52 protein-coding genes (1 of these 52 cut by a window edge) are annotated in these 56,415 nt (G+C 72.7%); 19 read left to right on the plus strand and 33 right to left on the minus strand.

Features of this window, described 5'->3' with window-relative positions; genetic code table 11:
• Window positions 1-144: 144 nt before the first annotated feature.
• The 7 genes from ACIRPK_RS05440 to ACIRPK_RS05470 form a co-directional block, all read right to left on the minus strand.
• Entirely contained in the window at window positions 145-1,011 is an 867-nt protein-coding gene (locus ACIRPK_RS05440) for a helix-turn-helix transcriptional regulator (protein ID WP_403033346.1), read from the minus strand.
• Between the two features lie 44 nt (window positions 1,012-1,055).
• Window positions 1,056-1,901 carry a class I SAM-dependent methyltransferase gene (locus tag ACIRPK_RS05445; RefSeq protein ID WP_403033349.1) on the minus strand — a complete coding sequence of 282 codons (846 nt, stop codon included), beginning with the start codon at window positions 1,899-1,901 and terminating at the stop codon, window positions 1,056-1,058.
• Entirely contained in the window at window positions 1,898-3,376 is a 1,479-nt protein-coding gene (locus ACIRPK_RS05450; protein WP_403033351.1) for a 4-hydroxyphenylacetate 3-hydroxylase family protein, read from the minus strand. The genes ACIRPK_RS05445 and ACIRPK_RS05450 overlap by 4 nt, the downstream gene beginning before the upstream one ends.
• Window positions 3,373-3,927, minus strand: a complete 555-nt coding sequence (locus tag ACIRPK_RS05455; protein ID WP_403033354.1) for a flavin reductase family protein — start codon at window positions 3,925-3,927, stop codon at window positions 3,373-3,375. Before ACIRPK_RS05455 ends, ACIRPK_RS05450 begins: the two co-directional genes overlap by 4 nt.
• Complete coding sequence (asnB, locus tag ACIRPK_RS05460; RefSeq protein ID WP_403033357.1) at window positions 3,924-5,753, minus strand: asparagine synthase (glutamine-hydrolyzing); 1,830 nt, start codon at window positions 5,751-5,753, stop codon at window positions 3,924-3,926. Before asnB ends, ACIRPK_RS05455 begins: the two co-directional genes overlap by 4 nt.
• Window positions 5,753-6,532, minus strand: a complete 780-nt coding sequence (locus tag ACIRPK_RS05465) for a hypothetical protein (RefSeq protein WP_403033359.1) — start codon at window positions 6,530-6,532, stop codon at window positions 5,753-5,755. The genes asnB and ACIRPK_RS05465 overlap by 1 nt, the downstream gene beginning before the upstream one ends.
• Window positions 6,533-7,170: 638 nt before the next feature.
• A complete protein-coding gene (locus ACIRPK_RS05470) occupies window positions 7,171-8,079 on the minus strand; it encodes a LuxR C-terminal-related transcriptional regulator (protein ID WP_403033362.1) in 909 nt (302 codons plus the stop codon).
• 616 nt (window positions 8,080-8,695) lie between these two features.
• Between ACIRPK_RS05470 and ACIRPK_RS05475 the strand changes: the two genes are divergently transcribed.
• The 9 genes from ACIRPK_RS05475 to ACIRPK_RS05515 all read left to right on the plus strand — a co-directional run bounded on the left by ACIRPK_RS05475 (window position 8,696) and on the right by ACIRPK_RS05515 (window position 17,591).
• On the plus strand, window positions 8,696-9,640 hold the full coding sequence (locus ACIRPK_RS05475; protein ID WP_403033365.1) for an ABC transporter permease: 945 nt from the start codon (window positions 8,696-8,698) through the stop codon (window positions 9,638-9,640).
• Window positions 9,641-9,642: 2 nt separating this feature from the next.
• Window positions 9,643-10,485 (plus strand): ABC transporter permease, encoded by an 843-nt coding sequence (locus ACIRPK_RS05480; protein ID WP_403033368.1) that lies wholly within the window; start codon window positions 9,643-9,645, stop codon window positions 10,483-10,485.
• Window positions 10,482-11,225: an ABC transporter ATP-binding protein gene (locus tag ACIRPK_RS05485; protein WP_403033370.1), complete on the plus strand. Its 744-nt coding sequence runs from the start codon at window positions 10,482-10,484 to the stop codon at window positions 11,223-11,225. Before ACIRPK_RS05480 ends, ACIRPK_RS05485 begins: the two co-directional genes overlap by 4 nt.
• 152 nt (window positions 11,226-11,377) lie before the next feature.
• Window positions 11,378-12,193, plus strand: coding sequence for an ABC transporter ATP-binding protein (locus tag ACIRPK_RS05490; RefSeq protein ID WP_403033372.1), 816 nt, complete (start codon window positions 11,378-11,380; stop codon window positions 12,191-12,193).
• Window positions 12,190-13,815 (plus strand): ABC transporter substrate-binding protein, encoded by a 1,626-nt coding sequence (locus tag ACIRPK_RS05495; protein WP_403033375.1) that lies wholly within the window; start codon window positions 12,190-12,192, stop codon window positions 13,813-13,815. The genes ACIRPK_RS05490 and ACIRPK_RS05495 overlap by 4 nt, the downstream gene beginning before the upstream one ends.
• Before the next feature lie 25 nt (window positions 13,816-13,840).
• Entirely contained in the window at window positions 13,841-14,848 is a 1,008-nt protein-coding gene (locus ACIRPK_RS05500; RefSeq protein ID WP_403033377.1) for an LLM class F420-dependent oxidoreductase, read from the plus strand.
• 9 nt (window positions 14,849-14,857) lie between these two features.
• Entirely contained in the window at window positions 14,858-15,955 is a 1,098-nt protein-coding gene (locus tag ACIRPK_RS05505; protein WP_403033380.1) for an LLM class flavin-dependent oxidoreductase, read from the plus strand.
• 26 nt (window positions 15,956-15,981) lie between these two features.
• On the plus strand, window positions 15,982-17,025 hold the full coding sequence (locus tag ACIRPK_RS05510; protein WP_403033383.1) for a PfkB family carbohydrate kinase: 1,044 nt from the start codon (window positions 15,982-15,984) through the stop codon (window positions 17,023-17,025).
• The gene (locus tag ACIRPK_RS05515; RefSeq protein ID WP_403033385.1) at window positions 17,022-17,591 is read left to right on the plus strand and encodes an NADAR family protein; all 570 of its coding nucleotides are present in this window, start codon (window positions 17,022-17,024) and stop codon (window positions 17,589-17,591) included. The genes ACIRPK_RS05510 and ACIRPK_RS05515 overlap by 4 nt, the downstream gene beginning before the upstream one ends.
• 563 nt (window positions 17,592-18,154) lie before the next feature.
• On the opposite strand, the gene ACIRPK_RS05520 is transcribed toward ACIRPK_RS05515, so the two are convergent.
• A complete protein-coding gene (locus ACIRPK_RS05520) occupies window positions 18,155-18,694 on the minus strand; it encodes a CGNR zinc finger domain-containing protein (protein ID WP_403033387.1) in 540 nt (179 codons plus the stop codon).
• A 143-nt stretch (window positions 18,695-18,837) separates the two neighbouring features.
• Here ACIRPK_RS05520 and gap point away from each other — a divergent pair, with 143 nt between their 5' ends.
• Window positions 18,838-19,845, plus strand: coding sequence for a type I glyceraldehyde-3-phosphate dehydrogenase (gene gap, locus ACIRPK_RS05525; RefSeq protein WP_403033390.1), 1,008 nt, complete (start codon window positions 18,838-18,840; stop codon window positions 19,843-19,845).
• A 100-nt stretch (window positions 19,846-19,945) separates the two neighbouring features.
• Window positions 19,946-21,115, plus strand: a complete 1,170-nt coding sequence (locus tag ACIRPK_RS05530) for a hypothetical protein (protein WP_403033393.1) — start codon at window positions 19,946-19,948, stop codon at window positions 21,113-21,115.
• Window positions 21,116-21,167: 52 nt separating this feature from the next.
• Here ACIRPK_RS05530 and ACIRPK_RS05535 read toward each other — a convergent pair whose 3' ends face one another.
• Window positions 21,168-22,550 carry a glycine--tRNA ligase gene (locus tag ACIRPK_RS05535; RefSeq protein WP_403033396.1) on the minus strand — a complete coding sequence of 461 codons (1,383 nt, stop codon included), beginning with the start codon at window positions 22,548-22,550 and terminating at the stop codon, window positions 21,168-21,170.
• A gap of 210 nt (window positions 22,551-22,760) precedes the next feature.
• Between ACIRPK_RS05535 and ACIRPK_RS05540 the strand changes: the two genes are divergently transcribed.
• Genes ACIRPK_RS05540 through ACIRPK_RS05555 form a run of 4 tightly spaced genes read left to right on the plus strand, consistent with a single transcriptional unit; the run spans window position 22,761 to window position 25,910 of the window.
• Window positions 22,761-23,708: a metal ABC transporter substrate-binding protein gene (locus tag ACIRPK_RS05540; RefSeq protein ID WP_403033399.1), complete on the plus strand. Its 948-nt coding sequence runs from the start codon at window positions 22,761-22,763 to the stop codon at window positions 23,706-23,708.
• Between the two features lie 17 nt (window positions 23,709-23,725).
• A complete protein-coding gene (locus ACIRPK_RS05545; RefSeq protein WP_403033402.1) occupies window positions 23,726-24,550 on the plus strand; it encodes a metal ABC transporter ATP-binding protein in 825 nt (274 codons plus the stop codon).
• Window positions 24,547-25,467, plus strand: coding sequence for a metal ABC transporter permease (locus ACIRPK_RS05550; protein WP_403033404.1), 921 nt, complete (start codon window positions 24,547-24,549; stop codon window positions 25,465-25,467). The genes ACIRPK_RS05545 and ACIRPK_RS05550 overlap by 4 nt, the downstream gene beginning before the upstream one ends.
• Window positions 25,468-25,502: 35 nt before the next feature.
• The gene (locus ACIRPK_RS05555; protein ID WP_403033407.1) at window positions 25,503-25,910 is read left to right on the plus strand and encodes a Fur family transcriptional regulator; all 408 of its coding nucleotides are present in this window, start codon (window positions 25,503-25,505) and stop codon (window positions 25,908-25,910) included.
• A 58-nt stretch (window positions 25,911-25,968) separates the two neighbouring features.
• On the opposite strand, the gene ACIRPK_RS05560 is transcribed toward ACIRPK_RS05555, so the two are convergent.
• From ACIRPK_RS05560 to leuA, 4 genes are all read right to left on the minus strand, one after another.
• On the minus strand, window positions 25,969-26,793 hold the full coding sequence (locus ACIRPK_RS05560) for an isoprenyl transferase (RefSeq protein WP_403033410.1): 825 nt from the start codon (window positions 26,791-26,793) through the stop codon (window positions 25,969-25,971).
• 2 nt (window positions 26,794-26,795) lie between these two features.
• Complete coding sequence (gene recO, locus ACIRPK_RS05565; protein ID WP_403033413.1) at window positions 26,796-27,542, minus strand: DNA repair protein RecO; 747 nt, start codon at window positions 27,540-27,542, stop codon at window positions 26,796-26,798.
• Window positions 27,543-28,291: 749 nt separating this feature from the next.
• Window positions 28,292-28,837 carry a TerB family tellurite resistance protein gene (locus ACIRPK_RS05570; protein WP_403033415.1) on the minus strand — a complete coding sequence of 182 codons (546 nt, stop codon included), beginning with the start codon at window positions 28,835-28,837 and terminating at the stop codon, window positions 28,292-28,294.
• A 333-nt stretch (window positions 28,838-29,170) separates the two neighbouring features.
• Entirely contained in the window at window positions 29,171-30,952 is a 1,782-nt protein-coding gene (gene leuA / locus ACIRPK_RS05575; RefSeq protein ID WP_403033418.1) for a 2-isopropylmalate synthase, read from the minus strand.
• Window positions 30,953-31,320: 368 nt separating this feature from the next.
• Here leuA and ACIRPK_RS05580 point away from each other — a divergent pair, with 368 nt between their 5' ends.
• From ACIRPK_RS05580 to ACIRPK_RS05595, 4 genes are all read left to right on the plus strand, one after another.
• Window positions 31,321-31,605: a protealysin inhibitor emfourin gene (locus tag ACIRPK_RS05580; protein WP_403033421.1), complete on the plus strand. Its 285-nt coding sequence runs from the start codon at window positions 31,321-31,323 to the stop codon at window positions 31,603-31,605.
• Between the two features lie 49 nt (window positions 31,606-31,654).
• Complete coding sequence (locus ACIRPK_RS05585) at window positions 31,655-32,137, plus strand: MarR family winged helix-turn-helix transcriptional regulator (RefSeq protein ID WP_403033424.1); 483 nt, start codon at window positions 31,655-31,657, stop codon at window positions 32,135-32,137.
• An 88-nt stretch (window positions 32,138-32,225) separates the two neighbouring features.
• Complete coding sequence (locus tag ACIRPK_RS05590; protein ID WP_403033427.1) at window positions 32,226-33,668, plus strand: MFS transporter; 1,443 nt, start codon at window positions 32,226-32,228, stop codon at window positions 33,666-33,668.
• Window positions 33,669-33,690: 22 nt separating this feature from the next.
• Window positions 33,691-34,089: a PPOX class F420-dependent oxidoreductase gene (locus ACIRPK_RS05595; protein ID WP_403033430.1), complete on the plus strand. Its 399-nt coding sequence runs from the start codon at window positions 33,691-33,693 to the stop codon at window positions 34,087-34,089.
• A 24-nt stretch (window positions 34,090-34,113) separates the two neighbouring features.
• Here the strand turns inward: ACIRPK_RS05595 and ACIRPK_RS05600 are convergent, their stop codons facing one another.
• From ACIRPK_RS05600 to ACIRPK_RS05695, 20 genes are all read right to left on the minus strand, one after another.
• Window positions 34,114-35,592, minus strand: a complete 1,479-nt coding sequence (locus ACIRPK_RS05600; protein WP_403033432.1) for a M16 family metallopeptidase — start codon at window positions 35,590-35,592, stop codon at window positions 34,114-34,116.
• 51 nt (window positions 35,593-35,643) lie between these two features.
• Window positions 35,644-36,441 (minus strand): phosphate ABC transporter ATP-binding protein, encoded by a 798-nt coding sequence (locus tag ACIRPK_RS05605; RefSeq protein ID WP_403033738.1) that lies wholly within the window; start codon window positions 36,439-36,441, stop codon window positions 35,644-35,646.
• Between the two features lie 105 nt (window positions 36,442-36,546).
• Window positions 36,547-37,488, minus strand: coding sequence for a sortase (locus ACIRPK_RS05610; protein ID WP_403033435.1), 942 nt, complete (start codon window positions 37,486-37,488; stop codon window positions 36,547-36,549).
• Window positions 37,485-39,197, minus strand: a complete 1,713-nt coding sequence (locus ACIRPK_RS05615; protein WP_403033436.1) for a hypothetical protein — start codon at window positions 39,195-39,197, stop codon at window positions 37,485-37,487. Before ACIRPK_RS05615 ends, ACIRPK_RS05610 begins: the two co-directional genes overlap by 4 nt.
• A gap of 135 nt (window positions 39,198-39,332) precedes the next feature.
• Window positions 39,333-40,925 carry an Ig-like domain repeat protein gene (locus ACIRPK_RS05620; protein ID WP_403033439.1) on the minus strand — a complete coding sequence of 531 codons (1,593 nt, stop codon included), beginning with the start codon at window positions 40,923-40,925 and terminating at the stop codon, window positions 39,333-39,335.
• 49 nt (window positions 40,926-40,974) lie between these two features.
• A complete protein-coding gene (locus ACIRPK_RS05625) occupies window positions 40,975-41,982 on the minus strand; it encodes a hypothetical protein (protein ID WP_403033440.1) in 1,008 nt (335 codons plus the stop codon).
• A 108-nt stretch (window positions 41,983-42,090) separates the two neighbouring features.
• Window positions 42,091-44,733, minus strand: coding sequence for a hypothetical protein (locus ACIRPK_RS05630; RefSeq protein ID WP_403033442.1), 2,643 nt, complete (start codon window positions 44,731-44,733; stop codon window positions 42,091-42,093).
• Window positions 44,730-47,558, minus strand: coding sequence for a phosphate ABC transporter permease PstA (gene pstA, locus ACIRPK_RS05635; protein WP_403033445.1), 2,829 nt, complete (start codon window positions 47,556-47,558; stop codon window positions 44,730-44,732). The genes ACIRPK_RS05630 and pstA overlap by 4 nt, the downstream gene beginning before the upstream one ends.
• Window positions 47,555-48,559, minus strand: a complete 1,005-nt coding sequence (gene pstC, locus ACIRPK_RS05640; protein ID WP_403033448.1) for a phosphate ABC transporter permease subunit PstC — start codon at window positions 48,557-48,559, stop codon at window positions 47,555-47,557. Before pstC ends, pstA begins: the two co-directional genes overlap by 4 nt.
• Entirely contained in the window at window positions 48,556-48,921 is a 366-nt protein-coding gene (locus ACIRPK_RS05645; protein WP_403033451.1) for a hypothetical protein, read from the minus strand. Before ACIRPK_RS05645 ends, pstC begins: the two co-directional genes overlap by 4 nt.
• Window positions 48,922-49,427: 506 nt before the next feature.
• On the minus strand, window positions 49,428-50,357 hold the full coding sequence (gene era, locus ACIRPK_RS05650) for a GTPase Era (protein WP_403033454.1): 930 nt from the start codon (window positions 50,355-50,357) through the stop codon (window positions 49,428-49,430).
• 36 nt (window positions 50,358-50,393) lie between these two features.
• Window positions 50,394-50,546 (minus strand): hypothetical protein, encoded by a 153-nt coding sequence (locus ACIRPK_RS05655; protein ID WP_403033457.1) that lies wholly within the window; start codon window positions 50,544-50,546, stop codon window positions 50,394-50,396.
• Between the two features lie 44 nt (window positions 50,547-50,590).
• The gene (locus ACIRPK_RS05660; protein ID WP_403033459.1) at window positions 50,591-50,935 is read right to left on the minus strand and encodes a cytidine deaminase; all 345 of its coding nucleotides are present in this window, start codon (window positions 50,933-50,935) and stop codon (window positions 50,591-50,593) included.
• Between the two features lie 110 nt (window positions 50,936-51,045).
• Window positions 51,046-51,561, minus strand: a complete 516-nt coding sequence (locus tag ACIRPK_RS05665; RefSeq protein WP_403033462.1) for a DUF4383 domain-containing protein — start codon at window positions 51,559-51,561, stop codon at window positions 51,046-51,048.
• 38 nt (window positions 51,562-51,599) lie between these two features.
• The gene (locus ACIRPK_RS05670; RefSeq protein ID WP_403033465.1) at window positions 51,600-52,931 is read right to left on the minus strand and encodes a hemolysin family protein; all 1,332 of its coding nucleotides are present in this window, start codon (window positions 52,929-52,931) and stop codon (window positions 51,600-51,602) included.
• Window positions 52,932-52,944: 13 nt separating this feature from the next.
• The gene (gene ybeY / locus ACIRPK_RS05675; protein WP_403033468.1) at window positions 52,945-53,439 is read right to left on the minus strand and encodes an rRNA maturation RNase YbeY; all 495 of its coding nucleotides are present in this window, start codon (window positions 53,437-53,439) and stop codon (window positions 52,945-52,947) included.
• Between the two features lie 14 nt (window positions 53,440-53,453).
• On the minus strand, window positions 53,454-54,560 hold the full coding sequence (locus ACIRPK_RS05680) for a PhoH family protein (RefSeq protein ID WP_403033471.1): 1,107 nt from the start codon (window positions 54,558-54,560) through the stop codon (window positions 53,454-53,456).
• A gap of 168 nt (window positions 54,561-54,728) precedes the next feature.
• Window positions 54,729-55,646, minus strand: a complete 918-nt coding sequence (locus ACIRPK_RS05685; protein WP_403033474.1) for a ribonuclease Z — start codon at window positions 55,644-55,646, stop codon at window positions 54,729-54,731.
• Between the two features lie 4 nt (window positions 55,647-55,650).
• Window positions 55,651-56,004 carry a histidine triad nucleotide-binding protein gene (locus tag ACIRPK_RS05690; protein WP_403033741.1) on the minus strand — a complete coding sequence of 118 codons (354 nt, stop codon included), beginning with the start codon at window positions 56,002-56,004 and terminating at the stop codon, window positions 55,651-55,653.
• Window positions 56,005-56,106: 102 nt separating this feature from the next.
• On the minus strand, window positions 56,107-56,415 hold the final stretch of the coding sequence (locus ACIRPK_RS05695; RefSeq protein ID WP_403033477.1) for a PDZ domain-containing protein. Its footprint extends 2,883 nt past the window's final position; only the last 309 of its 3,192 coding nucleotides appear in the window; its start codon lies off the right edge, out of view; its stop codon occupies window positions 56,107-56,109.

Below are 56,415 nucleotides of genomic sequence, written 5' to 3' on the forward strand. Positions count from 1 at the left end.
CCGCCGGGTCGGCCCCGGCCGGGCCCGGGGCGCGGCGCCGGGCGGCCTGCGGGCCCCCGCCCCGCGGCGGCGCCTTTGACCGGTGGTTCGTTGGGCGGGCCCGGGGCCCCCCCCCCCGGGCCGCTCCCACGTTCTGCTCGGACCTCAGCCCGCCTCGCGCTCCACCGCGGCCGGCACCGAGCGCAGCGGGTGCTCGGCCAGCGAGGTCATCCGGGCCCGGTCCTCGGCCCCGGCCGGGGTGAACAGCAGCACCAGCGCCGACGGGTCGTCCACCGGGTGGAAGGACGACAGAGTGAGCCGGACCGGACCGATCCCGGCCGGCTCCACCAGCACGGCCCGGGCGGTGAGTTCGGCCACCGAGTGGCAGCCCCACCAGTGCCGGAGCTCCGGTGCGTCCTGGTCCAGGTGGCGGTAGACCTCGCCGGTGCGCGGGTCGGCCAGGGCGGGCCCGGCCTGGGCCCGGAAGTGCTGGAAGACGTTCATCGCCAGCGGCTCCCAGTCGTGCAGCACCGTCCGCAGCCGCTGGTCGGCGGCCATCAGCCACATCAGGTTGCGCCGGTCGGCGGGCACCGCCTCGGGCGGGCCCCAGAGCGCGGACCAGGGTGCGTTCCAGCCGAGCAGGTCGAAGTGCCGGTCGAGCAGCACCGCCGGGCTCAACGGCCACGAGTCCAGTACGGGTTGGACGGCGGCGGCCAGCCCGCCGGCCACCGGGGCGGGGCCGGCCGGCTCGTGGTAGCCGGCCAGCCGCATGGCGTGCCGCAGACCGGCTGCGTCCAGCTGCAACGCCCGGGTGACCGCCTCCAGGACCTGCCGGGAGGCGGTCACCCGGCCCTGCTCCAGCCAGGTGTACCAGGCCAGCCCGACCCCCGAGAGCGAGGCCACCTCCTCCCGTCGCAGGCCCGGGGTCCGGCGCCGGGCGGTGGACCGCAGGCCGACGTCGGCCGGCTTGAGCTGCTCCCGGTGGGCCCGGAGGAAGGCTCCGAGTTCCTGACTGACGAGGGGAGTTGACATGCGGTGCGCTCCTCGGGCGGATGGTTGTTCCGTCGTGCTCCAGCCTAGAGCGGCTTGAGCCGCCACAGCCGGACGGGCATGTGACTCACCCAGCCGAGTTCGTCCTGCCGCCGCTGCGCGGTCTCGCCGATCGCCCGGAAGAACGCGGTGCGCAGCTCCGGCGGCACCAGCCGGCTGTAGTAGTCACCGAAGGTGGCCGCGTGGAAGTGCTCGTACTGGGCGGCGTCCTCGACGGTGACCACCGCGTCCCGCTCCAGGTACGAGTCCACCGTGAAGTACCGGGCCAGCAGCTCGCCGAGCTCGTCCACCGGCCTGGTCCTGGTCCCGATCGGCAGCACCTCTCCGCGCGCGAACACCCCGGGTACGTCGGTGAGTTCGACCCCGGTGGCGACCAGGGCGGCCCGCACCAGCTCGTCCTCGCCGCCGAGCCCGAAGGCGTCGCCGGCCGGGTGGTAGGTGGTCAGCAGGAAGCTGCCGCCGGGGGCGAGCCGGTCGGCCACCCAGGAGAAGATCCGGTCCTCCACCGGGTACAGCCAGTGCAGCACCGAGGTCATGGTGACCACGTCGGCGGTCAGCGGCAGCGGCTGCGGGTCGGTCAGATCGGCCTGGTGCAGCTCGGTCCGGCCGGCGAACCGGGCCAGCCGTTCGCCGGCCTCGGCGATCCGGTGCTCGGAGCGCTCCAGGCCGACCGCGAGCCGCAGCGAGGGGTGGCGGTCCAGGGCGGTCTCCAGCAGCTGGCCGATGCCGCTGCCGAGGTCGACCAGGGTCTCGGGGCTACCGGTCACCTGGTCCAGCACCCAGTCCCGGTCCAGGACTTGGCGCAGTCGGCTGGCATCGGCGTAACCGGCCAGCGTGCTGGCCTGGATCTCGACGGCGGACGCGGTGCTCACTGCTGGGCCTCCTCGGGGGCGGGGGTGTCGATCAGTCGGAGCAGCCGCTCGCGGACGCTGCTCTGGTCGTACCGGCGGTAGATGTTGATCCGGTTCCGGGTCAGGTCGCCCCGGTGGACGTACTCGTAGAGGTCCTGGCGCTGGCCGAAGCCGTCCCCGGTCAGCTCCCAGGCCAGCCGGAACAGTCGGGACTTGTGCTCGGCGTCGATCCCGCGCCCGCGCATGTAGCGGTCCAGGTGCGGGCGCAGCCGGGGGTTGGCCAGGTCGCCCGCGGTGGGCTGCATCAGCAGTCCGGAGGCGCCGATCTTGCGGACGATCTCGACCGCACTGGCCGCCACCTCGGCCGACCAGACCCGGCTGGCGGCGGTGTCACCGGGGGCCAGCAGCCCGCTGTCGGTGACCTTGGCCCGGGCCTCGGCGGCATCGATGAAGTACTCGGTGAGTTCGGCGTACCCGGCCAGCCGGCCCAGGTCCTCCTGGACGTTGCGGAAGCCGTCCACCCCGATCGACTCGGCCACCAGGGTCGCGGTGGCCAGCAGGGTGCGCAGCCGCTCGCGGTAGCGGACGTGCCCGATGTACGCGCTCCAGGCGTTGATCCGGCCCAGGCCGGTCCGGGCCAGCTCGCCGTCCCTGAGCAGGAAGACCCGGTCCCAGGGGACCAGGACGTCGTCGAAGAACAGCATCGCGTCCTGCTCGTCGAACCGGGCGCCGAGCGGGTGGGCGTGGCCCCACGGGGAGCTGCCGAGCGGCTCCCGGCAGAGCGTGACCAGACCGGGGGTGTTCAGCGGCAGCGCGAACCAGACCACGAACTGCTCGCCGCGCCGCTGGGTGAACGAGGCCGACAGGTAGACCAGCACCTCCTGGGCCAGCGGCGCCAGCGTGGTGAGCTGCTTGGCGCCGCGCACCACGATGCCCTGCTCGTTCTCCTCCAGCACCCGCAGCGCCAGGTCGGGGTCCTCGACCGGGTCGGCCGAGCGGTCGATCTGCGGGTCGCCGAGGGCGTGCGAGAGCACCAGGTCGTTGCTCGACACGTGCCGGTACCAGGCTTCCGCGTTGGCGCCGAACCGGGCGTCGCTGCGGCCCAGTTGGTGCCGGAAGTCGTACACGCCGAGCGCGATCGAGGCCATGAAGGCCGGCGAGCGGCCGTGCTGGCCGAGCGCCTCGGCGTGCCAGAACTCGGCGCTGCGGCGCTGGAGCCGGAGGTCCTCCAGGGTGCGCGGCGGCTGGAAGGCGCGGGCGATCCGCTGCCCGGTCGCCGGGTCCTGCCAGGTCAGCAGGGAGCGGTGGTCGGGGTCGTGCTGGAGGTCGAGCAGCCGGGCCAGCTCCTGCGCGGCAGGCCGGAAGGCCGGGTGCTCGGCGGGGTTGTCGACCCGCTTGCCGTCGAGGTAGAGCTCGCGGCCGTCGTCGAGTTCGGCCAGGTACCGCTCGCCCGTGAGCAGGCCCCGTCCGAGGGCGGGCGTGTCCAGCAGGGTCATGCGTGGGCTCCTGTCGAGGTCATGGCGTGCTGTGCGGTCAACTGGCGGTACTGGCCGTCGTGGTAGAGCAGGGGTTCGCCCGGCCGGCCGTCCGCGGCGAGCACCTCGCCGATCAGCAGGGCGTGGTCGCCGCCGGGCAGGACCGCCTTGAGCCGGCAGTCGAACCAGGCCAGGCAGTGGTCGAGGACGGGTGCGCCGGTCGCCTCGGTGTGCATCGGCACGGTGGTGAACATCCCGAGCGCGCGGCCCGCGCCCGGGGTGGCGAAGCGCCGGCCGACCCCCTGCTGGTCCGCCGCCAGCACCGAGACGGCGTACCGCCCGTCGGCGCGGACGGCCGCGGCCAGCGGGCTGTGCGCGGCCACCGCGACGCTGATCAGCGGCGGGTCCAGGGAGAGGGTGGTGAAGGAGGAGACGGTCTTGGCGAACACCTCGTCGCCGTCCCGGGCGGTGAGCACCGCGACGCCGGTGGTCCAGTACCGGGCGGCGGCCCGGACCGCGTCCGGTACGACGGGTGTTCGGGGGGCCGACGGCCGCGGGCGCAGCGGGCTCATCGCAGCCCCACCCGGTAGGCGCGCAGCCACTCGTCGACCTGGACCAGGTGGTCCAGCCCGCCGACCGGGTTGGGCGCGGTCCGCGGACTGGGCAACGGCCTGCCCTCGGCCAGCAGTTGGCGCACCAGCGCGCGGTCGACCAGGTCGAAGACGGGGGCCTGTGGGTCGGCCAGCAGCGCGTGCGCCCGCTCGGTGAGCACCTCGGTGTAACGGATCGCCGGGGTGGAGGGATAGCCGCTCTTCGGACGGTCCGTCACCTGCGGTGGGAGCAGGTCCCGGACGGCGTCCCGGAGCAGTCCCTTGGCCCGGCCCTCCGGTGCCTTGAGCGCCCACGGCACGTTCCACAGGTACTCCACCAGCCGGTGGTCGCAGAACGGCACCCGGACCTCCAGCCCGACCGACATCGACACCCGGTCCACCCGGTCCAGCAGCGGCGGCAGCCACCGGGTCAGCGCCAGGTGGAACACCTCACGGACCCGGGCGTCGGCCGCCGACTCCCCTGCCAGCACCGGGACTTCGGCGATCGAGCGGCGGTACGCCTCGGCGGTGTACTCCGCCGGCCGGACCTCGGCCCGCACCTCGGGGCGGAGCAGCTCGGCCGGGGTGGACCGGCCGTGCAGCCAGGGGAAGGTGCCGGACGCCAGCGCCGCCGCGTCGTGGAAGTAGGGGTAGCCGCCGAAGATCTCGTCGGCCGCCTCCCCGGACAGCGCGACGGTGGAGCGGTGCCGCACCTCGCGGAACAGCAGGTGCAGCGAGGCGTCCATCTCGCCCCAGCCGGGCCGGTCACGGGCCCGCAGCACGGCGTCCCGGGCCAGCAGCAGGTCGTCGTCGGGTATCAGCACCGAGGTGTGCAGGGTGCCGATGTGCTCGGCGGCGGCCTGGACGTACGGCGCGTCCAGGCTGGTCCGCCAGGCGTCCGGGGTGCGGTCGGCGCTGCCGGGGAAGTCCACCGAGAAACTGGTGATCTTGCCCTGGCCGTTGCGCTCCCTGGCGATCGCCGCCAGTGCGGTGATGGCGCTGGAGTCCACCCCGCCGGAGAGCAGCGTGCAGAGCGGTACGTCACTGAGCAGTTGGCGCTCCACCGCGTCGGCCAGCAGCTCCCGGACGTGCGCCCGGGTCTCGGCCGGCGAGTCGGTGTGCACGGCCGACTCCAGCTTCCAGTACCGCACTTCGGTGGTCGCGCCCCGGGTGATCCGGAGCAGGTGACCGGGGCGGACCTCGTTCAGCCCCCGGAACAGCCCGTGCCCGGCGGTCGGGGCGGCGGGCAGGGCGAACAGCTCGGCCACCCCCGTCGCGTCGAGTTCGGCCGGGAACAGCGGGTTGGCCAGCAGTGCCTTGGGCTCGGAGCCGAACAGCACCCCGCTGCGGTACGGGTGCCAGTACAGCGGTTTGATCCCCAGGTGGTCCCGGACCAGCAGCAGTTCCTCACCCCGGGTGTCCCAGACCGCGTACGCGAAGATCCCGTTGAACCGCTCCGGCGCGGCCGCGCCCCACTGCAGGTGCGAGCGGAGCACCACCTCGGTGTCCGAGTCGGTCCGGAAGCGGTGCCCGTACCCCTCCAACTCCCGGCGCAGTTCGCGGTAGTTGTACAGCTCGCCGTTGTAGGCGAGCACCGCCTGCGGCACCTCCGCGTCGGCCAGCGGCTGCACCCCGCCGTCCAGGTCGATCACCGACAGCCTGCGGTGGCCGAGCGCCAGGTGCCGGGACAGCCAGACGCCCTCGGCGTCCGGGCCCCGGCAGGCCAGGGTCGCGGTCATCTCCCGGACGGTGCGGGCCGCGTGCCGCAGGTCGGTGTCCCAGTCGAGCCAGCCGGTCAGGCCGCACATCATGCCTCCTGGCGGGAGTCGGATTCGGTGGGCGCCGAGGCTTCCCAGCGGCAGCCGTGCCCGGTCGGGCCGCTGCGCAGCCGGTGCTCCGGGCGGAAGCCCTTGGCCCGGATGTTCGAGGAGAGCGCCTCGGTGCAGTACGTGCACGGCGACGCCAGGGTGAGCCGGACCCCGCTGCGCCGGGCCTGCTCGCGGTAGTCCCAGATCGCGCAGTGCGTGATGGTGAGCGCGGCCCGTTCGGCGTTCGGCGGCGCCTCGTCGTCGAACTCGTAGTCGGATCCGTACAGTTCGGCCTGCCGGGCGATCCGGTGGATCGGGTCGGCGGCGCCCCGGCCGTGGTCCGGCTCGACCTCCCGGTGCACCTCGGCGTTGGACCTGGCCCAGTCGGCCAGCGCGGGCTCGCCGTACCGGCCCACCAGGAAGCGCTCCATCAGCGCCTGGCCCCGGAAGAACACCCGCTGCCACTCCGCCGCCCCGGCGGTCTCCTCCGCCGGCAGGTCGGCGAAGATCGCGGACTGCAGCGCGAACCAGTCGGTCAGGTGGATGCCGTCCCCCCGGGACACCAGATAGCGGGTCAGCCCCGCCTCGGCCTCGTGCAGCCGCTGGCGCCAGAGCGCCGAGCGCTCGGCCTCCGGCATGGTGCGGTACGGCGATCTGGGCTGCTCGGCCCAGCCGCCGAGACCCGAGCCGGGAACGGTGACGGCGGCGGGCTGGGGAAGGACGGCGGTGGCCGGCGCAGGCTGCGCGGGCGCTGCGGCACCCTCGGGCACATCGCTCAACGGACTGCTCCCTTCGGCGGGTTCTGGCGTGTACCCCCACGCTAGAAACCACGCCACCTGACGAAGTAGCCCCGAACGGACCCGGTTGTGGCGACCATCGGAGCACCCACCTACTCCAAAGGTCGCCCCACCATCGGCACACGCTGCGGCAGCCGGGGGCTCGGGGAACTGCTGATGTGCGGCTCCGCCGCGCGGGCGACGCCGACCTTTTGGCAGGCGCTTCGGACGAATCAGGGGCTCGGGGAACTGCGACTCCGGCCTCCGGAGCGTGATCGCTACGTGGATGGTCAGGCACTTGCGCCTGAACCCGCACGCACCGCAGACCTCAGCCACGCCCGGGGTTGACCACACCCGCACCTTGAACCCGCCCCGTGGTCGGCGTCGCAGTTCCCCGAGCCCCTGTCTTCCGGACTGTGTGCCACCGGCGTCGCCCACGCGGCGGAGCCGCACAACAGCACAGCCCCGAGCCCCTGGCTACCGCAGCGTGTGCCACCGGCGTCGCCCACGCGGCGGAGCCGCACAACAGCACAGCCCCGACCCCCTGGCTACCGCAGCGTGTGCCACCGGCCTCGCCCACGCGGCGGAGCCGCACATCAGCACAGCCCCGACCCCCTGGCTGCCCCAGCATGTGCCGAAGGTCAGCCCGCGAGGCCGTGGCGGTGGGCGTAGAGGGCGGCCCGCAGCCGGTCGGACTGGCCGATCTTGCGCATGGCCTGGGTCAGGTGCTTCTTCACCGTCGCCTCGGCCAGCGCCAGCTCCCGGCCGATCTCGGCGTTGCTCAGCCCCCGGGCCAGCTGCGCCAGCACGTCCCGCTCCCGCCCGGTCAGCCCGACCTGCTGGAGCGCCGGTTCGGCCGCCTGCCCGGCCAGGCTGGCCGGGTGCACCCGGGCCGGTGGCGGGGCGGGCAGGAACACCGACCCCCCGGCGGCGGCGAGTTGGACCGCGCCGATGATCCGGTCCTCGGACAGGTCGAGCGGAAAGCAGCCACTGGCCCCGGCCAGCAGGATCCGGCCCGCCTCGGTGGTGGACTCGGCCCGCCGCAGCAGCATCACCCGGGCCTCCGGCGCCCCGTCGGGGCCCCGCAGCGCGGCCACCAGCGCCAGGTCGTCGCCGAGCGAGGCGCCCCGGCCGAGCAGGATGACGTCCGGCCGGACCCGGCGGACCGCCGCCACCGCCCCGGCCGGGTCGCCGGTGCTGCCGACCACCGTGAGGCCGGGCACGGTGGCCAGCACCGAGCGCAGGCCCGCGCTGGCCACCGGATGACGTTCCATCAGGAAGATCCGGGTCTCGTCGGTCCGGTCCCGGCAGACCGGGTGCCCGCAGTCGCACCGGGCGGCCACCGGCCGTTCGGCGGCGGCCCGGCGGCCGGCGCCGGTCGGTTCGGTGAGCAGCTGGTGACCGGCGATCAGGTCGAGCGGGTTGTCGATCTCGGTGTGCAGGGCCTCGACCGCGACGGCCGGGGCGCCGCCGAGGTGCGGGTAGCGGCGCGGGCCGACCCGGTGGCCGCGCGCGGTGGCCGGGGCGCTCCGGCTGGTCAGGGCCGCCATCACACACCGTCCGGGTGCTGGGCGAGGGACGTGGGGTGAGCTGACAGGGCGTGGTACGGCATGGCGTTGCGGTCCCCTCGGACGTGGCGGGCCGGGCCTGGGGGGCACGGCACTGCGGCGGGCTCGGTACGACGGCCGCGAGCCGTGGGGGGACGGGCGGCGGGCCGGACGGGCCATGAGGGCGCTGCCGAGAGGGTGGCTGGCGGTCAGCGCCGAGGTGCGCGGGGACACAGCTCGTCGAAACACCGTCGGTGCCACGAGCCGCCGATCCCGACCAGGGTGAAGTCGGTCCGCCGGATTGCCATACCGGCACCCTAGGTCGGTGCCCCTAGCAGGTCAAGGACGGGACTGCGGTCCGGCGGCCGGGGCAGCGCCCTGCCGGGGCCCGCTCGTCCTATGACCAGGGGTATCCGCATGAACTGCTGACTGGCTGTCAGTGGTCCCGATCCGCAACCTTCGTGACACCGGCTCGGCACTGCCGACCTGGTCCGCCCGTCCCTCGCCACGGCCCGAACGCCCTTGCGCGGCCCGTCCGGACGGCCCCACCCCGCATCCTCGGAAGGAAGTCCGCCATGCCCGCCGCCCCGCCCACCACCCTGCCGAACGGGGTGTGCGGATGACCGGGTTCCTGCTGCGCCGGGTGCTGCTCGCGGTCCCGACGCTGCTCGGCGTGACGGTCGTGGTGTTCGCCACCGTGGCGCTGGTGCCCGGTGATCCGCTGACCGCCTTCCTCGGCCCCGGCGCCCCGCCCGAGGCCCGGCTGGAGCTCTCCGAGCGGCTCGGCCTGGAGCGGCCGTTGCCGGTCCGCTACCTGGGCTGGCTGACGCACGCGCTCCGCGGCGACCTGGGGGTGTCGATCTCCGCCCAGCGCCCGGTGCAGGACCTGCTCGGCTCGGCGGCCGGCCAGACCCTGCTGCTGACCGGGGCCGCCTTCCTGCTGGTGCTGGTCGGCGGGGTGCTGCTCGGCACGCTCGGCGCCGTCCGTCCGGACCGGCTGCCGGGCAAGGTGTGTGACGCGCTGAGCACCCTCGCGGTCTCCGCGCCGCAGTACTCGGTGGCGCTGCTGCTGATCGCGGTGTTCGCGGTCCAGCTGCGCTGGCTGCCGGCCGGCGGCACGCACGACGTGTTCGGCTCCGGTGGCCCCGGCGACCTGCTGCGGCACCTGGTGCTGCCCGCGGTGGCCGCCGCGCTGGTGCCGCTCGGACTGACGGCCAAGGTGTTCCGGGCCGCGCTGGCCGCGGTGCTGGCGGGCGAGCTGGCCGACAGCCTGCGGGCCCGCGGCCTGAGCCGGGCCGCCGTGCTCCGGCACTGCGTGCACAACGCCTCCCCCGCGCTGCTCACCATCGGCGGCCTGCAACTGGCCTACCTGCTGGAGGGCGTGGTGTTCGTGGAGACCCTGTTCGCCTGGCCGGGCGTCGGCCGACTGCTGTTCGACGCGCTGTCCGCCCGTGACCTGCCGCTGGTGCAGGGCGGGGTGCTGCTGGTCGCGGTCGCCTTCGTCGGCATCAACCTGCTGGTGGACGCGGCGCACGCGGCCGTCGACCCCCGGGTGCGGGGCTGACCGTGAAGCCGACCCTCCGTCAGGACACCGTCCTGCTGCTCGCACTCGGCGCCGCGCTGCTGCTGCTCCTGCTGACGCTGGCCGCCCCGCTGGTCGCCCCGTACGACCCGGCGGCCGGCTCGCTGGACACCCGCCTGCTCGACCCCGGCACCGCCGGCCACCTGCTGGGCACCGACGGCCAGGGCCGGGACGTGCTCAGCCGGCTGATCTGGGCCGCCCGCGCCTCCCTGGTCGGCGGCCTGGTGCCGGTGCTGCTGGCCACCGTGCTGGGCACCCTGCTGGGCGTCGCGGCCGGACTGGGCGGCCGGGTCACCGAACAGGCCCTGCTGCGCTCGCTCGACGTGCTCTACGCCTTCCCCGGCGTGCTGCTGGCCATCGCGGTGGCCACCCTGCTGCGGCCCGGTCTGGGCGCGACCGTCCTGGCGCTCTCGGTGGTGCTCACCCCGGCGGTGGCCCGGGTCGGCTTCACCGAGGTCCGCCGGATCCGCACCGCCGAGTACCTGGAGGCGGCCCGGGTGGGCGGCGCCGGTCCGTTCGAACTGGCGGTGCGTCAGGTGCTGCCGGTGGTCGCGCCGGTGGTGCTGGTGTACGCCTCCTCGCTGGTCGGGCTGGCCGTGGTGTACGCCGCCGGGCTGTCCTTCCTCGGCCTCGGGGTCGCCCCGCCGACCGCCGAGTGGGGGGCGATGCTGGACGAGCTGCGGCCCGCGCTGCTCACCCACCCCTGGGTCGCGGTCCAGCCCGCCGTGGTGATCCTGCTGGTCTCGGTGCTCTTCAACACGCTCGGCGAACGCCTCCGCCGCCGCCTCGGCGACAGCGGCGCCCACCTCCCGGCGGTGACCCGATGAGCGCGGCACTGACCGTCACCGGCCTGACGGTCGGTTACCCCGGCGGGGTCCGGGCCGTGACCGACGTCTCGTTCGAGATCGCCGCCGGGGAGGCGCTGGTGCTGCTCGGCGAGTCCGGCAGCGGCAAGACCACCGTCGCCAGGACCGTGCTCGGCCTGCCCGGACGCGGCGCCGAGGTCTCCGGTGACATCCGGCTCGTCGGCACCGAGCTGCGCGGGCTGACCGGCCGCGACTGGTCCCGGGTGCGCGGCCGCCGGATCGGCTACGTGCCGCAGGACCCGACCGGCGCGCTGGACCCGCTGCGCCGGATCGGCCCGCAACTGGCCGAGGTGCTCCGGCGGCACGGGCAGGCCGACGGCCGACGGGCCGCCAGGGCGGCGGTGCCCCGGCTGCTGGAACTGGCCGGCATCCCCGAACCCGAACGGGTCGCCCGGAGCTACCCGCACGAGCTCTCCGGCGGGCTCCGGCAGCGGGCCGCGATCGCCATCGCGGTGTGCTGCGGCCCCGAACTGCTGATCGCCGACGAGCCGACCACCGCCCTGGACGCCCTGGTCCGCGGCCGGATCCTGGACCTCTTCGACGAGCTGCGCCGCGAGTGCGGCATCGCCCTGCTGCTGGTCACCCACGACCTGGCGGCGGCCCGCCGGATCGGCGGCGACGTGGCGATCGTCCAGGACGGCCGGGTGGTGGCCTCCGGCCCGACCGAACTCCTCGCCGCAGAACCGGGAGCCCTCCGATGAACCTCTCGGCAAGCGACCAGCCGTCAGGGGCTCGGGGAACTGCGACGCCGACCTCAGGAGCGTTCAACGTACGTACCGGGTCAAGCACTTTCGCAGTGACACCCGCCGGCCACGAACCCTCGCAGTTCCCCGAGCCCCTGGACAGTGCAACCTTGCGCCTGCTCACGATCGAAGCGGTCCACAAGAACTACGGCCGCCGCACCGCCCTGGCCGATGTCAGCCTCGACGTGGCCCCCGGCGAGACGGTCGGCCTGGTCGGCGAGTCCGGCTCCGGGAAGTCCACCCTGGCCCGGCTCGCGCTCGGGCTGCTCGCGCCGGACGAGGGCACCGTCCGTTTCGCCGGCCACGACCCGTACCGGCTGCGCGGCCGGGGCGCCCGCTCCGTCCGGGCCCGGCTCCAGTTCGTCCCGCAGCACCCGCGTGGCTCGCTCAACCCGGCGCTGCGCGCGGGCGATGCGGTGGCCGACCCGCTGCGGCTGCACGGCACCCCGCGCCGGGACCGTCCGGAGCTGGTCGCCGAGCTGTTCCACCAGGTCGGCCTGAAGCCGGAGTTGGCGCGGCGCTACCCGCGCGAGCTGTCCGGCGGACAGCTCCAGCGGGTGGCGGTGGCCCGGGCCCTGGCCACCCGTCCCGAGCTGGTGGTCTGCGACGAGCCGACCTCGGCGCTGGACCGGGGCGTGCAGGCCCGGCTGCTCGACCTGCTGACCGAACTGCAGGAACGGACCGGCCTGGCCTACCTGTTCATCTCGCACGACCTGGCCGTGGTCCGGCAGCTGGCCCACCGGGTGCTGGTGCTGCGGGGCGGCCTGGTGGTCGAGCAGGGTCCGGTCGAGCAGCTCTGGTCCGATCCGCAACACCCGTACACCCGAGCCCTGTTGGACGCTGCCACCGGCACCCTTCCGCACCTCCGATCCGAGCCAGAACTCCACGCACTCCACGCACTCCACGCACCGAGGAACGCACTATGACGCACCGTCACCCGCTCGCCCGCACCCGCTCCAGAGCCGTCGCCCTGCCGGCCGCCGCCCTGCTGCTCGCCACCGCCGGCTGTGCCTCCGACCCGGCCACCGGGCCCGGTTCGGACGCGGCCGGCTCGGGCCGGGGCGGCACCCTGGTGATCGGCGCCACCGGCAAGCTGCCCAACCCGGACACCGTGATCGGCGGCGCGGGCTTCGAGGGCAAGCGGCTGGTCAGCTTCCAGATCTACGAGGGCCTGACCCGCTACGACCTGTCCGTCACCGACAAGCCGCCGGCCGTCACCGGGGCACTGGCCGAGTCCTGGCAGGTCGGCCCGGACGCGAAGACCTGGACCTTCACCCTGCGCAAGGGCGTCACCTTCCAGGACGGCACCCCGTTCGACGCCGACGCGGTGGTGTTCAACCTGGACCGCTACCTGAAGAAGGACAGCGAGAACTGGACCGACGCGCTCGGCGCCGCCGCCAAGGAGTACGCGGGCGACATCACCGCCTACCGCAAGGTGGACGCGGACCACGTCGAGCTGGTCACCAAGGACCCGAACGGCCACTTCCCGGAGGACCTGGCGCACGTCCTGATCGCCAGCCCGACCGCCGTCAAGAAGACCGGCTCCGCCAAGTTCGCCGAACACCCGGTCGGCACCGGACCGTTCGCGTTCTCCTCGTACACCGAGGGGCAGCAGATCGAGCTGGTCGCCAACAAGAGCTACTGGCGCGGCGCACCCAAGCTGGACAAGCTGGTGGTCAAGCCGATCCCGGACGCGGCCGCCCGGACCGCCGCGCTGCGCTCCGGCGGGGTGAACTGGATCGAGTACCCGAACCCGGACGACCTGGACAGCCTGAAGGCCGACGGCGTGCAGGTCCTGACCAACAGCTACGACCACCTCTGGTACTGGATCCTGGACACCACCAAGGCGCCGTGGAGCGACCCCCGGGTGCGCAGGGCGGCCAACTTCGCGATCAACCGCCAGGCGATCGCCGACAAGCTGCTGCACGGCACCGCCGACCCGGCCTACCAGGCCGCGCCCCGGGCCACCGCCGCGTACGACAAGGCGGGCGACGCGTACTCCTACGACCCGGCCAAGGCCAAGCAGCTGCTGGCCGAGGCCGGTCTCTCCGGCGGCTTCGCCAGCTCGGTCACGGTGCCCACCGGCGGCTCGGGCAACCTGGTGCCGGTGCCGATCGCCGAGGCGATCCAGCGCGACCTGGCGGCCGTCGGCATCAAGGTCGAGCTGCGCACCACCGACTGGTCCACCCTGATCGGGGCGGAGGCCAAGGGCAAGGTCGCGCTCGACTCGGACGCCATCGCGCAGTCCACCACGCTGTTCCAGTCCGAGGCGCTGCTGCCGCTGTTCGTGGGCTCCAACAGCCCGTTCTGGACCGGCCACTACAGCAACCCGAAGGTCGACGCGCTGCTCACCTCGGCCGCCGCCTCGCCGGACCAGAGCAAGCGGCAGGGCGACTACCGGCAGGCTCTCCAGCTGGTGACCGAGGACGCGCCGTGGCTGTTCGTGGTCAACGACCGCAACCCCAGGGCCCTTTCGCCGAAGGTGCAGGGCCTGGTCCAGCCGCAGTCCTGGTTCCTCGACCTCACCACGGTCTCGGTCCGGCCGTGACCCCCGCCCGCAGGAAGGCCACCCGATGACCACCCCGTACACCGCCGAGCCGCCGAAGTGGGGCATCACCCTGCCGCTGCCCGGTCTGACCATCGACCGGCACCGCTTCATCGTCGAGCGGCTCCCCGACCTCGGCTACACCGACGTCTGGAGCGCCGAGGGCGGCGGCACCGACGCCTTCACCCCGTTGGCCGCGACCGCCGCCTGGTCGCCGAGCCTGCGGATCGGCACCGGTATCGTGCCGGTGCACACCCGGGGCCCGGCGGTGCTCGCCCAGACCGCCGCCACCCTGGCCCAACTCGCGCCCGGACGCCTGCTGCTGGGGATCGGCGCGTCCGTCCCGGCACACGTCACCGACATCAACGGCATCCCGTTCGACGAGCCGTTCAAGCGGACCAGGGACGTGCTGCGGTTCGTCACCCGGGCGCTGCGCGGCGAGCACATCGCCGGGGACTTCGACACCTTCTCGATCACCGGGTACCGGCTGCCGCACCCGCCGGTCGAGCCGGTCAAGGTGATCCTCGGCGCGCTCCGGCCCGGCATGCTCCGGCTCGGCTTCACCGAGGGGGACGGCGCGATCACCAACCTGCTGTTCCCCGAGGACGTGCCGAAGGTGCTGGACGCGGTCGGCCCGCAGCCGCCCGGCAAGGAACTGGTGGTCAAGGTCTTCGTCTGCCCGACCGAGGACACCGACTACGCGCACCGCGCCACCCGCCCGTTCCTGGCCTGGATCCTGAACCGGGAGCCGTACCGCAAGTTCCACGAGTGGCTGGGCCACGGCGAGTTGCTCGCCGACGCGCACAAGCTCTGGGCGGCCGGCGATCCGGAGGGCTCGCAGGACGCCCTGCCCGACGAGGTGGTGGACGGCCTGTTCATCTCCGGCTCCCCCGAGGAGTGCCGGGAACGGATCATGCAGTACCACCGCCCGGGTGTCACCACCATCCAGCTGTACGTGTCGCTGCCGCCCGAGGTGTTCGTCAGCCGGGCCCGGCTGCTGGACACCCTGGCCCGGCTCGGCCCGGCGGCGGGCTGAGGAGCCGTGATGGAACTCGAACTGCGCGGCGGCGTACGGGCCGCACCGGTCACCGGCCGGACTCCTCGGGAGCGGCAGGCACTCCGGTTCGCCCCCGACCCCCGGGATCGCACCGCCGATCCCGGGCACGTGGTCAGGACCGCCCGGGAGAACGAGGAGGACGGGCTCGACAGCGCCCTGGTGGTGCAGTCGAGTTCCTGGCCGGACCCGTGGCTGGTGGCGAGCTGGGCGCTGGCCGCCACCAGCCGGCTGCGGATCGCCGTCGCCCACCGGGTCGGCACCACCGCCCCGACCGTCGCGGCCCGTCAACTGGCCACCCTGGACCGGCTCTCCGGCGGCCGGGTGGCGGCGCACGTGATCGTCGGCTCCAGCGACCTGGACGTGGCCAGGGACGGTGACACCCTGGGGAAGCAGGACCGCTACCGCCGGGCCGACGAGTACCTCGGGCTGCTGCGGCGGTCCCTGGCGGCCGATCAGGAGTTCGACCACAAGGGCGAGTTCTACCAGGTCCAGGGTGCGTTGGCCGGGCTGCGGCCCGAGCCCGGGGGTGAGCTGATCTCGTTCGGCGGCTCTTCCCCGGCGGGGGTCGAACTGGCCGCCCGGCACGCCGAGGTGTACGCCGTGCCGCCGCTCCCGCTGCCGGACACCCGACGCCGGATCGCCGAAGTCCGGTCCGTCGCAGCCGGGTTCGGCCGGAGCCTGCGGATCTGGCGGCACCTCACCCTGGTGCTGGCCGACAGCGACGAGGCCGCCCGGCGCCGGGTCCAGGAACTGCGCCGGGACGCCCTGCGGCTCACCTCGGGGCCGGACGGGCCCCGATTCGCCGAGGCGGTCGCGCTGGACCGCGACCGCGAGCGCGGCCGGGTGCCGGACCAGCGGACCGGCGACCGGATGGCGGCCGAGCAGGTGGCCGCGTACGTCCGCCGCTCGTTCGCCACCGCCTACGTCGGCTCACCGGCCACCGTCGCCGACCGGATCGGCGCGCTGCACTCGGCCGGGGTGGACATCGTCCAGCTCGACCTGGCCGTGGAGACCGACCAGGACCGGGAACTGCGCCGGGAGTTGGTCTCCCGGCTGCGCACCGGCAGCCACCGGCACGGCTGGTAGCCCGCCCACCATCGAGGGAGCACCGAATGAGCCACACCGCCGACGGGCAGATCGTGATCAGCGGCTCGATCGCCACCGACCACCTGATGACCTTCCCCGGGCTGATCTCCGACCAGCTGCTGCCGGACCAGCTGACCAAGGTCTCGCTCTCCTTCCTGGTGGACGGACTGGAGATCCGGCGCGGCGGGGTCGGCGCCAACATCGCCCTCGGCCTCGGCCGGCTCGGCCTGCGGCCGCTGCTGGTCGGGGCGGCCGGGGCCGACCACGGGGAGTACGACGACTGGCTGCGCGCCAACGGCGTGGACACCCGAGGCGTGCTCACCGTGCCCGGCCAGTACACCGCCCGCTTCCTGTGCACCACCGACCGGGCGCAGAACCAGATCGCCTCGTTCCACCCGGGCGCGATGAGCCGGGCCGCCGACATCAGCCTCCCCGAGGTGCTGGCCCGCACCGGCCCGGCCCGGCTGGTGCTGATCGGGCCCGACGACCCGGCGGCCATGCTGCGCCGCACCGGGGAGAGCCGGGCGGCGGGCATCCCATTCGCCGCCGACCCGTCCCAGCAGCTCGCCCGGCTGACCGGCGATCAGGCCCGCACCCTGGTCGACGGCGCCCGGTGGCTGTTCACCAATGCGTACGAGCGCAGCCTGCTGCTGGAGCGCACCGGGCTGACCGGGGTCGAACTGCTCGGCCGGGTCGGCACCTGGTTCACCACGCTCGGGCCGGACGGCGTGCTGATCGAGCGCCAGGGCGAGGCCCCGGTCGAGGTCCGCCCACCGCAGGAGCTCCGCCGGGCCGACCCCACCGGCGTCGGCGACGCCTTCCGGGCCGGGGTGCTGGCCGGCGAGGTCTGGGGCCTGCCGCTGCCGGTCGCGGCCCGGGTCGGCTGCCTGCTGGCCACCCTGGCCCTGGAGTCGGTCGGCACCCAGGAGTACACGTACCGGCCGGACGACTTCCTCGCCCGGCTGGCCACGGCGTACGGGCCGGAGACCGCCGACCTGGTCCGGCCGCACCTGCCGGCCGGAAAAACCGGGGGCCGGACGTCGGCGGAGGGTGACAGCATGGCGGTATGACCGACGCTCCGCACCCGTCCCACACCCGTACCCGCGAGGACCTCGCCGCCCTGGTGGCGGCCGGCGCACGGCCGAAGTACCTGATGTTCTGGGGCCACCGGCCGGAGCGGGACGGCAGCGTCGGGCCCGGCTCGCTGAGCCAGTGGTGGCCGTCCGCGTTCACCGTGGACGGGGTGCGGTACGCCACCGCCGAGCACTGGATGATGGCGGGCAAGGCCCGGCTGTTCGGTGACGACGAGACCCTCGGACGGATCCTGGCGGCCCGTTCCCCCGCCGAGGCGAAGAACCTCGGGCGGCTGGTCCGCGGCTTCGACGACCAGCGCTGGGCCGCCGCCCGGTTCGACCTGGTGGTGGCCGGAAACGAGGCCAAGTTCGGCCAGGACCAGGCCCTCCGCAGCTACCTCCTGGGCACCGCCGCCCGCGTCCTGGTCGAGGCCAGCCCCCTCGACCGCGTCTGGGGCATCGGCCTCGCCGCCGACGACGACCAGGCCCTCCACCCCACCGCCTGGCGCGGCCTCAACCTCCTCGGCTTCGCCCTGATGGAAACCCGCTCCCGCCTGGCCTGACCCACGCCGCCGCCGCGCGGGCGACGCCGACCTTTCAGCAGGCCGCTCAGGGCTACGGCCCAGGGGCTCGGGGCTCTGCTGATCTGCGGCTCCGCCGCGCGGGCGACGCCGACCCTGGCACGTGGTGCACCACCAGGGGCTCGGGGCTCTGCTGATATGCGGCTCCGCCGCGCGGGCGACGCCGACCCTGGCACGTGGTGCACCACCAGGGGCTCGGGGCTCTGCTGATATGCGGCTCCGCCGCGCGGGCGACGCCGGCCTTTCAGCAGGGCGCTCAGGGCTACGGCCCAGGGGCTCGGGGAACTGCGACGCCATCCTCCGGAGCGTGATCGCCGCGTGAAAGGTCAGGCACTTTCGCCCGAACCCGCACCTGAAGCAGACCTCAGCCCCGCCCGGGGTCGACCACACCCGCACCTTCAACCCGCCCCGGGGCCGGCGTCGCAGTTCCCCGAGCCCCTGACCGTAGAGGCCGAAGCACCCGCCACAAGGCCGACGTCACGCACGCGGCGAAGCCGCACACCAGCACAGCCCCGAGCCCCCGGCTGCCGCAGCCTGTGCCCCGGCTACCCCGGGTGGCGCTCGCGGAAGGCTGCGACCTTGGCCCGGTTGCCGCAGGCGGACATGTCGCACCAGCGCCGCACCCCCCGCCGCGACCGGTCCACGTACAGCCGGGTGCAGGGCTCCGACGCGCACTCGCGGATCGGCGCCCCGAGCGGCAGCGCGAACAGCTCCTGCGCCGCCCTGGCCACCGTGGCCAGGGCGGCCGCTGCGCTGCCGGTCCGACGCAGGGCGCCGTCCGGCCGCAACTCCAGCCGGACCGCAGGTCCGTCGGCGAGCCGGTTGAGCAGCCTGCGGTCGGCCGTGGGGTAGGGCTCCCCGGCCACCGCCGCCAGGCCCAACCGGTAGACGGACTCCCGGAGTTGGCGGGCCTGGTGCAGATCCTCCCCGACCGCCGGGGCCGACAGGTCGGCCAACCCCGCCGCGGTCGTCCAGGCCCCCAGGTCGGCCGGCGTCTGCAACAGGTCGCGGGCCAGCGTGCGGCGCCGCTGCACGGTACCGACCAGATCGAGCGCGGGATCACCGGCGACAAAGACGAACTCCATCTCCCCAGCATAGCCAACTAACCCCTCAGACCGGTTGCACCGGTGCTCGCAGCCCCGTACGCTGTGGCTAACCACTTAAAGCGGTTACCAGTCGACGAAGCCTGGCATTCCACCAAGTGATCCCATCCGCAAGGGAGTCGAGCATGGCGATCAAGGTAGCGATCAACGGATTCGGCCGGATCGGCCGAGGCTTCGTCCGGGCCGCCCTCCAGCAGGGCGCCGACCTGGAGATCGTGGCGGTCAACGACCTGACCGACGCCGCCACCCTGGCCCACCTGCTGTCCTACGACAGCACCATGGGCCGGCTGGAGCGCGAGGTCGAGGTGGACGGCGACGGCATCGTGGTGAACGGGCACCGGATCAAGGTGCTCGCCGAGCGCGACCCGGCCCGGCTGCCGTGGGGCGAGTTGGGCGTCGACGTGGTGGTCGAGTCGACCGGGGTGTTCACCGACGCGGTCAAGGCCCGGGCCCACCTGGCGGCGGGCGCCCGCAAGGTGCTGATCTCGGCACCCGCGTCCAACGAGGACATCACCCTGGCGTACGGCGTCAACCACGACCGCTACGACCCCGACGTGCACCACATCGTGTCGAACGCCTCCTGCACCACCAACTGCCTCGCCCCGCTGGCCAAGGTGCTGGACGAGGGGATCGGCATCGAGCACGGCCTGATGACCACCGTGCACGCCTACACCCAGGACCAGAACCTCCAGGACGGGCCGCACAAGGACCTGCGCCGGGCCCGGGCCGCCGCGACCAACATCGTGCCCACCTCGACCGGCGCCGCCAAGGCGATCGGCCTGGTGCTGCCGCAGCTCAACGGCAAGCTGGACGGCGCCTCGCTGCGGGTCCCGGTCCCGGTCGGCTCGATCACCGACCTGACCGCCTACCTGGCCCGCCCGACCACCGTCGAGGAGGTGAACGCGCTGTTCGCCAAGGCGGCCGCCGAGGGCCCACTGGCCGGGGTGCTCCGCTACGCCGAGGCCCCGCTGGTCTCCAGCGACATCGTCGGCGACCCGCACTCGTGCATCTTCGACGCCAAGTTGACCACCGTCGGCGGCAACGGACGGCACGTCAAGATCTTCGGCTGGTACGACAACGAGTCCGGCTTCTCGCACCGGGTGGTGGACGTGGTCCGACTGCTCGGCGCCTGACCACCGCCGAAAAGCTCCGGACTCGGCCCCGTAACACAACTGCCTTGTTCTGCGGCCAGGATGACCCTCCAGGGACGGCCGGAAGACTCAGGACGGTGCGATGACGGTGCGCGAACGAGACCCCGGGACGGCGGAGGACGTCCAGGCCCTGCGGACGGAGCTGGATGAACTCCTCCGGGCCCGCCGGTACGCGGCACAGCGCGAACAGCGGCTCACCGAAGCCCTGGTGGGCAGCGCCGATCCCGAACTGCACCGCCAGCTGGCCCAGATCCGCACCCTCCGGGACGGACTCGGCGCCCGCCACCTGGAGTTGAGTGAACGTCTGCTCGCGCTGGAGGACCACCGGCGCGAGCAGACCGCCGTCCCGCCCGCACGCCGCCCGACCGGAGCCAGGTTCGGCGGCGCGTACGGGGCGAGCGCCGCACCACAGCCCGCCCCGGCGGCCGCCGCCGCCCCGATGCGCGGCGCCCGGTTCGCCGGCGTGAGCGCCCCCGAGCCGGAGCCGGTGGCCGCCCAGCCGCCGCCACCGCCCCGGCCCGTGGTCCCCGAGCCGCGCAGCGCCGCCGAGTTGGCCACCCTGGCCGCCCGGATCGGCGCCCTGCACGGCCGTGGCTCGGCCCAGGAGTCGGCCGCGCTCACCGCACAGGCGGCGGTGGTGCTGGCCCCCGCCGACGTGGCCCGGCTGATCGCACTGCTGCGCGCCGAGGGCCCGGCCGGCGCGGCGGGCTACCTGGCCAGGGCGGTCGCGCACGGCGCCGCCGGGCAGGCCGCCGGGACGCTGGCCGAGCTGCGCCGGACCGGCCTCTCCGAGGAGTCGGCCGCCCTGTTCCACGCGCTCTGGGGCTATCCGGCCGCCGAACTCCCTGCCCTGCTGGCCGCCTTGGAGCAGGTCGGGCTCTCCGCCGACAGCCTGACGCTGCTCTGGGAGTGGGGCTCGGCCCCACCCGCCGAGCTGGCCGCGCTGGCCGACCACCTGCGGGCGGCCGGCCGCACCGAGGACGCGTACCGGCTGCTGCACCAGGCGGCCGGCCGCCGTGCCGACGAACTCGCCGACACCGCGCTCCGGTTGGACGCCCAGCTGGCCGAGGCGCTGAGCCGGCAGGTGGCCCGGCTGCGCTCCCCCGCCGATCTGGCGGGCTACGCGGCGGGGCTGTCCCCCTCCCCCACGCGCTACCGGGCGCTGCTGGCGGCAGTCGGCACCCTGGACGAGAGCCGGTCCCGGGCCGCGCTGGCCGCGCTGCGCGGCGCCGGCCTGCCGCTCCGGCCGTGAGACGCGCGACGGCCCCCGACCGGCAGGGTCGGGGGCCGTCGTCGAAACGCTGCTAGCAGCCGATCAGGCGCGCGCCCAGGTAGGACTTCACCTGGTCGAGCGAGACCCGCTCCTGCGCCATGGTGTCACGCTCACGGATGGTGACCGCGTTGTCCTCCAGGGTGTCGAAGTCGACCGTGACGCAGAACGGCGTGCCGATCTCGTCCTGGCGGCGGTAGCGCTTGCCGATCGCGCCCGCGTCGTCGAACTCGACGTTCCACGCGGTGCGCAGGTCGGCCGCCAGGCCACGGGCCTTCGGCGACAGGTCGGCGTTGCGCGACAGCGGCAGCACCGCGACCTTGACCGGGGCGAGCCGGGGGTCGAGCCGCATGCCGACCCGCTTCTCCATGACGCCCTTGGCGTTCGGCGCCTCGTCCTCGAAGTAGGCGTCGATCAGGAAGGCCAGCATGGCGCGGTTCAGACCGGCTGCGGGCTCGATGACGTACGGGTAGTACCGCTCGCCGGACTCCTGGTCGAAGTACTTCAGGTCCTGGCCGCTGGCCTCGCTGTGGACGGTGAGGTCGTAGTCGGTCCGGTTGGCCAGGCCCTCCAGCTCGGAGAACTCGCTGCCGCCGAAGTTGAAGCGGTACTCGATGTCCACCGTGCGCTTGGCGTAGTGGGACAGCTTCTCCTTCGGGTGCTCGAAGAAGCGCATGTTCTCGGTCCGCAGGCCGAGGCCGACGTACCAGTCCCAGCGCTGCTGGAGCCAGTACTCGTGCCACTGCTCGTCCTCGCCCGGCTTGACGAAGAACTCCATCTCCATCTGCTCGAACTCGCGGGTGCGGAAGATGAAGTTGCCGGGGGTGATCTCGTTCCGGAAGCTCTTGCCGACCTGGGCGATGCCGAACGGCGGCTTCTTGCGCGAAGTCGTCTGCACCGCCTTGAAGTTGGTGAAGATGCCCTGGGCGGTCTCCGGGCGCAGGTAGGCCAGGCCACTCGCATCCTCGGTGACGCCGAGGTGCGTCTTCAGCATGCCCGAGAACTCCTTGGGCTCGGTGAAGCCGCCCTTGTTGCCGCAGTTCGGACAGTTGACGTCGGCCAGGCCGTTGGCCGGCACCCGGCCGTGCTTGGCCTCGTACGCCTCCTCCAGGTGGTCCGCGCGGAACCGCTTGTGGCAGGAGAGGCACTCGGTCAGCGGGTCGTTGAAGGTCGCGACGTGACCCGAGGCCTCCCAGACCTCACGGGCCAGGATCACCGACGAGTCGAGCCCGACGACGTCCTCCCGAGCGGTGACCATCGAACGCCACCACTGGCGCTTGATGTTCTCCTTGAGCTCGACGCCCAGCGGGCCGTAGTCCCAGGCGGCACGGGTGCCGCCGTAGATCTCGCTGCAGGGGTAGACGAAGCCACGGCGCTTGCTCAGGCTGACGATCGTGTCGATCTTGTCGGCGGCCACAGTGCTCTCTTCAGTACGACGTCCCGGAGGACGGCACGGTCAAGGCGCGGCTGGTTGCACGCACCCGAATACCTCCAGAGGTTACCGGGCGTGGTGGTGCGGGGTTCAAATCAGTATTCCCCGACGGGTCGGTGTGTCGAACCGTTGATCGGTTGATTCGATCGTCGATCGAGTTGACAATCATTTCCAGTTAAGTTGAGAATGGTTGTCATGATGTTGCGACGCCTCACCACCTCGATAGCCCTGACCGCCACTGCCGTCGTCGGCGCCCTCACCCTGTCCGCCTGCGGCGGTTCGAGCAGCGCCAAGGGCAGTGACGGCAAGCTGGACGTGGTCGCGTCGTTCTATCCGATGGAGTACCTCGCCCAGCAGATCGGCGGCGAGCACGTACGGGTGACCGGCCTCACCAAGGCCGGCGTCGAGCCGCACGACCTGGAGCTGACCGCCAAGCAGGTCGCCCAGGTCAAGAGCGCCGACACCGTGGTCTACCTCAAGGGCCTGCAGCCCACCGTCGACAAGGCCGTCGCGCAGAGCGGCGCCGAGCACGTGGTGGACGCCACCGCCGCCTCCCCGCTGGTCGACCACCACCTGGCCGAGGACCACGCCGAGGGCGACGGCCACGACCACGAGGGCGCCGCGGGCGACCCGCACCTCTGGCTGGACCCGAACCGCTACGCCGCCGTCGCCAAGAGCGTCGGCGCCGAGCTGGCCAAGGCCGACCCGGCGAACGCCGCCGACTACCAGCGCAACACCGACCGCACGGTCGCCGAACTGACCGCGCTGGACCAGGAGTTCAAGGCCGGGCTGAAGGACGCCAAGGGCAGGTCCTTCGTCACCAGCCACGCCGCCTTCGGCTACCTGGCGGACGCCTACGGCCTGGACCAGATCGCCATCAACGGCGTCGACCCGGAGGCCGAGCCGACTCCGGCCAAGCTGGCCGAGGTGCAGCAGGCCGCCAAGCAGCACGGCGTCAGCACGATCTTCTTCGAGACCCTGGTCAGCCCCAAGCTCGCCGAGACGGTCGCCAAGGACCTCGGTCTGAAGTCCGCCGTCCTGGACCCGCTGGAGGGCGTCAAGGACCCGGCCAAGGACACCTACTTCTCGGTCATGCGGCAGAACCTGCACAACCTCCAGGCCGCGTTCGGTACCACCGGCTGACGGGACATCGGATACCCATGAGCACTGTCATCCCCAAGGCTCCGCAGCCCGTCGCGGCGCGGCACCCCCGTGAGGCGGGTGCCGCGCCCGCGGCCGTCCGGCTCCGCGACGCCGTCGCCTCGCTCGGCGGCCGGCCCGTCCTGCGCGGCGTGGACCTCGAGGTCCGGCCCGGCGAGGTGGTCTCGCTGCTCGGGGCCAACGGCTCCGGCAAGTCCACCACCGTGAGGTCGGTGATCGGCGCCGTCCCGCTGGAGCGCGGCGGGCTCGAACTGTTCGGCACCCCGTTCGCCAAGTTCCGTGCCTGGCACCGGATCGGCTACGTGCCGCAGCGCACCACCGCCGCCAGCGGGGTGCCGGCCACCGTCCGCGAGGTGGTCTCCACCGGGCGGCTGCCGCAGCACGGGCTGTTCCCGTTCCGCCGCAAGGACCGGGACGCGGTGGACCGCGCGCTGGCCCAGGTCGGCATGCTGGACCGCGCCGAGGACGGCGTGGCCGGGCTCTCCGGCGGCCAGCACCAGCGGGTACTGATCGCCCGCGCCCTGGTCGGCTCCCCCGAACTCCTCATCATGGACGAGCCGATGGCCGGGGTGGACGTGGCCAGCCAGCAGGTGCTCGCCGACACGCTGCGGCAGGAGGTCGGCCGGGGCGCCGCCGTCCTGCTGGTGCTGCACGAACTCGGGCCGCTGGAGCCGCTGATCGACCGCACCGTGGTGCTCCGCGACGGCTGCGTCGCGTACGACGGCCCGCCGCACCCCGACACCGGGCAGCACGCGCTGCCGGGCCACGACCACGTCCACCCGCACGGGGACGACCACCTGACGACCCCTGGACTGCTCGCATGAACGAGATGCTCAGCTACGACTTCATGCAGCGCGCGCTGATCGCCGCCGTGCTGGTCGGCATCACCGCGCCCGCCGTCGGGATCTACCTGGTGCAGCGCCGGCAGGCGCTGATGGGCGACGGCATGGGCCATGTCGCGCTCACCGGCGTCGGCCTCGGCTTCTTCTTCCAGACCAGCCCGGTCTGGATGGCCGTGCTGGTCTGCATCCTCGGCGCGGTGGTGATGGAGCTGGTCCGCTCGCGCGGCAACCAGCGCGGCGACATCGCGTTGGCGATGCTCTTCTACGGCGGCATGGCCTGCGGGAAGATGCTGGTCAGCATGAGCGCCCAGGCGGGCAACGGCAGCCTGGAGAGCTACCTCTGGGGCTCCATCCTGACCGTCGCGCCCAGCGACCTGATCACCATCACGGTGCTGGCCGCGGTGGTCATCGCGGTCACCATCGGCCTGCGCCGCCAGCTCTTCGCGATCTGCCAGGACGAGGAGTTCGCCCGGGTCACCGGTCTGCCGGTGCGGGTCCTCAACCTGCTGCTGGCCGTGATGGCCGCGGTCACCGTCACGGTGGCGATGCGGGTGGTCGGCCTGCTGCTGGTCAGCGCGCTGATGGTGGTCCCGGTGGTGGCCGCCCAGCAGCTCACCCGTTCGTTCGCGATGACCCAGGCCGCCTCGATCGGGATCGGCGTGCTGGTCGCGGTGGGCGGGGTGGCCGGTTCGTACCAGGCCGACCTGCCCTCGGGGCCGACCATCGTGCTGCTGGCGATCGTGGTCTTCGCGCTGCTCAGCGCCGTCGCCACCCCGCTGGCCCGGCGCCGGCACCGGGCCGCGAGCGACCACGGACCCGAGGTCTGCGAGGTGCGGCTGCCCGATCAGCAACGGGGTCGCGCGGAGGATTCGGTCACCAGTCGGGGGCTGGCACAATGAGGTGCCAGACCACCCCACGACCAGGAGGACCCACGGTGACCACCGCAGGCCCGTCGCGCGCCCGATCGACCCGGCAGCGAGCCGCCGTCTCGGCGGCCCTGGACGAGATCGAGGACTTCCGCAGTGCGCAGGAGCTGCACGACCTGCTCAAGCACCGGGGCGACTCGGTCGGTCTGACCACGGTCTACCGCACCCTGCAGTCGCTGGCCGACGCCGGTGAGGTGGACGTGCTGCGCACCGCCGACGGCGAGGCGGTCTACCGCCGGTGCAGCAGCGGGCACCACCACCACCTGGTCTGCCGCAGCTGCGGCTCCACCGTCGAGGTCGAGGGCCCGGCGGTCGAGCGCTGGGCCAACGCGATCGCCGCCGAGCACGGCTACAGCGACATCGCGCACACCCTGGAGATCTTCGGCACCTGCGCGGAGTGCACCAAGAAGGCCTGAGACACCGAACAGTGCGGGCCCGTACGCGACGGCGTACGGGCCCGCACTGCTTGCCGGTTCAGCGCTGGGTCGGGACCTCGACCTCGTTCGGAACGGCCCCGCCGAAGCGGCGGTCGCGCATCGCGTACTGCTCGCAGGCCCGCCACAGGTCGCGGCGGTCGAAGTCCGGCCAGAGCACGTCCTGGAACACCAGCTCGGCGTAGGCGCTCTGCCAGAGCAGGAAGTTGGAGGTGCGCTGCTCGCCGCTGGGGCGCAGGAAGAGGTCCACGTCCGGCATGTCGGGGTGGTAGAGGTACTTGGCGATGGTCTTCTCGCCGACCTTCGACGGGTCCAGCCGGCCGTCGGCCACGTCGCGGGCGATCGCCGCCATCGCGTCCGCGATCTCGGCCCGGCCGCCGTAGTTGACGCACATGTAGAGCGTGACGGCGTCGTTCTTCCTGGTCTGCTCCTCGGCGACCTGGAGCTCCTGCACCACGCTCTTCCAGAGCTTGGGCATCCGGCCGGCCCAGCGGATCCGGACGCCCATCGCGTCCATCTCGTCGCGGCGGCGGCGGATCACGTCCCGGTTGAAGTTCATCAGGAACTTCACCTCCTCCGGGGACCGCTTCCAGTTCTCGGTGGAGAAGGCGTACAGCGAGACGTTCTTCACGCCCAGCTCGATCGCGCCCTTGAGCACGTCCAGCACCACCGACTCGCCGACCTTGTGGCCCTCGGTGCGGGGCAGCCCGCGCTCCTTGGCCCAGCGGCCGTTGCCGTCCATCACGATCGCGACGTGACCCGGGATCAGCTCGCCCGGGAGCTTCGGCGGCCTGGCGCCGCTGGGGTGCGGGGTCGGGGGGAGGTACTCCCGCTGCTTGCTGCCGAAGAGCCGTCGCGCTGCCATGCTCACTTCTCCACGTATCTCATCGAGCGGATACCCCGCTCCAGGTGCCACTGCAGGTAGGCCGCGACCAGGCCGCTGCCCTCCCGCCAGTACCGGGACTCACATCCGTCCGCCGTCCGCCAGTCCCCTGACAGCAGCGCGCCGAGCAGTACCAGTGTCTCAGGGGAGGGTACGGCACAGCCAGGCACGCGGCAGTCACCGCAGAGCACCCCGCCCGCCTGCAGCGAGAAGAACCGGTTCGGGCCGGGCAGCCCGCACTTCGCGCAGTCGGTGAAGCTGGCGCCGTAGCCGTTCACGGCCAGCGAGCGGAGCAGGAACGCGTCCAGCACCAGGTGCGACTGGTGCGTGCCGGCCGCCAGCGTCCGGAGCCCGCCGACCAGCAGCAGGTACTGCTGGACGGCCGGCTCGCCCTCGTTCTCCGCGAACCGCTCGGCCGTCTCCAGCATCGCGGTGCCGGCCGTGTACCGGCCGTAGTCGGTGACGATGCTCCCCCCGTACGGCGCGATGGTCTCCACCTGCGTACAGAGCGGCAGGCCCCGGCCGATCAGCTCCGCCCCCCGGCTGAAGAACTGCACGTCCACGTGCGAGAACGGCTCCAGCCGCGCCCCGAACTTCGACTTCGTCTTACGAATGCCCCGCGCCACCGCCCGCACCTTCCCGTGCTGACGGGTCAACAGGGTGATGATCCGGTCGGCCTCGCCCAACTTCTGCGTACGCAGCACAACGCCGTCGTCCCGGAACAGACTCATACCCCCCATTCTCGCCCACCCCACCGACAGCCCACCCCACACCTGCGGCGCACCCCGCTTCGACCCCCACGAGAGCCGCCTGCGGCGGGCCCGGACGAAGCACCGAAGGCCGCCAGCGACAACCAAGCCTCCTGGGACGCAGCACGAACCGCCTGCGCAGCCGCGGACGCCACCCTCCACCCGCGAGCCCGCCGCAGGCGGCAACCCGACACAGCCGCAACCACGTCCCCACCCGAGCCCGCCGCAGGCAACCCGCGGCCCGGGCGCAGCCGTGGACGCCGCCCTCCACCCGGGAGCCCGCCGCAGGCGGCAACCCGACAAGCGGCAACCACGTCCCCACCCGAGCCCGCCGCAGGCAACCCCGCGGCCCAGCGCAGCCGTGGACGCCACCCTCCACCCGGGAGCCCGCCGCAGGCGGCAACCCGACACAGCCGCAACCACGTCCCCACCCGAGCCCGCCGCAGGCAACCCCGCGGCCTGGCGCAGCCGTGGACGCCACCCTCCACCCGGGAGCCCGCCGCAGGCGGCAACCCGACACAGCCGCAACCACGGTCCCCACCCGAGCCCGCCGCAGGCAACCCCGCGGCCTGGCGCAGCCGTGGACGCCACCCTCCACCAACCCGCGAGCCCGCTGCAGGCGGGGTGCAGCCGTAGGGCCCGCACCCGGTCTCGTGGGGGGACCAGTGGGTGCGGGTCACGGCGGGCCCGGAGGGGGGAGTCGGGCCCGGCCTGTGGGGAGGCGGTGGGGGTCAGTGGGGGGCGTTGGTGGCGGCCTCCAGTAGTTCGTCGACGCGGCCGGTGGGGAGCTTGAGGCAGCGGCCGACGGCAGCCAGGGCGGCGCGCTCCTGGGGGAGGTAGCGTCCGTCGGCCAGCGCGATCCAGGCGCCTTGGAGGACCAGTCGCTCCCGGCCGCCCTGGGCCAGGTGCGGGGCCAACGGCTCGATCGCGGCGTGCAGTTCGACGGTCAGCCCGCTGCCGGCCCCGGCCAGGTCGATCGGGGCCTCACCGCCGACCCCGGAGAGCGCGGCCAGGGCGGCCAGCACCTGGGCCTCGCCGCAGTCCTCGAACCCGGCCTCGCGGATCACGCCGCAGGCCGCGTCCCGGGCGGAGCGGCTGCCGGTGCCGCCGGCGGCGAGCACGGCGAGCGCGACGGTGTACTGGGCGTCCCGCAGCATCGCGGCCAGCCGGACGCAGGTGAGTTGGTCGAGGGTCTCGACGCCGTAGCGGCGGTGGCAGGAGGTGCACTGCACGCAGGCGGTCACCGGGCCGACGGGCAGCACCGGGGTGCCGAGCAACCGCAGCCACCGCCGGCCGTGTTGACGGCGGTAGTTGCGGTCCCCACCACAGCCCGGACAGAAGAAATCACCGAGGACATCAGTCCGCCAACGAGGACGGACACCCCACAACCCTGTCACGGCGCCACTCCCCAGACATGGCAGGCGGCCTGCACAACAATGGGCAGGTCACGCGACCGGACTCCGCGATCGTCCCACCGACCCCGGTTCCGGTGGATAGATGCTGCCATGGTTACGCACGGGTGTCAGCACCCCGAACGGGTAAAGATGTGGTGCAGAACACATTCCGCGAACGCCTCAGGGGGCCGCCGGCGGCGGCCCCCTGAGGGTGGGTCAGGCGCGCTGCGCCCGGTTGACGGCGCTGACCACGGCCTTCAGCGAGGCCAGCACGGTGTTGCCGTCGATGCCGACGCCCCACAGCACCTGGCCGTCCACCGCGCACTCGACGTACGCGGCGGCCTGGGCGTCGCCGCCCTCGCTCAGCGCGTGCTCGGCGTAGTCCAGCACCCGGACGTCGACGCCGATCCCGGCCAGCGCGTTGACGAAGGCGGAGACCGGGCCGTTGCCCGTGCCGTTCAGGGTGACCGGCTGCCCGTCCAGCACGGCCTCGGTGGACAGCACGTCCCGGCCGTCCTCGGTGGTCAGGCTGCGCGAACCGCTCAGCGTGATCCGTCCCCACGGGTTGGCGGGGGTGGGCAGGTACTCGTCCTGGAAGACGCTCCAGATCTCGGCCGGGGTGACCTCGCCGCCCTCGGCGTCGGTCTTGGCCTGGATGATCCGGGAGAACTCGATCTGCTGACGGCGCGGCAGGTCCAGCTTGTGGTCGTTCTTCAGTACGTAGGCGATGCCGCCCTTGCCGGACTGGCTGTTGACCCGGATGACCGCCTCGTACGAGCGGCCGACGTCCTTCGGGTCGATCGGCAGGTACGGGACGCCCCAGGTGTAGCTGCCGACCGGTACGCCGGCCGCCTTGGCGTCGGCCTCCAGGGCGTCGAAGCCCTTCTTGATCGCGTCCTGGTGCGAGCCGGAGAAGGAGGTGTACACCAGGTCGCCGGCGTAGGGGTGGCGCTCCGGCACCGGCATCTGGTTGCAGTACTCGGCGGTGCGGCGGATCTCGTCGATGTCCGAGAAGTCGATCATCGGGTCGACGCCCTGCGAGAACAGGTTCATCCCGACGTTCACCAGGTCCAGGTTCCCGGTTCGCTCACCCTGCCCGAACAGACACCCCTCGACCCGGTCCGCCCCGGCCATGATGGCCAGCTCGGCGGAGGCCACGCCGGTGCCCCGGTCGTTGTGCGGGTGGGTGGACAGCGCGACGAACTCACGGCGGGTCAGGTTCCGCGACATCCACTCGATCTTGTCGGCGTAGACGTTCGGGGTGGAGCGCTCGACCGTGGTCGGCAGGTTCAGGATGATCTCGCGGCCCTCGCCCGGCTGCCAGACGTCCATCACCGACTCGCAGACGTCCAGCGCGAAGTCCAGCTCGGTGTCGATGAAGATCTCCGGCGAGTACTCGTAGCCGAAGACGGTGTCGTCCCGCAGGATCTTCTCGGCGTACTCCATCACCAGGCGGGTGCCGTCCACGGCGATCGCCTTGATGTCGTCCTTGCTGCCCTTGAAGACCACCCGGCGGAACAGCGGCGAGGTGGCGTTGTACAGGTGGACGGTCGCGCGCGGGGCGCCGACCAGGGACTCCACGGTGCGCTCGATCAGGTCCTCGCGGGCCTGGGTCAGCACCGAGATGGTGACGTCCTCGGGGATCGCGTCCTCGTTGATCAGCGAGCGGACGAACTCGAAGTCGGTGGCGCCGGAGGACGGGAAGCCGACCTCGATCTCCTTGTAGCCCAGCTTGACCAGCAGGTCGAACATCTTGCGCTTGCGGGCCGGGGACATCGGGTCGATCAGCGCCTGGTTGCCGTCCCGCAGGTCGGTGGACAGCCAGCGCGGTGCCTGGGTGATCACCTTGCTCGGCCAGGTCCGGTCCGGCAGGTCCACGGTGCCGAAGGGTACGTAGCGCTGGAACGGCATCCCGGACGGCTTCTGCGGGGTGGCCGCGGCGGTGATCGGGGTGAGGCGGTCGTTGAACGCGCGAGCGATGGCGGACTGCTCAGTCATGGAGGAGACTCTCGGCTTCCGAACTCGGTATGCGGGCTGGTCGGGGTGAATGGACACCCGACTCGGCCGACTGGTGCGCCGCATCGGTGCGGGCGCAGCACGGTCCCCCGCGGCGAGGGAGCCGGCCTTCAGTGGTCTACAGGCCCTCGCCGCGGCAGCTAAGAAGAAGCAGCCCGTAACGCATGATGTGCACCAGCGTAACCCAGCCCCCACCCTCCCCACAGTGAGCCTCGCCACCATTCCACCCTGTGAGACGGACTCGAACTGACGCTCCATCAGATCCCCTCTCCGGAACCACTCCGACTCCGCACCGCATTTTCACCGGAACGGGCAGCGCGACGGCACCGGTGCGTAGCACACTGACAACCATGCGTATCCAGGTGACCCGGACCGGCGGCCTGGCCGGCCGCCCCCTCCGAGCCGAGCTGGACACCGCCGAGCGGACCGACGCGCCCCACGTGCACGCGCTGGCCAGGGAGGCGGTGGCGGGCGGGCTGCGCGCGCCCTCCTACGGGGTGCCGGACGGTTTCCACTATGCGATCACCGTGGACGGGCGGACGGTGCACTGCGCCGATCCCCGGCTGACGGACTCCCAGCACGAGCTGGTCTCGCTGGTGCTGCGCGAGGGCGCGCCGCTGCACCCCGAGCAGTAGTCCGCTTTCGGATAATCCGGAACCTGTCACAGTTTTGTAGACTGCGGACATGACCACCCGAACCGTCCTGGACCTCTCCGGCCTCCTGGCCCACACCAGTCACGTCCTGGCTACCCGCATGTCGGCCGCCTTCGCCGCGAGCGGGCTGGAGATCACCCCGCGCGGCTTCTGCGTCCTGCTACACGCCCAGGAGCAGGAGCGGACCCAGATCCAGCTGGCCGAGATCGCCGACCTGGACAAGACCACCATGGTGGTCACCGTCGACGAGCTGGAGCGCCTCGGCCTGGCCGAGCGCCGGCCGTCCAGCACCGACCGGCGGGCCCGGATCATCTCGGTCACCCCGGACGGTGCCGAGGCGGTCGCCGCGGGCGTGCGGATCGTCGACCGGGTGCACCAGGAGGTCCTGGACGCCCTGCCCGGGGCGGACGGGGCGGCCCTGCTGCGCGCCCTGACCACCCTCCAGGAGGGACACCTCGCCACGGCGGTCGAGAGCGACCGCCCGGTCCGCCGGGCCCGGCGGGCCCGGGGGTAGCCCCGAAGAAGACGATCCAAGAAAAGATAGTCCCGTACGGGACTATCTGATAGCGTCCTACCCGTACTCGTCGAACGGGAGGGACCCCATGACCCCGCACACCCAGCAGGCCGTCCACTCACGCTGGTTCGCACTCGCGGTGCTCTGCGCCGGGATGCTGATGATCATTCTGGACGGCAGCATCGTGACGGTGGCGCTGCCCGCCATCCAGGCCGACCTGGCCTTCTCCCCGGAGGACCTGACCTGGACGGTCAACGCCTACCTGATCGCCTTCGGGGGGCTGCTCCTGCTGGCCGGGCGGCTCGGTGACCTGCTCGGCCGCCGCCGGATGTTCGTCGCGGGGCTGCTGATCTTCACCGCGGCGTCGCTGCTCTGCGGGGTGGCGGACAGTCAGGAACTGCTGATCGGCGCCCGCTTCCTGCAGGGCATCGGCGGGGCGATGGCCTCCGCCGTCAGCCTCGGCATGATCGTCACGCTCTTCCCCGAGCCGGGCGAGCGCGGCCGGGCGATCGGCGCGTTCAGCTTCGTCGGCGCGGCCGGCGCCTCGATCGGGCAGGTGCTCGGCGGGGTGCTGACCGAGGCGGTCGGCTGGAACTGGATCTTCTTCGTCAACCTGCCGATCGGTATCGCCGCCGTGCTGCTCTCCGTCCGGGTGCTGGCCGCCGACGGCCCGGCCCGCTCGCTCCGGGGCCTCGACCTGCCCGGCGCCGCCCTGGTCACCGCCGGGCTGATGACCGGCGTCTACGCGATCGTCTCGATCGACCGCCACGGCTGGGGCGCCCTGCTGCTCGGCGGCTTGGCCGTCCTGCTGCTCACCGGCTTCGTCCTCCGCCAGCGGCAGGCCGCCGAACCGCTGCTGCCGCTGCGGCTGCTCCGGTCCCGCACCGTCGCCGGGGCCAACCTGGTGCAGGTCCTGATGGTCTCCGCGCTGTTCGGCTTCCAGGTGCTGATCGCGCTCTACCTGCAGAACGTGCTCGGCTACGGCGCCGCCGCGACCGGGTTCGCGATGCTCCCGGCCGCGCTCGTGATCGGCACCGTCTCGCTCCTGCTGTCCGCCCGGCTGAACGCCCGGTTCGGCGAACGCGCCGTGCTGCTCGGCGGGTTGGCCCTGCTGGTGGCCGCCATCGGCCTGCTGACCAGGCTCCCGGTGGACGCCTCCTACCCGGTCCACCTGCTCCCCACCATGCTGCTCGCGGGCGGCTTCGGGCTGGCCATCTCGGCTCTCACCTCGCTCGCCATGGCCGACGCGAGCCCCGAGGACGCGGGGGTCAGCTCCGGTCTCTTCAACACCACCCAACAGGTCGGTGGCGCCCTCGGCGTGGCCGTGCTGGCCACCCTGGCGGGCAGCCGCGCCGACAGCCTGCTGGCCGACGGTGCGTCAGCCCCGGCCGCACTGACCGACGGCTTCCGGCTCGCCTTCGGGATCGGCACCGGCCTGCTGGTGCTGGCCTTCGTGCTGGTCGCCGTGCTGCTCCGCCGCCCGGCCCCGGCGGCGGCCGATGCCCCCGCCCCCGTCCACGCCCTGGTCTGATCCCACCCGAAGGAGCCCCACGATGAGCACCCCGACGCTCGACCCCGAGGTCCGCGCCCTGCTGGATGCCGAGAACTTCGCCACCGTCACCACCCTGAACCCGGACGGCGGCCCGCAGTCCTCGGTGATGTGGCTGAAGCGCGAGGGCGACACCGTCCTGCTCTCCACCACCGCGGGCCGGCGGAAGGCCCGCAACCTGGCCCGCGACCCCCGGGTCAGCGTCTCGGTCTACGACCTCGCCAACCCCTACTCCTCGGTCGAGCTGCGCGGCACCGCCGAACTGCTCCCCGATCCGGACCGGCGGCTGCCGTACGAACTGTCGCACCGTTACCTGGGCACCGACCCGCCGCTGGCCGAGCCCGACGAGGTGCGGCTGGTCGTCCGGGTCACCCCGGCCAAGGTGCTCCGGTTCGCGGTCTGACCGGCCGACCTGCGAACCGGTCGGTCAGTCCTCGGAGTTGAAGTCCGAGGCCGGGTAGCACAGCGCCGCCGGGACGGCCGCGTCGATCGCCCGGACCGCCGGGGCGATGCCGTGGAAGACGTCGGGCAGGACCGGCATCCAGCAGTTGCCCCGGCCGAAGACCATCCGGCCGGGGCCGCGCTGTTCCACCCCGACCACGTCGGTGAACGGCAGGTGGTGCACGGAGCCGTCGGACTGGCTGGACCACAGACCGTCGCCGGTGACCACAAGTCGGGTCCTCCGGGCCGCCGGGTAGCGCAGCCGGTCCTTCAGGGAGGGACGGAACTCCTGTCCACCGCGCGGGAGTTCGGCCGCATCGGTGCAGCGGTACCGGGCCAGCTCGGCCCCGTCCGGGAGCCGCAGGGCGACCTCGGTGTCCAGCGGGACGACCAGCAGGGCGGACTCCAGCGCGGCCGCGAAGGCCGTCCGGAGCGCGTCGGGGGTCACCCGGCGCATCGCGTCCAGCCGGTCGGCGGCCGGGCGGTAGGTCCCGCCGAGCAGGAACTCCCCTGCGGCCTCGCCGAGTTCGTAGACCACCGAGCGCGGGTCCTCGAAGACCTCGCGGGCCCCCTCCACCTCCTCGGCGAGCTCCGCCTCGGACGCGTTCTCGGTGGCCAGCCGGAGCGCCTCCTGCCAGAGCAGTTCGGCCACCCGCTGCTCCTGGCCCTCCCGGGCGTCCAGGCAGATCACCCGCTCGCCCCAGGCCGGTCCGGCGTGCGCGACGTCGCCGCCCACGTCGTAGCTGAGGCCGTGCTGATGCCGGACCAGCTCGGTCAGCCGCTGCCGGAGCAGGTTCAGCGCCAGGTGCAGGGCCGGGTCGTCCAGGTCGCAGGAGAGCGCAAGGCCCGGGCCCGGCACGTCGGCCTGCTGCCAGGACGGACCGGTCTGCCGGACCGGATGGGCGGCGCTGCGGTCCGGCCGCTCACCGGCCGGCAGCGGCAGCCGGAGCCCGGCGGGCGGCGGGCCGGTCAGCACCAGCACCGCGTTGTCGGCGTGGAAGTAGCGGGTGACCAGGTCGCGCACCGCCTCGACCGGGATCCGGTCGGGCCCCGGGCCGGGGAAGGAGGCCAGACCCGGGCCCTGGGTGCCGAAGCGGCTGGAGAGCAGCTCGGCGGTGGTCGGGTCGGTCACCGCGCCGTTCTCGGCGGCCAGCACCCCGGCCTCCCGCTCGATCCGGTCCAGCGGGAGGGCGCCCAGCGCCTCGCAGACCTTGGCCAGGAACTCGACCACCTGCTCCGGGCGCCCGGTCGCGGTGAACTGGGTCAGGTTCAGGTCCACCGAGGCGTTGTGGTCGTGGTGCAGCCTGGGCAGTGTGCTCATCGCCAGGTGCTCGACGAGATGGGTCACGCCCAGCGTCCGGAAGGTCTCGTCGCTCGCCCCGCACCCGAAGAGCAGGACGGCTTCGAGCGGACCGGGCGCCTCCGCCCACAGGACGGGCACGCCGTCGATCTGGTCACGATGCATTGCCAGATCATATGCGCGTGCCGTCCCACCTGCGGCGACACACCTGTCCGGCTATCCGAAGCGGCCGTTCACGTAGTCCGAGGTGCGTTGGTCCGCCGGGGCGCCGAACATCGCGTCGGTCGGGCCGTGCTCCACGATGCCGCCCGGGGTGCCCTGCTCGGCGAGGAAGAACGCGCACTGGTCGGAGACCCGCTGGGCCTGCTGCATGTTGTGGGTGACGATCACGATGGTGACCTCCTCGACCAGTTCGCGGATGGTCTGCTCGATCCGGCGGGTGGAGGTCGGGTCGAGGGCCGAGCAGGGCTCGTCCATCAGCAGGATCTTGGGGCGGACCGCCAGCGAGCGGGCGATGCAGAGCCGCTGCTGCTGGCCGCCGGAGAGCGCGCCGCCGGGCTGCCGGAGGCGGTCCTGCACCTCCTTCCACAGGCCGGCCTTGCTCAGGCACTCCTCGACCAGGTGGTCCTTCTCGGCCCGCGAGGCCCGTACGCCGGTGAGCTTGAGCCCGGCCACCACGTTGTCGTAGATCGACATCGCCGGGAACGGGTTCGGCTTCTGGAAGACCATCCCGATGTCCCGCCGGGCGCTGGTGAGCCGCCGCTCGGGGGCGTAGATGTCGGCGCCGTCCAACAGCACCTCACCGGCCAGCGCGGCGCTCGGGATCAGCTCGTGCATCCGGTTGAGGATCCGCAGGAAGGTGGACTTCCCACAGCCGGACGGGCCGATCAGGGCGGTGACCTGGCCGGCCGGCATCAGCAGCGAGACCTGCTCCAGGACCTTGCGGTCGCCGAACCAGGCCGAGACCGCGCGGGCGTCCAGCGTGCCCGCCGAACTCTGCCGGACGGTCGGCAGGACGGCCGTGGTGTCGAGGCTCACGGTACGGGCCCCTTTCTTGATGCTCGGTGACGACGAATCAGGTGCCGGGCGGTCGAGTGCCGGGCGGTCGGGGTGCTGCGGTCAGATCAGGTTGGGCAGCAGGCGGGCGACCTGGTCGGCGACCGCCAGGCCGAGCGCGCTCAGCACCGGCACGCCGACGATCCAGCTCTGGTGCCGCCCCCAGCGCGACCAGGCCAGCGCCAGCCCGACGGCGGCCAGCAGCAGCGCCTCGCCCCAGAGCACCAGCGGCACCCAGGCGGCGTCCTCGGTGCCCAGCGCCTTCTCGGCGGCGGGCAGCGCGGCGGCGGTGAGCGGCCGGGCGTTCGCCTCCTGGACCTCGCTGGTCAGGTCGGCGTCCACCAGCAGCAGGCCGGACGGCGCGTACAGCGGGCCGTCGGCGGTGACCAGCACCACCCGGCCCGCGCCCTTCTTCACCGCCGGTGGCACCGGGTCGCCCGCCCGGCGGACGCCGACCACCCGGAAGGTGTGCCGGCCCTGGCCGGTGGTGACGGTGAAGGTCTCCCCCGCCCGCAGCTCGCCGATGCTGCCGAACGCACCGCCGAAGCCGGCCTGCCGGCCGAGCAGCACGCTGGACCCGGCCTGGCCGGGCATCGCGGTGTCCCGCCGGTGGCCGGGACCGGCCGCCAGCACCTCACCGGTGCTGCCCTCCCGGATCACCTCGCGCAGACCGAGCTGCGGGATCTCCAGCAGGGCCACCGGGGTGCCCGGCCGGACCGGCTTCCCGTCGGCGTCCAACTGGCCGATCGGCGCCGTCCCCTGGGCCAGCGTGAGCCGCAGCTCGGCGTAGCCGGTCTGGTGGTCGCGCAGGTGACGCAGCCCGCCCAGCGGGCCGAAGTCGAACAGCAGGCCGAGCAGCAGCCCGGCCAGGATGGCCAGCGCGGCTCCGGCCAACTGGGGCCCGTCCGGCCGGAGTCGGCGGACCGGAGCGGCGGCGGGCGCGCCGGGCGGCACCGGCGGCGGGGTGCCCGTCCCGACCGGGGTCTCGGCCAGTACGGCGGTCATTCGCCGACCTCCTCGGCGGCCGCCCGGCGGGCCCGGAGCCGGCGGACGTACGGCACGGTCAGCCAACCGAGCAGCAGCAGTCCGGCGGTGACGGCGAGCCAGGAGTACAGCGGCACCCCGAAGTCGGCGGCCGGGGCGGCGGCGGACCCGGCCGCGGCGGGCGCCGCGCCCTTGGCCGGGGTGGGCATCGGCTCGGCGGCGACGGCCTGGTGCAGCATGCCTGCGGGAGCCACGGCGGCGGTGGTCCAGTTGGTCGGGTCGGTGAAGGTGAGGACGGCGGTGAAGTCCTTGACCGAGGCGGGCTTGACCTTGTGCCGGCAGCTGGCGGTGATGGTGTACTCGCCCTTGAGCGGTCCCGAACCCGCCTGGGTGGCCACCACCTTGAGGGTGTTGGACAGCGGCAGGACGAAGCCGCCGTTGGGGGCGGCCCGGTAGACCGAGGCGGCCACCGTCCCGGTCAGCGGGGCGCCCTCGGCCGGGAATCCGGCCCCGTTGATCCGCACCGCCAGGTAGTTGGCCGGATCGGGGCAGGGCCCGGAGCTGAGCAGGTCGATCGCGTCGTCGTCGTGGCCCTTCGGGTAGTCGAAGGACAGCGTGCCAACCGGCTCGGCGGCGAATGCCCTTGGAGCATACAAGAGTTGACCGAACGCCAGGGCGGTCAGCAGGACGGCTGCGGCGGCCACCGGGACGGGCAGCGCCGACGGCGTGGCCGGGGCCCCTGGCGTCCGGCGGCGCCGGTTCAGCCACCGGCGGCCGGCCGGCAGGGCGAGCAGCAGCAGCGCGGCCAGCGTGGTCCAGGGGATCAGCGCGAAGCGGTGCTTGGAGACGTCGCTGACCAGCTTCGGGTCCTTGTCCCCGGCCACCGGCAGCGGGTCGATGGTGATCCCGGCGGTGCCCCACAGCGTGGGGTAGACCCCGGAGACGTCGAAGCTGTAGTTGACCGCGTTGCCCGGCAGCAACTCCTGGAGGTCGGCCGGGGCGTTGCCGGTGGCGATCGAGCCGAACACGTTGCTGACCCGGACCGCCTGCTTGCCGCCGAGCCGGACGTTGCCGGTGTTGCGGACGGTGTAGCTGACCGTGGTCCGGCCGGTGTCCAGCGGGTTCAGGCTCGGGTGGTAGACCGCCTTGGCGTTCTCCACCTTGAGCTCGGCCCTCAGGTCGCCGGAGACCCGGATGTTCACGCGGGAGCCGACCCGCTGGTCGACCGTGACCGCGTTGCCCTTGGCGTCCTTGCTCTCGGCCCGGACCGCGACCACGATGCCGGCCGCGTGGTCGCCGGGCGCGGCGTTGGCGGGCACCGCCAGGGTGAACGGGACGATCTGGCGGCTGCGGCCGGGCAGGGTCACCGAGCCGACCGAGGTCTTCAGCCAACTCCCGGCCTGGGTCGAGGGCTTGCCGTCGGGCAGTACGTCGTAGCCGCCGCTGTCGGTGTTGAAGGCGTCGGCGGGGTAGAGCCGTACGGTGAGCGGCTGCTCGCCGTAGTTCCAGACCGCGACGTGGTCCTTGAGCAGCGCGCCGGGGGTGGCCGCGTAGGAGAAGGTGCCCCGGGCGTCCGGCTCGGTGGCGGTCGCGGGCTGGATGCCGAAGGTCTGCGCGGCGGACGCCGCCGGGGCGGCCGGAGCAGCCGGCGGGTCGTCGGCGTACGCCGTCCCGCCGGTCATCGCCAGAGCGGCGACCGCCAGGAGGGGCAGTAGGAACCATCGGCGCATCGGCGGCGTCATCCTCGCTTGCTGGTACGGAAGTCGGAGACCGGCGGCCGGGCCGTCCACGGGTTCGACGTAGTGTCGCGCGGACGGCCCTGCCGCCGGGTTAAGGGCGCACTCGGTCCCGGTGAACTACCGGCGTCAGATCGCCGTCAGGGTGAGCAGGCCCTGGTACGTCCCGGCCAGCGTGGAGGTCGGGGCGAGCAGGGTGAGGTCGGCGCCGAGCTTGGCGGTGCCGAGGCCGGTCGCGGTGGCCAGGGTCCGGGAGGACTTCAGGCCGAACACACCGTTGTCGGCGGCGGCGACGGCGTTCGCCGGAGCGATCTGGCCACCGAGGTTGATCTTGAGACCGTCCCCCTTGGCGACCAGGTTCGGGGCCCAGCCGAGGTTCTGCGCGTTGATCTGGTTGGCGCCCGAGGCGAACTGGTCCACCCGGCCGCTGACCGACCAGCCCGGCGCACCCGCGCGGGTGTCCGTGACGGTGACGGTCTGGATCGCACCGGTGGTCGAGTACAGGGTGCTGTCGCCGTTCAAGGTGAGCGGCGGCAGGGTGACGTTGGTGCCCGCCACGCTGATCACCAGGGCGCCGGGGGCGACCGAGGTGGTGATGGTCTCGAAGACCGGCGACGGCGGCAGCGGGTCGCCCGGGTTCGGGACCACTACCGGCGGGGTGACGGTGAACGGCACGACCGGGGAGGTCGAGGCCGCGAAGTCGGCCGGGGCGGCCGGGACGAAGGTGGCGGTCAGCAGGTGGTCGCCCTCCGCCAGGTTGGCGACGGTCAGCTCGGCGGTGGCGCCGTTCGCCGACTGGGTGCCGAGCAGCGTGCCGCCGTCCCGGAACTGGACCGAACCGGCGGTGCCGGCCGGCGTCACGGTGGCGCTCAGCGTGACCGGGGTGTTCTTGGCGGCCGAGCCGGCCGGGGTGACGGCCAGCGCGGTGCTGGTCGCGGCGGCACCCTTGGGGCTGATGGTGTAGCCGACCGTCGAGGAGGTCGAGCCCAGGAAGGCGGTCGAGGTCGAGGTGAAGACCGCGGACAGGTTGTGCGCGCCCAGGGCCAGGGTGCTGACGGTCAGGGCGGCCTGACCGGCGGTCACGGCCACCGGGGCGCCGAGCGGGGTGGCGCCGTCCAGGAACTGGACCGTGCCGGGCGCGGCCGGGGTCACCGCGGCGGACAGCGTGACGGCGCCGCCGACGGTGGCGGAGCCGTTCGGGGTGACGGTCAGCGCGGTGCTGGTGGCGGTCGCCACCGGCGTGGTGTCCACCGTGGTGTAGCTGGTGGGGGTGGTGAAGTTGATCGCGCCGACGAAGTCACCGAAGTAGGTGGCGCCGAGCTTGGCACGGCAGCGCAGCCGGAACTCGTACTTGCCGGCCAGCGTGGAGAAGCCGTTCTTCTGCGCGAAGCCGCGCAGGGTGTCGCTCAGCGGCACGTTCAGGTGGCCCTGAGCGTCGACCGGGAAGTTGGCCTGGGCCTGGTTCGCGGTGACACCGAAACCGTCCGCCGGGAAGCCCGCGCCGAAGACCAGGCCCTGCAGGTTGGTGCCGCCGGGGCAGGCGGCGGAGCTGACCAGGCTGATCAGTTCCTCGTCGGTGCCGGACGCCGGGTTGAGGGCCAGGGTGCCGACGGTCGGTACGGTCTCAGCGGCGTGCGCGGCGGTGCCGGCCATGGTGATGCTGCCGGCGGCCAGGAGGGTGGCGGTGCCGATCGCGACGGTGCGCGGAATGCGGATGCTCACGGTTCTGGGTTGCCTTTCGGGCAGGGAGGGACGAGGGGTTGACGGAGGGTCAGTTGCCGGAGGTGCGAGAGGTGTCACCGCAGTTGTCGTTGGTGCCGAAGCCGTACGCCTTGATCAGGTCGGCGCGCGAGCAGATCTTGGAGGTCTTGCCGACGAAGACGTCGCTCCACGGGCTGACGCCGACCTTGCTGGTCGGGATGACGTTGTAGACGTCCCGGGTGGCGGCGGCACCGGTGTTCAGCAGCAGCGACGGGACGCCGTTGATGTTGCCGAGCTGGGCCGCGCCACGGATGTCGGGGATGGTGCTGGCGCTCTGCGCGAGGTACTGGCCGATCGAGAACGGCACCAGCGACTTGCTGTCGAGCACCCGGCCGTCGTGCTCCTCGATCTTCTTGCCGCCCTTGGTGTCGGTGACACAGGGGTAGCGGTTGGCGCTCAGGTCGCCCTCGGTGATGCCGACCACGGTCAGCCAGTACGAGCGGGTGCCGGAGCCGCTCTGCGGCAGCAGCGGGCGGATGTCCCAGTTCGGGGCGGTGCCGACGAAGCCGGGGTCGCAGGTGTAGAGGGCGTGCAGGTCGGCCGTGCTGAGGTCGAGCGGCAGCACGCTGCCCGCGCCGACCGCGTAGGTCACGGCGTCCACGGCGAACGGGACGTAGGTCAGGCCGGGGGTGCTGGCGGTCACGTTGAGGCTGGAGGAACGCGAGAAGTCCAGGCAGCCGTTGGCCTTGTTCAGCTCGTTCAGCAGGGCGGTCCGGCCCGCGCCGGACCCGTTCGGGCGGCTGAGCCCCTGGCAGGCGGCGGCCGCCTTGGTGTTGACGGTCGTGGAGCCGGTCGCGTTGTACGAGGCGATCAGCTTCTCGCCGTTGGGGCCGGTGATGGCGTCGGCCATCGCGTTCATGACGCCCTGGGTGGTGTCGGAGCCGACACCCGCGAGCTGACGGTAGACCGGAGCGCCGGTCGGGTCCGCCTGGGCGGTCCCGGTACCGGCCACCACCAGGCCGAGGCCGGCGGCGACGGTCACGCACTTGGCCAGGTTGCTCTTGGTGAGACTCTTCACTGTTCTTCGTCCTTTTCGGGCAGCTCTCAGGCACGGCCGGAGGACTCTCCGGCCGTGTGGCGCACATGCGTTGGCGTGGTACTGGTGGTGGTGTGGTCTCGGGGCCCGTCAGGGCCGGGGCCGCCGGCTGCGGAGCAGCCGGGGCAGGAACAGTCCGGCGGCACCGGCCAGCAGACCGGCGATCAGCACGCCGAGCAGCAGGTACCTGGCCGAACCCACGTCGGTCTCCGCCGTCCTGGCCACCGGGACGACCGGCTTGGGCGTGAGCACCACGGCGGTGTGCGCGGGTGCCGGGCCGGGGGCGGGCGGGGCGGTGGGCGCGGTGTCGACCGGCGGCTGGTGCTGGACCGCACCGGCCCCGGCCGGGGCCACGGCGGCCTCGGTGGCCGGCGGGACGTCCCGCGGCGTCGGGGTCGGGCTGAGATCCGGCTCGGGCACGCCCGCGCCCTGCTGCACCAGGTCGGCCGCCCGCCGGAGCTGGACGCGCATCTTCTCCGGCAACGACACGTACCCGTCCGGCAGTTGGCCGAGGGCGACGCCGTGCACCTGGCCGGTGTCGGCCGCGTAGCGGAGCAGCCCGGCGTACGCCTTGCCGCTGCTCGCGTCGAGGGCGGACGGGACGGTGGCGGCGAAGGTGGTGACGGTCAGCGGGTACCCGCCGGCCACCGGCAGGCCGGGCGGGATGACCGCGATCCGGGCCGGGTCGGCCGGCGTCGCCGCGTTCGCCATGGCGAGCAGCGCGGCCTCGGTCGGGGCGACGAACTCGCCCGCACCGTTGCGGAGTCTGGCGGTGCTCAGCCCGTACCGCGCGGCCTGGGCGGTGGTGGCCAGCGCCATCAGCGAGCGCAGGCCCTGCGGCTGCGGCGGGTCCTTCTTCATCGCGGGCGGAACGCTGTCCGCGCTCCAGACCGACTTGCCGGTGGTGTCGCCACGGGCGGCGAACCGGGCGGCGTCGCCCATCGAGGAGAGGTAGGGGTGCGACTCCGAGTTGCACCAGTCCGGGCGGCCCTCGGACTTGTCGAACTCCTGGCAGTAGTCGTCCTGCTTGGGGTAGTTCGAGCGCGGGTAGGCGGTCTCCAGCCTGATGAAGGCCTGGTTGACCCGGTCCTTCCACTTCGGGTGGACCTCGCCGGCCAGGAAGGCCTTCGCCTCCGGGTCACCGAGCAGCCACTTCCAGAGCTGCTGGGCGGCGTCGCTCGACCCCAGCGGCAGCATCAGGTCCGGCACCCGGGCGCCGAAGAAGTACTTGAACTGCGGGTTCAGCTCCAGGAACTCCGGGTCGCTGAGCAGGTCCAGCGGGTTGTCGGCCGGCACGTCCTGGTCGCCCGGGTTGACCGCGTACCGGTAGCTCTGGGTGACCAGCTTGGCGACCAGACGGGGCGTCAGGCTCATGTCCGGCATCCGCTGCCCCTCCTGCTTGCGGACGTCCTCCGGGGCCCGGATCGAGGACTGGTTCTCGATGTCGAAGGCGATGGTGAGGCCGGACAGCGCGATCGGTGCGTAGACCGGGGTCCGGCCGGGCGTCTGCTCCTCGACCGCCAGCGGGTAGCCGAGGAAGTCCAGCCCGGGGTTGCCGCCCTGCAGTCGCTCCCTGGCCGTGTCGTCGCTGCCCTGGGAGAAGTTGAAGATGCCGCCCGCCTGCCGGCACAGCACCGGCTGCCAGCGCTGCATCGCCTCGGACATCAACTCGTTGCCGTCGGTGGGCCGTTCGGCGCTGCCGATCGGGCAGGACAGGCCGACCCGTTCGAAGCCGAGCGGGACCACCAGGCGCTTGGCCCAGTTGGTGCTGGACAGCGGGGTGGACTGGAGCTTGCCGCCACCGCTGGTCGGCACCTTGCCGTCCACATCCAGTTCGCCGCGCGGCACGATCACCAGCCAGCACCGGTGCAGCGGCGCGTCGGGCGTCGCGGCCACCGGCTGCCCGCAGCCCAGGCCGGGAGCCTCCATGCCGCTCTGCATCTCGAAGAAGAGCTGCCCGGTGCCGTCCGCCCTGGTCGGTGCGAACGGGACCTCGTTGGTGGTCTGCGCGTTGTAGAACGAGCTGGTGCCGCCGGTCTCCGGGGGCGCGCCGGTGGCGGAGCGGAACGGGACGTAGACGTTCTCGCTCGGCTTGGACTGCTTGATCGGCTCGATCGGGTCGACCAGCGCGGGGCCGAAGTTGAGCTGCCGCTGGGACACGAAGTCACCGGCCGCGATCCGGGAGTCCCCCTTGGTCGCCCCGTACTGGCACTGCTCCCGGTCAGGTCCGGCCTCGTCGTCGCCCCAGCACTGCATGAACTGGAGGAAGTTGCGCCCGAACGAGCGGGGGCTCGGCGTGGTCTGCCTGCCGCCCTTCCAGGTGATCTCGACCACCTGGTTCACCAGGTGGTCGGTCTGCGGGACGGTCACCTCCAGGCCGGCGAACTCGCCGGTGCCCTTGACCGTGACCGGCTTCGGGTCCGCGTCGGTGCCGCCGGAGGTACCGGTGGCGGTCGTGCCGACGGTCGGGGCGGGGGTGGTGGCCGGTGCCCCGGCCCGGACCGAGCCGGCCGCCGCGGGCCGGGTGGTCGAGGGGTCGATCCCCACCGGCGCACCGGTGACCGGGTCGACCGGGATCTCGGGCGCCGCCGAACTCCCGGCGGCCACCCCGACCGGGGCGTCGCCCGGCCCGGCCGAGAGCGCCGCTCCGGCCGCGGTGGCGAGCAGCAGGGCGAGTACCCCTGCGGTCCGCAGTGCCCGTCGGGCACCGCCGCTGACGGTCCGTCGGCTCACAGCTCCCCCTCCCGTCTGCGGGCCGCCCGGCCCGCGATCACCGGCGGCAGCACGATGACCGCACCGAGCAGCAGCCCGGCGATCACCATCAGCGAGTACCGCAGTCCGCTGCCCGCCGAGGAGGCCACCTCGATCGCGCTGGCGCTGACGCTCTGTCCGTTCCCGCCGCCGCCGGCGGCGGCCCCGCCGTCAGCACCGCCGAGGGCGGGGTCGTCCGCCGCCCCGGCGCCCGTCCCGTCGGCCGCTCCCGCACCGCCCGGCGCTGCGCCGCCCGTCGCGGCCGCTCCGCCGGTCCCGCCACCGGTGGTGGCGGCGCCGCCGGTTCCCGCGCCACCGGTGCCGGCACCGGCGCCCGACTCGGTGCCGGCCGGCTTGGTGCCGGTGGCACCGCACTGGGAGGTGGCGCCCTTCTTGTCGCACTCGTCCGGCTTGGGGGCACTCGCCACGTAGGGGTTGGTGCCGTCCTTGCCGAAGGTCGGATTGCTGCAGGCGGCCGGGTCGAAGGTCTTCTTCTCGCTGCCCGGGATCTTCCCCAGCTGGTCGAACCCGGAGGTGACCAACTGCGGGGTGAGCGGCGAGTACCCGTTGTCACCGACCTTCTTCTGGCCCTCGCAGAGGAAGTAGTAGCCGAAGGCGCTCAGCGCGGTGCCCTTGGCGGCGGTGAAGTTCGTCGTCTCGGTGGTGTGCACCACCATGTAGCTGTAGCTGGAGAGCGGGTAGGCGGCCGGCGCCGGGCTGTCGTAGACGTCGTCCAGCTGCTGGGTCAGGTCCGGGTTGATCCGGGCGTTGACCAGCGCGACCGCGACGTTCTGCCCGGTCGGCCCGACGTAGTAGCCGGCCTTGTTGAGCACCTTGACCACCGGGAACTTGGCTTCCTTGGCGTAGGAGTACTCGACGTAGGTGATGGCGCCGTTGTTGCCCTCGTTGGCGACCGAGGAGGCCACCGTGATCGAGCTGCCCAGCGCCTTCCAGGTGGAGCCCTTGAGCAGCGGGAAGAACGAGGTCATCCCGCAGGGCGCGTTGCGCGGCGTGCGGCGGCAGTAGTCGTCCCAGATCGGCTGCTGACGCTTGCTCAGCCAGGTGGTGAACTGCGCGGTGGTACCGGAGCCGTCCGAGCGGACCACCGGGTGGACCTCGACGTGCGGCAGCTCCAGGCCCGGGTTGTCGGCCTTCACCAGCGGGTCGTCCCAGTAGCCGATGCCACCGGTGAAGACCTTGGCGATCACCTCGCCGGAGAGCCGCAGGTTGGTCACCCGCTTGCCGTTGATCTTCAGGTTGTACATGAACGAGGTGCCGCCCGCGACGATCGGCAGGTAGGCCAAGGGGAACGGCGGCGGCGCGTCGTACTGGCCGCCGTCGGTGAGTCCGTACGGGATCTCGGTGACCGCGAAGTCGGTGGCGTCGTTCTTGAACTGGTTCCGGCCGAACGAGGACCCCTGCGGGTCGAAGTCGACGGTCATGCCGTACTGCCGGACGTTCTTGATCCAGCCGTCCACCGCGTTGTAGCTCCAGGTGGAACCCGCGCCGCTGATCCGCAGGTAGTTCGCGGCCTCGGCCCGTTCGGCCGCGCCGAACAGCAACGAGGTGGCGAACACCGCGATCGCGGTGAGCAGGGTGAGGGTGCGGGTGATCACGGGCGCCTTCCGGGCGGAGGGGACGACGGGCTTGGTGATCCGGGCCAGGTCGGCCGCGGACTGCCGGGTCCGGTGGTCGCGCTGACGTCGGCTCAGCTCACCCGGGCCCCGGCCACCGAGGGTCCGGGCGACCACGAAGAGCAGCAGCACCAGGCCGAGCAGCAGCGCCGCCGCGCCGAACGCCCGGGCGGCCTGGAGCTCGGACGGGAACTTGATCAGGGTGAAGGCCATCAGCGGCAGCGAGGTCTGCGGGTCGCGGGTCGGGTCCAGGTTGAGGTTCTTGGTGTAGCCGGAGCAGAGCAGCACCGGCGAGGTCTCGCCGATCCCCCGGGCGGCGCCCAGGATCACCGCGGTGGCCAGCCCGGACCTGGCGCTCGGCAGGGTCACCGTCCAGACCGTCCGCCAGCGCCCGGCGCCGAGCGCGTAGGACGCCTCCTTGAGCGAGGCGGGCACCAGCCGGAGCACCACGTCGGCGGCCCGGATCAGGATCGGCAGCATCATCACCGAGAGCGCCACCCCGGCGGCCAGGCCCGACCGGGGCAGCCCCAGGGTGAGCACCATCACCGCGTAGATGAACAGGCCCGCCAGGATCGACGGCAGCGCCGTCATCGCCTCGACCAGGGTGCGCACCAGCCGGCTGAACCGGCCGGGCACCTCACTCAGGAAGACCGCGCAGCTGATCCCGACCGGGATGGTGATGCTCAGTGAGATGGCGATCTGGGTCAGGGTGCCGACCACCGCGTGCAGGGCGCCGCCCTGGTCCAGCGGGTCGGTCGGCCCGGCGTCGGACAGGTCCTGGAGGAAGAAGTTGGTGTGCGCGAGGGCGGACCAGCCCTTGCTGAAGACGTAGCACAGCACCCAGATCAGCACCCCGAGCAGCATCGCGGCCAGACTGTGCACCACGGCCGAGGCGAACCGGTCCCGGACCGTCAGCTTGCTCTCGTCCCGGGAGACCAGCAGCGCGTACAGGCCGAGGAAGCAGAGCCAGGTGCAGACCACGAAGCCGATCCCGCCGCTGAACGGGGTGAGCCGCTGGAACAGCAGCGCGGAGGTCGCCACCGCGCCGGCCAGGCTGCCCCAGAACGCGTAGTGGTCGGAGGCGCGGCGGGCGTTGATCCGGCGGCGGCGCTGCGGGGCGGGCGTGGCCGGGCGGGTGACCACGGTGGTCCGGGGCGGAGCGGTGGTGGTCATGAGCTGGCCCCCGAGCGGCTGCGGGCGACCACGGCGGCCGCGGCGAAGTTGACCGTGAGGGTCAGCACGAACAGGGCGAGTCCGGCCGCCATCAGCGCGGAGACGGAGAAGTCGGTCGAGTCGCCGTAGCGCAGCGCGATCAGCGGCGCGACCGCGCTGCCGCCGCTCTGCAGCACGTGCGGCTGGATGTCGAAGTTCATCGACAGGATCAGGTAGACCGTGATGGTCTCGCCCAGCGCGCGGCCGAGGCCGAGCATGGTGCCGCCGATGATCCCGCCCCGGCCGAACGGCAGCACCACCGAGCGGATCATGCCCCAGCGGGTGGAGCCGAGGGCGTACGCGCCCTCGCGCTCGCCGGCCGGCGCCTGGTCGAACACCTCGCGCATGATCGAGCACATGATCGGCGTGATCATGAAGCCCACCACGATGCCGGCCATCAGGCTGGACGCCGTGTAGACCAGCGGCGGCGTCAGCGGGTCGGTCGGGTCGGCCCCGTTCACCCGGAACAGCGGGATCCACCCGAAGTAGTCGGAGAGCCACCTGGCCACGCCGGTGAGCTGGTACTGCAGCAGCTTGAAGCCCCAGACGCCGTAGACCACGCTGGGCACCGCGGCCATCAGGTCGACCATGCTGACCAGCGTCCGACGCAGCTGCCTGGGCGCGTACTCGCTGATGTAGAGCGCACTGGCCAGCGCCAGCGGCACCGCCAGCACCACCGCGATCCCGCCGATCAGCACCGTGCCGATCAGCACCGCCGCGATGCCGAACTGGCCGCGGCCGCCGTCCGGGTTCCAGGTCTCGGTGGTGAGGAAGGAGAGCCCGGCGACCGAGAGCGCGTCGGTGGCCCGGACCGCCAGGTAGCCGCCCACCCCGAGCATCACCACCAGCACGAACGCGCCACTGGCCTTGGCCCAGGCCAGGAAGATCCGGTCCGGCAGACCGGGGTTGACCGTCAGCACCCTCGGGGCGTCGGTCACCGGCGGTGTGGTGTCGACACTCATCCGACACCTCCACGGGCGGTGTCGGCCGCACTCCGTGCACCTGCCAGAAAACGGGCGAGGTTGTACTGGCACTCGCGCTGCCGCCGGTAGCCGCGGGCCGAGTGGGCCACCGTCCGACCGTCCAACTCAAGGCGCCAGAGCCACAGTTGACCCTGCTCCATGGAGCAGATGGTGGTCCGGCCCTGGTCCACCCGGTGCTGGAACTCCTCGATCGCCACCCGGCAGGAGGCGGCGTCCCGGAAGATCTCCTGACTCTGCCCCAGGTGCCGGTTGTTGGCACCGAGCAGTCGCCAGACCGTCCCGCCCGCCCCGAGGTCGGGCCGGACCGGTCTGTTGACGATCAGAAATCTGGGATGTCCCATGCCGGTGCTCGCCCTTCCGCAGCGCTGCTTGGCCGGAAGTGACTGTCTCGGCTCAGAAACGCGGCTCAGGTGCGGCTGGATGAACGCCGGACACGGGACGGCTTAACGAACAGTGCGAGCCGCCCACACGGATCACACACCATACGTACGAATCTGACGATCCGTCAGACCCGGGGCACTGCGGCCCACCTCGGGGCTCTGCTGTCGTGCGGCTCCGCCACGCGGACGACACCGACTTCTTGCAGGTGGTTCGGAAGAGTCAGGGGCTCGGGGCCCTGCTGATGTGCGGCTCCGCCGCGCGGGCGACGCCAGCCCTTGCCGGGTGATCGTTGCGTAGGTGGTCAGGCACTTTCGCAGTGACCCGAGCGCCAGATCTCCTCGCCCACGCGGCGGAGCCGCACGTCAGCAGAGCCCCGAGCCCCTGGACCGTAGACCCCGAGCGCCTGCCTGCAGCACAGCCCCCGAACCCCTGAACCGTAGCCGGCCGAGCAGCTGCCGATGCGGGCTCAGAAGCCCAGCTTGCGCAGCTGCTTGGGGTCGCGCTGCCAGTCCTTGGCGACCTTCACGTGGAGGTCGAGGAAGACCGGCGTCCCGAGCAGGGCCTCGATGTGCTTTCGGGCCGTCGTGCCGACGTACTTCAGGCGGGCGCCCTTGGCGCCGATGACGATCGCCTTCTGGCTCTGCCGCTCGATGTAGACGTTGGCGTGGATGTCGAGCAGCGGGCGGTCCGCCGGACGGCCCTCGCGGGGGATCATCTCCTCGACCACGACCGCCAGCGAGTGCGGCAGCTCGTCCCGGACGCCCTCCAGGGCGGCCTCCCGGATCAGCTCGGCGACCATCACCAGCTCCGGCTCGTCGGTCAGGTCGCCGTCGGGGTAGAGCGGCTGGCCCTCGGGGAGCAGCTTGGTGATCAGGTCACCGACCAGCTGGACCTGCTGGTCGCCGACCGCGGAGACCGGGATGATCTCGGCCCACTCGATGCCGAGCTCCTGGCCCATCTGCTGGACGGCGATGAGCTGTTCGGCCAGCTTCTTGGAGTCGACCAGGTCGGTCTTGGTGACGATGGCGACCTTGGGCGTCTTCCTGACCTCGGCGAGCTCCTTGGCGATGAACTTGTCGCCGGGGCCGAGCTTCTGGTCGGCGGGGAGGCAGAAGCCGATCACGTCGACCTCGGCCCAGGTGGAGCGGACCAGGTCGTTGAGGCGCTCACCGAGCAGCGTGCGCGGCTTGTGCAGACCGGGGGTGTCGACGAGGACGAGCTGCGAGTCGGGCCGGTGCACGATGCCGCGGACGGTGTGGCGGGTGGTCTGCGGACGGTCCGAGGTGATCGCGACCTTCGTCCCGACCAGAGCGTTGGTCAGGGTCGACTTGCCGGCGTTGGGACGGCCGACGAAGCACGCGAACCCGGAGCGGTACGGGGAGGAAGGGGCAGTCATGCCGACCATTCTCCCTGATCCACCGAGTGGGAACGGTCACCTGCCCTTCCGGCCGGTCAACGAGCCCAGCAGGACCAGCAGGAACAGCACCAGGGAGCCGATCAACCAGTACGGCGATCCGGTCTCCTTCCACCGTCCCAACCCCATCAGGCTCAGCAGAATCCCGGCGAAGAACGCGAGCGCACCCATGCCGGTCAGATTATCGACCGCCGAGCCCGACGGGGGACGGCAGCTCAGAAGCTGTGCCGCAGGGTCCCGTCCGGGCCGGCCAGGTGCACCGGGGCCCCGGGGCCGCCGAGGTCCCGTACGGCGGCCAGGTCGGCCTCGGTGGGCGTCAGTGCCTCCGTCACCACGGCGGCCGCCTCCAGGCCCTTGGCACCGCTGGCCACGGCCATCGCGACGGCGGTGCGCAGCGCGCTCAGCTCCAGCGAGGGCAGCGCCACGGTGCCCGCCACGTAGGTCCGTCCGGTCTCGTCCCGGACCGCCGCGCCCTCGGCCACGCCGTTCCGGGCGCGGGCCGAGCGGGCCAGCGTGATGATCTTCTTGTCCTCGGGGTCCAGCTCGGTCAGCTCACTCATGCGCCGAGCATAGGCGCCCGCCCCGGCCGTCCCGAGCCCGCCCGGTCCTGGACCGACCGGCACATGGGGGGCGGGCGCTCCTGCACCCGCCCCCCATGTGCCGGTCGGTCTCAGTGCCTGAGCACCACCGGCGGCCCCGCCGGGCCGCGCAGGCCGGCCGCGTAGCGGGTGTGCCGCTCGCGCCAGTACGGGTTGTCGTGCGGGAGGTGGCGGCTGACCCGGCCGTACATGCCGAAGGTGGCGACCACCAGCCCGAAGCCGAAGCTGAAGATCACGTTGCTCAGGCCGAAGGCGAGGAAGTTGGCGTCGGTCGAGATGATCGCCAGCCCGACGAACCCGGCCAGCACGAAGACCGTGCCGACCACCATGTTGATCCAGGAGGCGGTGTTCCCGCCGATCACCGCGCCGGCCATCAGGACCAGGCCGACCAGCACCGACAGCAGACCGAGCAGGCCGTTGCTGCTCATCCCGGCCACCCGGTCCCCCTGGGTGTCCAGGAAGCCCGGGCGGCCGAGCAGGCCGAGAATGCCGAAGACCAGCAGGAACACCCCGCCGAGACCGGCACCGAAACGGTAGACCCGGGCCAGCCGGTGGTCCACCGGCAGTTCGTCCCTGAGCTTCGGCATCGCGGCCTCCAGGCGGCGCGGTCCCCCTGGAACCGACGCTACTCCTCGGGCCCGTCACCGTCCTCCGGCGCCGAGCCGGCCCGGACCGGGGCCACCAGCACGGTGCCGATCCGGTTCCGCCGGCCGGCCGCGCTCTCGGCGGTGAGCCGGATCGCGAGCAGGTCGGTGTGCGCGTCCTCGTGCACCGGCAGGTCGCAGGAGGAGCCGGGGATCGGCACCCGGCCGAGGTGCTTGGCGAGCAGACCGCCCACGGTCTCCACGTCCTCGTCCTCCAGCTGGAGGCCGAACAGGTCGCCGAGGTCCTCCACCAGCAGCCGGGCGGTGATCCGGTACGAGCCGTCGCCGAGGTCCTCGACCGGCGGGAGCTCCCGGTCGTACTCGTCGGTGATCTCGCCGACGATCTCCTCCAGGATGTCCTCGATGGTGACCAGGCCGGCGGTGCCGCCGTACTCGTCGATCACGATCGCCACGTGCGAGCGCATCTGCTGCATCTCGCGCAGCAGGTCGGCGGCCGGCTTCGAGTCCGGGATGAAGACCGCCGGGCGGAGCACCGAGGAGACCGGCTCGGATTCGGCGTCCCGGTTGATGTGGGTGCGCCGGACCAGGTCCTTGAGGTAGACGATGCCCACCACGTCGTCCTCGTTGTCACCGACCACCGGGATCCGCGAGAAGCCGGAGCGCAGCGCCAGGGTGAGCGCCTGACGGACCGTCTTGTGACGCTCGATCAGCACCAGGTCGGTGCGCGGCACCATCACCTCGCGGACGATGGTGTCGCCGAGTTCGAAGACCGAGTGCACCATCCGGCGCTCCTCGTCCTCGATCAGGTCGTCCTTCTCCGCCAGGTCGACCAGCGCGCGCAGCTCGGCCTCGGAGGCGAACGGACCCTCGCGGTACCCCTTGCCGGGGGTGAGCGCGTTGCCGAGCAGGATCAGCAGCCGCGGGATCGGGCCGAGCACCCGGGCCAGCGGCAGCAGCACGAAGGAGGCGGCGGTCACCGTGGTCAGCGGGTGCTGGCGGCCGATGGTGCGGGGCGAGACGCCGACCGCGACGAACGAGACCAGCACCATCACCCCGATCGCCAGCAGCACGGCCTCCCAGGTCTGGTGCAGGGTGCGCACGCAGACCACGGTGACCAGGACGGCCGCGGCCATCTCGCAGGCCACCCGGATCAGGGTGGCCAGGTTGAGGTAGCGGATCGGGTCGGACGCCAGGGTCAGCAGCCGGTCGGCCCCGCGCCGCCCGGCCCGGACGGCCTCCTCGGCGCGGAACCGGGAGATCCGGGAGATGCCGGCCTCGGCACAGGCGGCCAGCCAGCCGAAGCCGACCAGCAGGAGAGCTCCGATCAGGAAGCTCGTACTGTCACCACTCACAGACGGCCGGGCCTCAGTGGGTGGTCGGCGCCGGGGAGATCCCCGAGAGCCCGCGGCCGGCCCGCCAGTCGTCCAGGATCCGCTTCTGGAGGCCGAACATGACCTCCTTCTCCTCCGGCTCCTCGTGGTCGTACCCGAGGACGTGCAGCACCCCGTGGACGGTGAGCAGCTGGAGCTCGTCGTCCACGGAGTGCTGGGAGGGGGCTTCCTCGCCCTGCTTCTTGGCCACCTCGGGGCAGAGCACGATGTCGCCGAGCAGACCCTGCGGCAGCTCCTCGCCCTCCTTGCCCGGACGCAGCTCGTCCATCGGGAAGGACATCACGTCGGTCGGACCGGGCAGGTCCATCCACTGGATGTGCAGTTCTTCCATCTGGGCGCTGTCCACCAGGATGACGGAGAGCTCCGCCTGCGGGTGGATCCGCATCTGGTCGAGGGCGTAGCGGGCGACGTCGAGGATTGACTCCTCGTCAACCTCCCAGTCGGACTCGTTCGCGATGTCGATCGACATGTCGGGGTCGGTACTCAGCTTTCGGTGCGATGGGACTGGCGGGGGGCACGGGCGCCCTTCCGCTGAACGGGCTTGCGGGGTGCGGCAGGTGCGTCGGTCTCCTGCAGGGCGTCCCAGCGCTCGTAGGCGTCGACGATCCGGCCGACCAGCTTGTGCCGGACCACGTCGGTGCTGGTGAGCACGGAGAAGTTGATGTCCGGGACGTCCGTCAGGATCTCCTGGACCACCTTGAGCCCCGAGCGGGTGCCGTTCGGGAGGTCGATCTGGCTGGTGTCACCGGTCACCACGACGCGGGAGTTGAAGCCCAGCCGGGTGAGGAACATCTTCATCTGCTCGGGCGAGGTGTTCTGCGCCTCGTCCAGGATGATGAAGGCGTCGTTCAGGGTCCGGCCGCGCATGTACGCGAGCGGGGCGACCTCGATGGTGCCCGCGGCCATCAGCCGGGGGATCGAGTCCGGGTCCATCATGTCGTGCAGCGCGTCGTAGAGCGGACGCAGGTACGGGTCGATCTTCTCGTAGAGGGTGCCGGGCAGGAAGCCCAGCCGCTCCCCCGCCTCGACGGCCGGCCGGGTCAGGATGATCCGGTTGACCTCCTTGGCCTGCAGGGCCTGGACCGCCTTGGCCATCGCCAGGTAGGTCTTGCCGGTACCGGCGGGGCCGAGGCCGAAGACGATCGTGTGCTTGTCGATCGCGTCGACGTAGCGCTGCTGGTTGAGGGTCTTGGGGCGGATGGTCCGGCCCCGGTTGGACAGGATGTTCGCGGTGAAGACCTCGGAGGGTGCCGGGTCGTCCGGGTTGTCGGCGGCGCTCCTGAGCATCGCGATGGAGCGCTCCACGGCGTCCTCCGTCAGGGGTTGGCCGGTGCGCAGCACCAGCATCATCTCGTTGAAAAGCTGCTGGATCAGGGCCACCTCGGCCCGGGAGCCGGAGGCGGTCACGTCGTTGCCGCGGACGTGGATGTCGGCGGTCGGGAACCCCTCCTCGATCACCCGGAGCAGAGAGTCGGTCGCACCGAGCAGGGTGACCATCGGGTGCTTCGCCGGGATGGTGAACCTGGCGGTGGCGGCGTCCCCGTCGGGACGCGGCTGTCCATTGGTACGGGTCTGCGGTGTCTCAGTCATGGGTCGGCACTGTGGCCTGCCTCATCCCATCCGTCTCGGGTGCCGCTCGGTCTCTCCGGGGTCACCAGGGTACGCCGCACCGTGGACCGTTGCGGTGGCGCGGCCCGCCGCCGGGGCGACGGAGTTCGATGGTCCGGGAGTTGTGCTCCGGACGCGAGTGCTTTTCACTCAGAGCCGCCCCGGCACCGGGACCCGGGCCAGGTCCTCGGCCACCACCAGCTCGCCGTCGAAGTACTTCCGGGCCTCGGCCAGGTGGCCGGTCAGGTCCGGGTAGCGCTGCGAGAAGTGGGTCAGCACCAGCGTGCGCACCCCCGCCTCGGCGGCGGCCCGGGCCGCCTGCCCCGCGGTCAGGTGGCCGTGGTCCTCGGCGAGCTGCGCCTCGGACTCCAGGAAGGTCGCCTCGATCACCAGCAGGTCGGCGCCCTCGGCCAGTTCGCCGACGCCGGGGCAGAGCCGGGTGTCCATCACGAAGGCGAACTTCTGGCCCCGGCGGACCTCGCTCACCTCGGCCAGCGTGACGGTCCGTCCGGCCAGCTCGATCCGGCCGTCCCGCTGCAGCTTCCCGACGTCCGGGCCGCGCAGCCCGAACTCGGCCAGCCGCGCGGGCAGCAGCCGGGTCGAGTCGGGCTCGGTGAGGCGGTAGCCGAAGGAGTCCACCGGGTGCGAGAGCCGGACCGCCGACAGCTCGAACGGGGCGCCCGGCGCGGCCAGCGGACCGGGCGCCCCGATCGGGTGCGGGCGCAGCTCGGCCGTCTCGTGGAAGGCGGTGGCCTGCCGGAGCCGGTCGAAGAAGACCTGGCCACTGGCCGGGTAGTAGGCGTCCACCGGGTGCGGCACCCGGTCCAGGTTGATCCGCTGGATCACCCCCGCCAGGCCCAGCGAGTGGTCGCCGTGGAAGTGGGTGACCGCGATCCGGGTCAGCTGGGTGGCCGAGACCCCGGCGTGCAGCATCTGACGCTGCGTCCCCTCGCCGGGATCGAAGAGCAGGCCCTCGCCGTCCCAGCGGAGCAGGTAGCCGTTGTGGTTCCGGTGCCGGGTGGGCACCTGGCTGGCGGTGCCGAGGACGACGAGTTCGCGCTGTGACACCGGATCAGACCAGGCCCTCGTGCAGCGTCTTCCCGCCGAGCAGGTGGACGTGCGCGTGGAAGACGGTCTGGCCCGCACCGGCCCCGGTGTTGAAGATCAACCGGTAGTCGGTCAGCCCCTCCTCGCGGGCCACCTCGCCCGCCTCGGCGAGCAGTTCGCCCGCGATCGCCGGCTCGGCGGCGGCCAGCGCGGCGGCGTTCGGGTAGTGGGCGTGCGGGATCACCAGGACGTGGGTCGGCGCCTGCGGGTGGATGTCCCGGAAGGCCAGCGTGTGCTCGCTCTTCCGGACCACCGTCGCGGGGATCTCGCCCGCCACGATCTTGCAGAACAGGCAGTCGGACTGCGGCTCGCCGGCCATCTCGGTCTCCTTCACGGTGATCGTCACTACCTGCCGCAGCCTAACGGAGGCGGCCGGTCACGTACCGGCACGCGGTACGTTCCCGGCCGCCTCCTGGCGGCGCTACAGCTCCGGGCCGGTCCGGGCCGGGGTCCCGGCCAGCGCGGCCAGCGCGATCCGGACGCCCTCGGCGAGCTGCGGGTCCTCGCCGTTGGCCCACTGGTGCGGGGCGATCACCACCTCGACGTCCGGGTCGATGCCGTGGTTCTCCACGCCCCAGTCGTAACCCTCCAGCCAGAAGGCGTACTTGGGCTGGGTGACACCGGTGCCGTCGACCAGGCTGTACTTGCCGTCGATGCCGACCACACCGCCCCAGGTCCGGGTGCCGACCACCGGGCCGATCTTCAGGGCCTGGATGGCGGCGTTCACGAT

Origin of the sequence: Kitasatospora sp. NPDC101801, assembly GCF_044766665.1 — a bacterium.
In the GTDB taxonomy this organism is placed as follows: domain Bacteria; phylum Actinomycetota; class Actinomycetes; order Streptomycetales; family Streptomycetaceae; genus Kitasatospora.

Bases quoted from the DNA above. Each gene is read 5' to 3' on its own strand.
- ybeY (WP_403033468.1), bottom strand. From the start codon at position 53,439: ATGTCGATCGACATCGCGAACGAGTCCGACTGGGAGGTTGACGAGGAG.
- ACIRPK_RS05550 (WP_403033404.1), top strand. From the start codon at position 24,547: ATGAACGAGATGCTCAGCTACGACTTCATGCAGCGCGCGCTGATCGCC.
- ACIRPK_RS05510 (WP_403033383.1), top strand. From the start codon at position 15,982: ATGAGCCACACCGCCGACGGGCAGATCGTGATCAGCGGCTCGATCGCC.
- ACIRPK_RS05595 (WP_403033430.1), top strand. From the start codon at position 33,691: ATGAGCACCCCGACGCTCGACCCCGAGGTCCGCGCCCTGCTGGATGCC.
- ACIRPK_RS05500 (WP_403033377.1), top strand. From the start codon at position 13,841: ATGACCACCCCGTACACCGCCGAGCCGCCGAAGTGGGGCATCACCCTG.
- asnB (WP_403033357.1), bottom strand. From the start codon at position 5,753: ATGTGCGGCCTGACCGGCTGGCTCGACTGGGACACCGACCTGCGGCAC.
- ACIRPK_RS05645 (WP_403033451.1), bottom strand. From the start codon at position 48,921: ATGGGACATCCCAGATTTCTGATCGTCAACAGACCGGTCCGGCCCGAC.
- pstC (WP_403033448.1), bottom strand. From the start codon at position 48,559: ATGAGTGTCGACACCACACCGCCGGTGACCGACGCCCCGAGGGTGCTG.
- ACIRPK_RS05520 (WP_403033387.1), bottom strand. From the start codon at position 18,694: ATGGAGTTCGTCTTTGTCGCCGGTGATCCCGCGCTCGATCTGGTCGGT.
- ACIRPK_RS05580 (WP_403033421.1), top strand. From the start codon at position 31,321: ATGCGTATCCAGGTGACCCGGACCGGCGGCCTGGCCGGCCGCCCCCTC.
- ACIRPK_RS05660 (WP_403033459.1), bottom strand. From the start codon at position 50,935: ATGAGTGAGCTGACCGAGCTGGACCCCGAGGACAAGAAGATCATCACG.
- ACIRPK_RS05690 (WP_403033741.1), bottom strand. From the start codon at position 56,004: ATGGCCGGCGAGCCGCAGTCCGACTGCCTGTTCTGCAAGATCGTGGCG.
- ACIRPK_RS05655 (WP_403033457.1), bottom strand. From the start codon at position 50,546: ATGGGTGCGCTCGCGTTCTTCGCCGGGATTCTGCTGAGCCTGATGGGG.
- ACIRPK_RS05505 (WP_403033380.1), top strand. From the start codon at position 14,858: ATGGAACTCGAACTGCGCGGCGGCGTACGGGCCGCACCGGTCACCGGC.
- ACIRPK_RS05475 (WP_403033365.1), top strand. From the start codon at position 8,696: ATGACCGGGTTCCTGCTGCGCCGGGTGCTGCTCGCGGTCCCGACGCTG.
- ACIRPK_RS05665 (WP_403033462.1), bottom strand. From the start codon at position 51,561: ATGCCGAAGCTCAGGGACGAACTGCCGGTGGACCACCGGCTGGCCCGG.
- ACIRPK_RS05530 (WP_403033393.1), top strand. From the start codon at position 19,946: ATGACGGTGCGCGAACGAGACCCCGGGACGGCGGAGGACGTCCAGGCC.
- ACIRPK_RS05515 (WP_403033385.1), top strand. From the start codon at position 17,022: ATGACCGACGCTCCGCACCCGTCCCACACCCGTACCCGCGAGGACCTC.
- ACIRPK_RS05485 (WP_403033370.1), top strand. From the start codon at position 10,482: ATGAGCGCGGCACTGACCGTCACCGGCCTGACGGTCGGTTACCCCGGC.
- ACIRPK_RS05440 (WP_403033346.1), bottom strand. From the start codon at position 1,011: ATGTCAACTCCCCTCGTCAGTCAGGAACTCGGAGCCTTCCTCCGGGCC.
- leuA (WP_403033418.1), bottom strand. From the start codon at position 30,952: ATGACTGAGCAGTCCGCCATCGCTCGCGCGTTCAACGACCGCCTCACC.
- recO (WP_403033413.1), bottom strand. From the start codon at position 27,542: ATGAGTCTGTTCCGGGACGACGGCGTTGTGCTGCGTACGCAGAAGTTG.
- ACIRPK_RS05540 (WP_403033399.1), top strand. From the start codon at position 22,761: ATGATGTTGCGACGCCTCACCACCTCGATAGCCCTGACCGCCACTGCC.
- ACIRPK_RS05615 (WP_403033436.1), bottom strand. From the start codon at position 39,197: ATGCGCCGATGGTTCCTACTGCCCCTCCTGGCGGTCGCCGCTCTGGCG.
- era (WP_403033454.1), bottom strand. From the start codon at position 50,357: ATGACTGCCCCTTCCTCCCCGTACCGCTCCGGGTTCGCGTGCTTCGTC.
- gap (WP_403033390.1), top strand. From the start codon at position 18,838: ATGGCGATCAAGGTAGCGATCAACGGATTCGGCCGGATCGGCCGAGGC.
- pstA (WP_403033445.1), bottom strand. From the start codon at position 47,558: ATGACCACCACCGCTCCGCCCCGGACCACCGTGGTCACCCGCCCGGCC.
- ACIRPK_RS05610 (WP_403033435.1), bottom strand. From the start codon at position 37,488: ATGACCGCCGTACTGGCCGAGACCCCGGTCGGGACGGGCACCCCGCCG.
- ACIRPK_RS05560 (WP_403033410.1), bottom strand. From the start codon at position 26,793: ATGGCAGCGCGACGGCTCTTCGGCAGCAAGCAGCGGGAGTACCTCCCC.
- ACIRPK_RS05450 (WP_403033351.1), bottom strand. From the start codon at position 3,376: ATGACCCTGCTGGACACGCCCGCCCTCGGACGGGGCCTGCTCACGGGC.
- ACIRPK_RS05545 (WP_403033402.1), top strand. From the start codon at position 23,726: ATGAGCACTGTCATCCCCAAGGCTCCGCAGCCCGTCGCGGCGCGGCAC.
- ACIRPK_RS05680 (WP_403033471.1), bottom strand. From the start codon at position 54,560: ATGACTGAGACACCGCAGACCCGTACCAATGGACAGCCGCGTCCCGAC.
- ACIRPK_RS05600 (WP_403033432.1), bottom strand. From the start codon at position 35,592: ATGCATCGTGACCAGATCGACGGCGTGCCCGTCCTGTGGGCGGAGGCG.
- ACIRPK_RS05470 (WP_403033362.1), bottom strand. From the start codon at position 8,079: ATGGCGGCCCTGACCAGCCGGAGCGCCCCGGCCACCGCGCGCGGCCAC.
- ACIRPK_RS05495 (WP_403033375.1), top strand. From the start codon at position 12,190: ATGACGCACCGTCACCCGCTCGCCCGCACCCGCTCCAGAGCCGTCGCC.
- ACIRPK_RS05585 (WP_403033424.1), top strand. From the start codon at position 31,655: ATGACCACCCGAACCGTCCTGGACCTCTCCGGCCTCCTGGCCCACACC.
- ACIRPK_RS05455 (WP_403033354.1), bottom strand. From the start codon at position 3,927: ATGAGCCCGCTGCGCCCGCGGCCGTCGGCCCCCCGAACACCCGTCGTA.
- ACIRPK_RS05590 (WP_403033427.1), top strand. From the start codon at position 32,226: ATGACCCCGCACACCCAGCAGGCCGTCCACTCACGCTGGTTCGCACTC.